We start from the raw sequence: 48,255 nt of genomic DNA, 5'->3' as shown, positions 1-48,255 counted from the left end.
GTAAATTCCGCTAAAATCATGATTTCTTGATATGCCGGAATTTAGTCTTGCAAGAACTTTTAGGAACAGGGGTTTACTTTTGCAAACTGGAAGTCAGTTTTCCAATTCAGCAAAGACTGCCGGTATAAACTTAAATATCCTACAGAACTGCATTTTGTATCTGCGTTCTGTAGGATATTTTTTACTTTATATCTAACAGTTCTATCATATCCTCTCTGGACATGTTACCAAACTGTACAGATTCTCCTCCAATGATCTGTTCTGCCAGATCTCTCTTGGTTTCCTGAAGTTTCTGTATTTTTTCTTCTATAGTGTTTCTGGCTATCAGTTTGTATACTGTAACTTTTTTCGTCTGACCAATACGATGTGCACGGTCTGTTGCCTGATTCTGTACTGCCAGATTCCACCATGGATCATAATGAATAACAACATCTGCACCTGTCAGATTCAATCCTACGCCACCTGCTTTCAATGAGATCAGAAATACAGGAACATCTCCTGCATTGAAATTTTTCACCAATTCCTGACGTTTTTCTTTTGACGTTTCTCCGGTAATCTCATAATAAGGAATCTTTTCTTCTTCCAGTCTGGTTTTCAGGATATCCAGCATAGAGGTAAACTGGGAAAACAGAAGCATTCTGTGTCCACCGTCAATCGCACTCTGGATCAGCTGTATACAAGATTCCACTTTTGCAGATTCACCTTTATAATCTTCAAAACAAAGTTCGGGTGAGCAGCAGATCTGTCTTAACCTTGTCAGTTCTGCCAGAATCCGGAATTTATTTTTTGCAAATTCTCCTTCATCCTGATGTGCAATGGTTTCTTTCATATGAACAACCTGTGCATCATAAAGCTTCTGCTGCCTGTCCTCAAATTTCACATATCGGATCTCTTCCAGCTTTTCCGGAAGGTCTTTCAGTACATCTTCTTTCAGTCGCCGGAGAATAAAAGGGCCTGTCATTTTTTGCAGACGTTCCATTGCTGTTTCATCTTTATTTTTAACAATTGGCGTCTCGATTTCTCTGCGGAATGTATCATATCCATATAAAAATCCCGGCATAAGATAATCAAAAATACTCCACAGTTCACTGAGCCGGTTCTCGATTGGAGTTCCGGTAAGAGCATATCTGGTCTGGCTTTTGATGACTTTGACAGCTTTTGCTGCAGCCGTATTATGATTCTTTATATACTGAGCCTCATCGAGCACTTCATACAGAAATTCTTTTTCTTCATACTGATCTATGTCTCTTTTCAAAAGATCATAGGATGTTACCAGAACATCCGCTTCCTGCCAGTTCTGAAGCTTCTGTTTTCGCTCTGTCTGGCTTCCTGTTATCAGTGAAACATTCAGTGCCGGAGCAAATTTTCCCAGTTCTTCCCCCCAGTTATACACCAGTGCTGCAGGTGCAACTACCAGTGAAGTTCCAGTCTTTCCTTCCAGCTTTGCAGACAGAAATACAGCTATCATCTGGAGTGTTTTTCCAAGTCCCATGTCATCTGCAAGTATGCCCCCGAACTTCCACATTTCCAGTGTACGAAGCCAGCGAAATCCATCTTTCTGGTAATTTCTCATAGTCTTTGAAAGGCTTTCCGGCTCTTCAAAATCTGCGTCTTTGATAGTTTTGAATCCTTTGACAATATCTCTAAAATGCCGGTCTCTGCTGCTGTAAATCTCTTCGTTGTCTTCGAGAAGCCGATCCAGATAAAGTGTTCTGTACGCCGGAATATGCACCTTGCCTTTTATAAATTCTTTTGGTGAAAGATGAAGCGTATCCATCATTTCTGCCATCATACCAAGTTCCTGGCCTTTGAGATTTACAAACTCTCCACTTTTCAGACGGTAATATTTTTTCTTTTGTTTATAACTTCTCAGGATATCCAGAAGTTCTTCTCCTGAAATATCTTCCGTGGAAATATCCAGTTCCAGAAGATTTCCTGCTACGGAAACTCCAACAGAAGTTTTCACCTTACGTATCACATGGCGGTTTCGGAAACGGTTCGTACATTGAACTTCTCCAAGTTCCAGAAGTTCATCTATTCCAGATTCCATCAGCTGATAGATTATTTCCTCGTCTGAATCACAGTGCAACACATCTGTCTCTTTGTCATATCCACAGAACAGTTCCATGGTTCTTCCCATAACTGCTTCTTCTCTGTGAACATCCCTGAATTTTTCACTTTCAACTCCCTGATTATTGCCCCATATCATATCTGTTACGGAATATTCCCTGCTTCCGTAACGTGCATGAATCTGACATGTCACATTGTCTTCCGGCGCATCCAGATAAAACACAAAATGAACCTGTGGAGCCAGATACTGCCGGAATTTTTCCGGATTAGTCTCTGTAATGTCCGCTATTTCCTGCAGTTTTGGAAGTACATTGTAGTAAAACCCGGCAAGAGCATTACGTCCCATCTGGAAATGAAAACTGCCGTTTCTGGATAACTGTTCCAGTGGTTTTATCTTCTCCGTAAAATCATCAGTTGTTCTGCAAAAAGTGTTTTCCTGTACAAAATATCCACATCTGAGTCCGTGAAAAAGTACCGGTAACTTTCCTCTCACAGAAACTCCGTGGAATTCTTTTTTCTCCCTGCTGCACTCTTCAATCCGCATGGTCACACGTGGATTCGCTTCTGTACAATGGAGCATGGTTTTTGTTTTTTTGGTTCCATCACGATCTTCATATTCTATCTGTGTTTCACCCAGAAGCTCATATAATCTGTCCAGTCTCCAGCCAAACAGATCCAGGTCACTGCCTATGTTCATCTTTCCGGGAATATACATTCCGGATTCTTCTGCACGTTCCAGAAGATGTTCTTCTTCACTTACAGCCCTGTCAATATACTGGATCCATTTCCTGCTTTCTTCTGTGAAATTCTCTGTTTTGTGGCTGATTTCTGTAGAAGCCCCATACTGAACAGCAGCTCCTTCCCTGACACTCTCAGAAAATTCTCTGAGATTCTTGACCACAAACATTTTCCCTGCACCAATTTTAAATGAAAGAAAAAGTTCACCTTTTTTCTTTATCAGTCGGGGAATCAGTTTTATACTCTGTTCCTGATCTCTGCTTCTGACCTGTCCTGCTCTGGCATAATTTATATTATATGCCATAAGAAGATTTTCTCCGTTTCTGTCTGTCGCATCGGCAAAATTATTCTTTTTCAGATAATCTCTAAGATACATTGCAACAGCTACTGTATAACGGCATTTAGAATCATATTCTCTCCAGCCCCACACATATCTTCTGCACTCAGGACAGTCACACTGTGTATACAGCATCTTATCTCTGCTGAAAATAATGCTTACAGGGTATTCTTCTCTCTGGCCTTTTACTACAGCTTCGATCTGACCACATTTCTCACTGCTGCCGCTGGTAAAGCCATCTCCTATCCGTTGAACTGTGACCTGATTTTTCTCAAACAGCTTCTTTCCGGCATCAAGAGATGTTTTCGGAAATTTCTGCGATTTCAGGATCGCATCGCCGTCAAAATATGTATATTCATTGAGTTTCCGGAGATTCTCTTCCTGCTGTTCAATATTATCCGGATTTTCTTCTTCCAGGACTTCACCAAGCGGAGAAAATTCTTCTTTTTGTGGTATTTTATGTCTGTTTTTATCAGTCTCTATTACCTTCATTATTTCACTTCTCCATATGTTTTATAAATGCGGTTATTTCTGCTTTCAATATATCAGACTTTACTCCTGTAAACAACAAAATAGCCCCCACAAAATCTGAAAATTTCGGGGGGCAGTTTCCATATCATTTTTCCTCTTCTGGAACAGATTCTATTTTCATGAAAAACTCTAAGCCAGGTAAAGCAAGGACAGCAATTGAGGGGAATCACAGCATTTTCTTCAATACCTGCAGTACTCCATCCTCCCAGTAAGGCGGGCAGACTTCTTTTGCTGCTGCCTGGACTTCTTCTCTTGCATTGCCGACTGCGTAACTCATACCTGCTTTTTCAAGCATGGCGATGTCATTGATATTATCTCCGAAAGCACAGGTTTCTTCCGGCAAAATCCCCAGATATACCTGAAGAAATTCTACTGCTGTACTCTTATCTGCTCCCAGTGGTGTACAGTCCATCCATTCTTTTCCCGCAGCTGCCATGACCACTTTATCTTTCCATGCAGGAGTAAAAAGCGGTTCACACATTTCCTCACATCGGTCTGTGTGATAGACAGAAAATTTCGTCACCTGTTTACCATCAAGCTTCGTCACATCCGGTATCTCACGGATATCGCATTTATAGGAATCCCGAAGCCAGCGGAACATGGGACTGTTTTCATTTTCTGCATAACAGCACTCCGGTGTACATACAAAATAATCACATTCCGGCATTTTTGTATGAACCATCTGACGCATATTTTTCCATATTTCATCTGCCAGCGGCCAGACTTTCAGAATCTCTTTGTCTTTTCGTGCAACTGTTCCACCGTCAGAAACAAAGTAGATCATATCCTTTACAGGAGCAAACAATTGACGTTCACTTGTAAACTGTCTTCCCGAACATGCCACAAAAACAATCCCTTTTTCTCTCAGCTTCTCTATCACAGTCATATATTCCTGATTAATAGAAAGAGTTCCGTCTTTCACCAGGGTTCCATCTATATCTGTCACAATCATTTTTATCATAATAAATTTCTCCTGCCATATCATATTTCTGCCTCAATATAGCATACTTCTTTCACCGCTACAATCATATTTCTGTAAAAATTCTGCACTTTTATATCATAAAAAACAGCTTACATTTTTTCGTATATTTTTATAATAACCGGCTCTCTGCATGGATCACCATATGGGCGGATCCAGTATTGTTTTTCCCTGAGATTTTCTTCCTGTTTCCTGTCCTTTGTACTAAGTTTTTCAGCTGAGAGAAATTTCACCGCCGGTTTATGTTCTCTAAGGTCTGTCAGCAGAATTCTGTTGTTATCCTTCTCTGAAATATGCATTGACGAAACAGAAATCTCTTTGTTTTCTCTGCTGATCTCACAGCTTCCACCGGAAGAAGTTGTAAATACAGTTTTCCCATCCTTCTCATCTGATTTAACTATATACAGTTCTTTTTTGTTCTCTGTAAGAATGATCAGAGTTCCTTTTTCTGTTTCAGTCAGGCGGATTCCCAGTTCATCAGCTTTCTTCTCTGTTTTCAGTGTAATCCTGAAATTCTTTTCATTATTCAGGTCTTTCAATGTGACAGATTTCAGCGTTTCCGTTTCACTTGAAAAAGAAACTCCGTTTTTCATTTCAGTCAGTTCCATGGAAAGTTCCAGATCTGTGATATTTCCGTTACTGTCCCTTGTGATTCTGGCAGTCCCCTCCGGAACTGTACGCCCTTCTATTTCTGTAACCATCTCCGGCTGTGATGCATCTGCCGGTATCTGTATAGTATCTGATGCTGTTTCCGGATCATATTCTGTAACAATATCTGTAGAAGTCGCCGATGCCCATGTCATGACTTCACCCTCTGATTCCGGGTCAACTTCCGGCAATTCTTCTGGCTGCTGTGAATTATCCTTACTTTCAGAATCAGGAATTTCTCCTTCTTTCGGATTCTCAGAGGATTCTTTTTCTCCGGTCTTGCTGTCTATAGATTCTGATGTTTTGTCCTCTGAATCTGGCATTGTTTTCCCTGGATCCGATGTATCATTGCCTGGCTCCGGTTTCGTTTCACCATGATTTGAAGCCGATGTATCATCTCCCTGTCCAGGTGTAACTGACGAATCATCTGATGGATTTTCTTCATCTTTTTTGATCTCAGTTTCAGTCTGATAATCGCAATTATCTCTCTGACATTCATATAAAATATAACCGGGTATTTCTCCCTCAGCTTCGGTTCTTGATACTTCTTTCAGATCATGGCCAAGAGGATCTTTTTCATCTTTTCGTTCTTCATATGTACAGCCTTCCACCTTACATCTGTACAGTGTATAACCTTTCTCTGTACAGGAAGGAGCAATTACTGTTCCCTCATCCATTTCATGTTTTTCATGCTCTCCCTGCTGTCTTTCTTCTGGTTTTTCCTGTGATGGATTTTCCTCTCCTGTTGAAACATTATTTGTTTTCGCTGTGTCTCCGTAAACAACCATAGCGTTACCTGCCAGTGACAGAATCATCAGACATACAAGCAGTTCTTTTCTCTTCATATATTTTCCTCTCTTTCTGAGACTTATAATATATGCAGGAGACTGCTCAGTGCCATACAGGGCTGCTTTTTTTCTCAAGATTTTTTCCATGTCTGACTGCAAGACGGATCGGATATCTTCCGGCCTTTTTTTGCGTCTGTTTTTGTCATTTTCAGATGGTGAGTGTCTCTTTCAAATAGCTGCCCTATCTCCTTCTCTTTCTTAAACAGCTGCTGATTAAGCCCTGCCTGGGAAATAAAGAGATTTTCTGCTTCCTTTGAAATACTTTCGCACCTGGCGATCTCCAGCATATACTTCAGTTGTCTCGTATTCATTTAGTTTTCTCACCCACTAATAAAAACACTTATGAAACCGGATAAATTCCGTTTTCATTTAATAAAATCATACAAAATCTGCCATAATTTGTAAAGCCTGAAAGAAATTTTTCTTCTAACAACTATGGGTTACTATAAGAAGTTCCACTTTTAGCAATCCTGTAACTGTATGTATGACCAGTCAGACTTTTATCTGTAATATAGTTGGGAACTTTCGATTCCAACATCAGACTCTCTCTCAGCAACAGCCGCCGGTTTCATTCATTCCCGGCGGCTGTTGTTCTTTGTATTCTGTTATTCTGTTTTATTTCACTCTCTGTACCATATAATCTTTTTTCGCAGTCGGTTCGTTGCTTACAGTCGGACTGTATTTCCGTCCTCCTACCTTGAAGTAAGTAATGATATAATATGCATACTTACTGGAATCATCGTATGCATTGACATAAGGATAGATCATTCCAAGTCCTGCTACGTAGATCTTGTATTTACCTTTTCTTTTCAGGATATGTGTCCTTATGTTTGTCTCTCCTGCTGCATTACAGAGTGCTCCTGCATAATAAGACTGATTTGTAAAAACTGTCTTCTCAAATTGTCCTGTCTGTTTATTATAAACCATAATCGGATGCGTCTTCATATTCCTGCCATCCTTACTGTTTCCAATAAACGAGACTTTTTTGCCTCCGTCATTCCACAATGCAATCGGGAAAATACTCGTACCTGCACTGATAAAAGAATTGCCCTGCACCCGAAACGGAATCCAGCCCCTCAGTGTATATACGGATTTTGCTGCACTGAAAGCACCTTTACTCTTTCCGTTGACTGCTCTTACCTTGTACCATAATTCCCCTTTTTTAGTGTCTTTCCAGGAACGTGTTTTTACTGTTTTAACCTTTTTAAAGGTCTTTCCGTTTGTTGAACGGTAGATCTCATACTTCTTCGCACCGCGTGCTTTTTTCCAGCTGATCTTTGTTTTTCCCTGCATGTAAACAGCACTGAATCCTGTTACTCTTCCCGGTGCGGCTGCCTGTACCTCCACTGGCATTGCCGGTATCGCAGTCACCAGCAGCAGAAGTATCAGCATCATACTCACCATTCTTTTCTTTAATTGTTTCATCGTTTCTCCTCCTTCTTTTTGCCTTTATTTTATATCTGTCCGATCAGCGTCTTCCTGCTCCGGTTCTTCATCTCTGATCGGAAGATAAACATTCTCCAGAGCATGCCTGAGCTTCGGATGATAGATCACAAAATGTATGGACGGTGCCTTGTTCTTTGATACCATACACCATTTCCCCACGTGGCAGTTGATCTGGATATTGCGAAATCCTCTAACCCTTGCACTGACAAATTCATATGCTTCCTGCTTTTTTGCATATTTTTCTGCTGCCTCTGCACATGCCCTGTATTCTTCATAATTAAGGAGAATATTCTCTTCCAGAAAGCAGCCGGCAACAGGCAGCGCAATCGGATGTTCCGCATATTCTTTTTCGGATATTTCCGACAGTTCATCTGTCACTCTGCTGTGTAAAAAAATCTTCTCCATGCGCTGCTTTTCTTTTTCCTGATACTCTTTTATTTCTCTTTTTGCTTTCACATTGCACCGATCAAGAATCCTGTTCAACAGTTCTTCCGGCAATAAAAACAGCGGAGGTGCCGCCAGAATTCTTCTCCTTCTTCCCGGAACCCTGCTGTCTTCCTCAAGGAATTTTTCCAGCTCCAGTTTCTGCTGATCCCTGTAAATTTCCATCAGCGGTTTTGCCTTTTTCAGGAGAAATTCTGCATTTTTGCGGTAAAATTCTGCCTCTTCTCTGTTGTTAGTGAGATAATAATGAGCCATATCATGATGTCCGCTGATGCACTCTCCTGTCATTGCAACTGTACCTGCCGAATAATGAAGATGGCCATAAATTTCATTCTGGACTCCCTTTATATAATAGGGGGAAATCTGTCCTGTCATATACAGGGGAACCCAGTTCTCGAGACCCAGCATCATGTCTTTCATGGGACGTTCCACGTTATGGATTATATTAATATGAAGTCCTTTTTTCAGTGCCATGGCAAGACCGAACATATACTTTTGGGAAAAATCCTGATCCTCTGCCATATCTTCCACTGGCATATCGCAGCAGAGATACAGAGGATCCATGGACCTTGAAAGAACTGCTGTTTTCAGGAAATCCAGTTCTCCTTCCCGCATTTCTTTCAGTCCGTGATAGTGTCTGGATACAGGCATCTGAAACGGAATTTTCGGCACTTTCAGTGAATCAAAATGTATGATGCGGATATAGTCATCCAGATTAAATTCGTCTACCTTTTTAAGAAAACCGGAGATATAATCCTCTTCTCTTTCTGCCGAGCATAGCCACTGACGAAGAATCATCTGCAGATTTTCCTTCTGTTGTATTTTATCTTCTTTACAGTTCAGAAGACTCGCCAGAATGCTGCTTTCCCTTTCGGATCTGCAGTTTTCCGCTACATATCTGCATACACAGTCCAGGAATTCCTGCTGATGTGCAGGCTTTCTTTTGCCTGTTCTTATCTTTGAAATATAGGAAGGATCATAATGAAGCGCATCCGCAAATACAGATATATTTATATTCAGTTCCCGTATCAGAATATCCAGTTTCTGACTGAAAAATCCATCTGACTTTTTCTCTGTAAGAAGACTCTGAAATTTCTCCAGAACAACTCCTGCCTCTATATCTCTGATGCCTTTTTCTGCTGCTGTCCGGGCAATTCCTTCAGCAAGATTTCGCAGATATTCTCCATCTGCGTCCGGGACACGTTCACCATTCCTGTAACGGCTGATGATAGCTTCTGAAATATTGCTGTTTTTGGCAAGTTCCTTTCCTGTACAGGAAATTTTCTCTATGTAATCATTTAAGCACTCACAGAACTTCATTTTTCATCCCTTCCTCTTATATTTTACTTAATTTCAGTATACCTGAACTCCCTGTACAATGCAAAAGGATTGCCAGACTTGTCTGTGACAGATCTGGCAATCCTTTCCAATATCTATTTCAGGATTTTATTCTTTTATTTTTCCATCTACAGTGAAAATCACAACCTGCCATGGGAGATGTTTTCCGCTGTTTTTCATTGCTGTTACTGTCGCATGTTCCAGACCACCACAGCACGGAACTTCCATTCTGAGAACAGTCACGCTTCTGATATTGTTCAGTCTGATGATCTCCGTAAGTTTCTCGCTGTAATCCACTGCATCCAGTTTCGGACAGCCGATCAGGGTTATCTTTCCCTGCATAAATTCCTGATGGACATTTGCATAGGCATAAGCAGTACAGTCTGCTGCGATCAGAAGGTCTGCTCCCTCATAATATGGGGCCTGCAGCGGTACAAGTTTAATCTGACATGGCCACTGCCCGAGTGAGGACTCCTGTCTGATAACAGTTTCTGCTGCCCCTGGTTTCTCTTCATGTTTCAGAGTCATTGCCCTGCTTCCCGGACATCCACCACCTGTTCTTGCACGATTTGCCATATGCACTTTCACTGCTGCTTCGTCATAGGCAGCTGCTTCTCTTTCAACAAAAGTAATCGCGTTTGTCGGACATGCCGGAAGGCAGTCTCCAAGTCCATCACAGTAATCCTCACGAAGGAGTCTGGCCTTTTCGTTTACCATTCCGATTGCCCCTTCATGGCAGGCTGCTGCACAGGCTCCACAGCCGTTACATTTTTCTTCATCTATCTGGATAATTTTTCTGATCATTTTCTGTTCTCCTTTTGCATCGGGTTTACTTTGCATTTGAATAATAGTACAATAAAAGAAATTTTTACGTGGTTATAACCACAAAAGGAGATTCCATGAAAAAAATATCCACACCACTGTTTCAATATATCACTGATGAAGAATGGGAAGAAATGTGCAGCTGTGGCTGTATGCGCACTACAAAATATAAAAAAGATTCTGTTATCTTTCATATGGGAGATACTGTAGATGAAATCGGTATTGTAATCTCCGGAAATATAAATATTGAAAATGTAGATTTTCAGGGAAACAAAACGATCCTCAGCAATATTCCTGCCGGCCATGTCTTCGCAGAGACATATGCATTCTGTCAGGAACCGATGATGGTGAACGCTGTGGCAGGGGAAGCTTCTGAGATTCTTTTTCTGGACATTACCCTTCTGAAAAGCAGCCACTACAGTTCTGCCTCCTGGTATGCAAAACTAATCCAGAACCTCCTTCTTCAGTCCATGCAGAAAAACCTTATTCTGTCCAGTCGTATCTTCTGTACTTCTCCAAAGACGATACGCGAGCGTCTTATGATCTATCTTTCCTCACAGGCAGGAAAATCTGGAAGTAATACCTTCCAGATTCCCTTTGACCGCCAGCAGCTGGCCGATTATTTGAATGTAGACCGAAGTGCTCTCTCGAAAGAACTCGGAAGAATGCGCTCCGATGGACTGATTGACTTTTATAAAAACAGTTTCCGGATTCTTGTACACCCATAGTTTTTAATCCGTTTTTACTTCTTTGACACTTTCTTTTTCTTCCAGACTGTAACCTGGACTTTGGCTTTTTTGCCGCTCTCTGTTGTCGCCGTGATCACAGCTTTTCCTTTTTTCTTCATTGTTACGACACCCTTTGAAGATACAGTGGCAACTTTCGGGTTTGAACTCTTCCAGGTAACTTTGTCTGTAGAATTGGAAGGCGTGAGTTTTCTCTTCAGGGTAAACTTATAACCTCTGTACGCTTTCAGTGTTTTTATATTAAGCTTTATTTTCTTTGAACGTACTTCCTTTACAGTTACCTTGCAGGAATATTTCTTTCCGTTGGCGGTTTTTACTGTTATTGTCGCTGTTCCTTTTTTCTTTGCGGTAACTTTTCCGTTTTTATTCACAGTTGCAACTTTTTTGTTGGAACTTGTCCACTTAAGTTTTCTGTTTTTCACATTGAACGGTTTTATTGTCGCTTTCAGGGTATATTTCTTTCCCTTCAGAAGTGACAGTTTTTTCTGATTCAGACGGACACTTGTTGCTTTAATCTCGGGTTTTGCTTTTACTGTAACCTGCATTGTAGCTGTAAGTCCTGCGCCTGTTGCCGTAATTGTTGTTGTGCCAATGGCTACTGTACTTACTTTACCGTTCTGATCTACCGTTGCAACTTTACTGTTACTGCTGCTCCATTTGAATGTACTGTTATCCGGCCAGGAACGTACACGGCTCCACCCCACATTCTGAATATAAAACTGCAGAATTCCGGACGAACCGATCTCTATAGCTCCAGTGCCTCCTTCTTTCCATTCCAGAAGTGCATGTTTCTGATAATCAGCTGCCTTCATACGAACTTTTACTGTCACACTTCTGTCTGACGGCTGTGCAAAAGAATCCGGTGCATTCGTACCAAAAAGCTGTACCCAGTACTTCACACCACCCTGTTCAAAACATCCGATACCCACGGATGTAAAACTGTCTCTCAGGACATTTTCCCTGTGTCCGGGGGAGTTCATCCAGTTTTCCATTACTGCTGATGCTGTACTGCTTCCTGCTGCAATATTTTCTCCGCTTGCTTTCGTGTTTACCGTAAAGCAGTTGATTCCGGAAGGTCTCATATGGTCAAAATCAAGACAGGTTTCTGCTGCTCTCTGCATGGCGCTTTCCATAAGATCTCTGTCCATGACAAGTGATGAAAGCCCACATTTTGCACGTTCCTGATTAACAATATTCAGAACTTCATATGCGTCTTTATAATGACAATTACCTGTATAACTCAGGGTTTCAACCTTAAGATATGAACCGTCTTCCATTCCCACAAGCCAGGACGGATATTTGAGATTCAGAGCTGTACAGCCTTCAAAAGCGCCTGCTCCGATCATTTCAAGCGAAGCCGGAATCGTTACAGAAGTAAGGGATGTACAGTTTTTGAATGCACCGTCTTTTATGAGTTCTCCGTCACTCATTCTGCCTTCGATCGTTTTTACGGAGCTGCCAAGAACAACACTTCCAAGACTGCTGCAGTAAGCAAAAACTGAATTTGTAACAACAGCAAGACCTTTTCCTATCACAGCTGACTTAAGCTTTGTGCAGGAACGGAATGCATATTCTTCAACAGAAGTTACGGAATCCGGTATAATCAGTTTTTCAATTGCAGATGACTCAAATGCACTTGTTTTTATGGTCTTCAATGTTCCCGGAAGAATGACTTCCTGAAGGTTTTTGTTATTGCTGAAAGCATTTTCTTCAATAATAGTAACTCCTGACGGAATCTTATAACTGGTTCCCTGTTTGTTCCACGGACACAGATAAAGAGTTTTCATGTCTTTGGAATAAAGTACACCTGCATCTGATGCATAAACAGTATTCCCCTCTGACATGTTCAGTTCTTCCAGTGACCCACAATTACCAAATACATCCGTTCCCAGTGTTTTTACAGAAGCCGGCATCGTTACCTTCACAAGTCCGGTATTCTTAAACGCATGATCCCCGATTGTCTGAAGTTTACTGTCCGTTCCAAATGTAAGAGTCTTGAGGTACGTGCACCCCTGAAATGCGCCTTCTCCAATTACAGTAAGTCTCTCTGGAAAAGTGATTTCTTCCAGCCTGTCATCATTACAGTCGCTGAAAGCTCCGACACCGATCTCCGTCAGACTCTCCGGAAGTGAAATATTCATTAGATTGAATCGCTCTGCAAAACTGTTCTTTCCGATTCTGGTAATTCCTTCTTCAATAACAATTCTGCTTATACCTGTATAGTTCGTAAACCAGGGGGCATCTGATGCCTCTTCAAAATCCGGCATTGCACCACTTCCACTGACAGTAAGTATATTTGCATCCAGTTTTGCAGTGATTCCATTTCCAAGATTAAAGGCTCTTCCTGCTTCATCACCTTCCTGACCTGCATCATCAGAAAAGACTTCCTCTTCCTGGATTTCTACAGCCTCTCCGTCTGTGTCTTCCTCAGATATACCGATCTCTGACTCTGAATCAGGGTTTTCTTCATCAGTAACTGTAACCGTCTCACCAGATTCTGCATCTGCGTTTTCTTCGGTCGCACTGTCACTTTCAGTAATCTGCACACTGTCACCAATCACGGTTTCTTCTGTAGTATCAGAAGAATTTTCCTGCTGTACTTCTTCTGATTCAGTTTCTGAAATATTTTCTGTTACTGTATCTCCTGCGCTGAAATCTTCTGCCATACACACAGATACAGGCTGTATCGCAAGAGTCAGACTCAGAAGTCCTGTCAAAATTTTTCTTTTCATCTTACGTAATTCTCCTTTCTCATTACCGTTAGTCTATATTTGAAGCCTGTATTTTCTGACCAGAATGTTCCGGCCGTTTTTTTCTATTATCTGTTCTTCTTCCAGGTTTTTCAATTCCCTTGTCATTGCACTCCGGTCCACACTGAGGTACTGTGCAAGAGATGTGTACGACATGGGAATTCGAACTGTATCACTCTGTTTTTCTGCGGAAAGCGCATTCAGATACGACAAAATCTTCTGACGTGTCGTTGATCTGGACAATACATAAATCCTCTCCATCTGCTGTCTCGACTGGAGCGCTGTCAGCTGCAGAAGGTTGCTTACCATCTGGCTGTGATGATGACAGGCATTCTCGCATCTCTTGATCACATGCTCATAATCAATGAACATCGCCCTTGTCTCCTCTGCTGCTACAACATAATAGTGCTGTGAATCCGAAGGCAGAAGAAACGGCTCCCCAAACACAGCCTCCTTATTCAGTTCGTCGATCATGTTCTCATCTCCGTCTGTATCACAGCAATAGAGAACTGCACGTCCATAAAGAATCACGCCTATTTTCTGCATGGTACCTGCATACTCCATAATTGTTTCTCCACTTCGGAAAGTTTCTTCCCTCGCATTAAAACAGATTCGCATTCTTTCCTGTTCTTCGGGAAGAATATCTGTAAAAAGTGTTATATGCTGTTTCATCTTTGCCTCTTGCTCCCGGATAAAAATCCTGTTGTATACTGACATTTCTTACCAGAATTATATCATAAACTTTCTCAACAATTAACTGTTTTGTGACATTTGCAACAGATTTTTTCTCTCAATTCTGTTATTCTTTTAACAAAGTTAAGCAACTCTTTTACACAATTAATAAAACTGTTTTTACTGCTATATATAATTCTCAGAACAAATGGAGGGAAATATTATGAAGATCACAGATACCATTAAATATGTAGGCGTAAATGATCACCGCATCGACCTTTTTGAAGGACAGTACAAAGTTCCCAACGGAATGTCCTATAACTCGTATGTTATCCTCGATGAAAAAATCGCAGTCATGGATACTGTAGACGCTGATTTTACGCATCAGTGGCTCGATAACATCCAGCAGGTCTTAAATGGACGCAAACCTGATTACCTGATCGTACAGCATATGGAACCTGACCACGCTGCAAACATTGCAAATTTCCTGAAAGTGTATCCGGACACTACTGTTGTTGCAACAGCAAAAGCTTTTAATATGATCCGCAACTTCTTTGAACTTGATCTGGAAGGACAGAAAGTAATAGCTGAGAACGGCAGCACTCTTTCCCTTGGTTATCACCAGCTCACCTTTGTATTTGCACCGATGGTACACTGGCCGGAAGTTATGGTCACTTACGACAGTACAGAAAAGGTTCTCTTCTCTGCTGATGGATTTGGTAAATTCGGTGCACTTGATGCAGATGAACCGTGGGATAATGAAGCCAGAAGATACTTCATCGGTATCGTAGGAAAATACGGTGCACAGGTACAGAATCTTCTGAAAGTTGCTGCAACCCTTGATATTCAGATCATCTGCCCACTTCACGGTCCGGTTCTCTCAGAAGATCTCGGTCATTATATCGGTCTTTATGATACCTGGTCTTCCTACACACCTGAATCTGACGGAATCGTTATTGCCTATACTTCTGTTTATGGTCATACCAGAAATGCGGTTGCTCTTCTTGCAGAAAAACTGAAAGCCAAAGGATGTCCACGTGTCCTGGTTTATGATCTTGCAAGGGATGATATGTCTCAGGCACTGAGTGATGCATTCCGCTATTCCAAGCTTATCCTTGCAACCACAACCTATAATGCAAGTATCTATCCTTTTATGAACGACTTTATTACAAGACTTGTTGAACATAACTATCAGAACCGTACAGTTGGTCTTATCGAAAACGGCACCTGGGCACCCCTGGCAGCAAAGATCATGAAAGAAATGATGTCCAAATGCAAAAAGATTGACTGGCTGAAAAATTCCGTTCACATCTGGTCCGCTGTAAAAGAAGAAAACCGAAAAGAAATCGAAGCAATGTCAGATGAACTCTGCCAGGAATATATTGCAAAAGATGATAATCTTGCAAACAAAAACGACATGTCCGCCCTTTTCCGCATCGGCTATGGTCTCTATGTAGTGACCTCCAATGACGGAAAACGCGACAACGGACTCATCGTAAATACAGTTACTCAGTTGACCGATAATCCGTATCGTGTAGCAGTAAATATCAACAAGACAAACTACTCCCATCATGTGATCCAGCAGACCGGAATCCTGAATGTAAACTGTCTCTCTGTTGACGCACCATTCTCTGTCTTCCAGCAGTTCGGCTTCCAGTCCGGAAGAACTGTAGATAAATTTGCAGGTCAGAAGATCAACCGCTCCGGCAACGGACTTGTATTCCTTGATAAATACATCAATGCATTCATGTCCCTGAAAGTAGAACAGTATGTAGATCTCGGAACTCACGGAATGTTCATCTGCAGTGTTACAGAAGCACGTGTCATGAGTGACCAGGATACCATGACCTACACTTATTATCAGCAGAATGTAAAACCGAAACCGGAAACAGAAGGCAAAAAAGGCTTTGTATGCAAAGTCTGCGGATATATCTATGAAGGAGATGAACTTCCGGAAGATATCATCTGCCCGCTGTGCAAACATGGTGCTGTAGATTTCGAGCCTATCCAGTAAGATGTTTTCTCCATACACCAGAGCAGGGCAGCCTGAGAAGTATTTCTCAGACTGCCCTGCTCATCTGCTCCAGTCAACAATGTTTTATACATTCCTCAATCATGCAGGAATGTTCTTTTGTTTCTTTGTCATAATTGATTCCAACAAGAAGCAGGTTTCCGGTATATTCTTTCAGACTCTCACAATATTCCCTATCTTTGATCTGCTTTATTGCCCCTTCTGCACTTTTATTCCATTTCAATTCCACAACAAGTACCGGTTTATCCTCAAATTTTTTCCGTGGAATAAACACAAGATCTGCAAATCCTTTTCCTCCTGCCAGTTCTCTGTGTACTGTATAAAAATTTCTGGCAGCATATAAGGCCAGTGAAATTGTATAACTTAATGCATTTTCATCATTATACTGAATATGTGACGTTTCAAAATGAGCCTGCTTTATTCCCTCCGCAACCTGTCTTGTTTTTTTCTGCCATATTGCATTTAACGTATCCGCTGAATTCTTTAACGATCTTGAAATCTCTCCCCAGTCGGATACAGCAACTGTACTTACATACTCTCCCCTTATTTCATTGTTCGGTATAAATACACACTTGTTATCATAGTCATATCCAAGATATCCAAGATGAACAAGCAGAGTCAGCACATCGTCTTCTGTCCGAAACGTAGTCATATCATTTGTAAAACTTGCTGTATTTATCGAAATCTTTTCTCCTGCCATCATGCTGAGGACATCATCTTTCAGACCATCAAAATTCATATCTATATATGTCTGTAATGCTTCGAACGTTTCTGTCTGATTCCAGTAATTTCCGATTTCTCCCAGACGCATACAAGTCACAACTGAACGCGGACTGTATACTGACGGTGCATTTCTAAATGAATAACCGTCATACCAGCTTTTTACTTCAGCCATCTGCATGTGATATTTACTGCACAGTTCTTTTACTTCTTCCCCAGTAAAGCCTACATATTCTGCCAAAGGTCCGGGATTTATCATGGAAAATTCATCAAACATATTCAAAGCTGAATGTGTACCATACTTCTTTATAGGCAAAATCCCTGTCATATATGCCAAATGAATATACTCTTTATCCTTCAGCAAATCCCTCAGAAAATCAAGATATGTTTTCTGAGCTCCACTGTCATTTTTATATTCTCGGAATATACAATCCCACTCATCAATAATAACAACAAAAGGATTTCGAGTTTTATTATAAATATCCTGCATTGTTCGTGTGAGGTTTGTTTTATCAAAATATCTGACATCCTGATATTCCTCCAGTAATTCCCACAAAACACTTCGCCGAAGCAGAGATAGTGTCTCCTGTATATTTGAACTCTGACTTAAAAATTCCTGTATATTAAGAAAAACAACATCATATCTGTTGAGATATTTCTCAAAACTTTCACTTTTTGCAATTTTATAAGGAGCAAAAAGTTTTCTGGAATCGCAACCTCTGCTGTAATATGCAGCCAGCATATTTGCAGTCATGGATTTTCCAAATCGACGAGGACGGCTGACGCAGATATTACATTCCATCGTATTCAGCACTTTATTTGTATACTCAATCAGCCCTGTTTTATCTACATATATTTCAGAATTTACCGCACGTTCAAAACTTCCATTGCTCACATTCAGGTAGCTTCCCATCTACATTCACTCCTTCCCGAGTTTTTTCTCTATTTCTATTATTTTATATCATATCCACATTTCTTACAATATAAAACCTTCCCTGTCAGGGTTTAGTTTCTGTAAACAGTATGCTATACTCAATAAAAAGGAGGCAACTTTCATATGAAAAAAGAATTTACTTTTATCAAACATTTTTTATCATTTTGTCTTATTATCTGTTTAATTTTTTCCTGGAATATTTCAAATTATTCCACTGTATCAGCCGCTTCTAAGGCTTCCTACAAAATAACTACTAAGCACAAAACGGCTCTTGGAGAAATTTAAAAACTTCTTCAAGAGCTGTCGATATCTATATAAAATATTTTTCATAAATATCTTTCGGAACATATGGCTGCATATCTTTTATTTGAAGTTCGCATTCTTTATCACTCACTACTGCATTTTCTTTTTTAAGAAATCCCTTTTTTTTGAGTAACTTCAAAAGTCCCAGATCATTTATTAATTCCACACCTGCTTCTTCTGCATACGTAACAGCTGCTGCGGAATAATCACTTGTAGTAATAAACAGCATTTTGTCTGCGCCTACAATCTGATTTGCCCCGACCAGTTTTTGAATATATGGACGTCCTATATTGTTATCCGGGGAGTAACATTTACACTCTACAATTACTTTTTCTCCATTTTTAATTAATAGAATATCATAACCGCCATCATTTGTTGGCGGTGTAAGCTTATATTTGTACCCCATACTTGCAAATAAATCTGCACAGAATTTTTCAAAGTCCGTTGGTTTTTCAGAATAATAGTCTACAATTTTCTTAATACTTCCATCATCAATAAAGACTTGTTTTTTCTTCAACAACTGAACTTTTTTCAATTTTTCTTCTCTACATAAGTCAATTACTATTCCCTGACTACGTAATTCTTTCACAATATATAACAACACATATGGAACTTCTGAAATCACTATATATTCATCGACATACAATACACTTTCTTCCCATATGATGTAATTATTTCCTATCCTCAAATCGGCTGTTCCATCAGTTTTTTCTACATTCCAGTGTGGATATCTTAATTTGAAATGATTTGCACCTGATTCTTTTCTTTTTTTAATCTGTACATTTCTGGGCAATACAATGTTCCCATAATGTTTTGAAAACTTATGCCTGCGTTTTATAATAATCAGCTTATTTATTATGCGAACTGCCGCAATTGCAAGCACTGCCCCTATAGCCCCCATAACTCCCAGTCTGATCACTGGTTCATTTTCACAAATATTTTTTATATATTCAAATATCCACTGTATTATATTTTTATACATATATATTTTTCATACCTTCCATTCAAGAACGCCTCTGTACCTTCTCATATAGAAACCTCCCCCTCAGATTTCACATCCAAGGGGGAGTATTCAGATCATATTACATTTTTTCCGGCACAATCTCCAGCCAGTATCCGTCCGGATCATTTATAAAATAAATTCCCATCGCCGGATTTTCAAAGCAGATACAACCCATTTCTTCATGTTTCTTATGTGCTGCTTCCATGTCATCTGTTGTAAAAGCAAGATGGATTTCATTATCTCCAAGATCATAATGATCCTTTTCCCAGTCTCTCAGCCAGGTGAGTTCCAGCTGAAATCCTGTCTTTCCATCCCCAAGATATGCCAGGATAAAACTTCCATCTTCGGCTTCTTTACGTCTTACTTCTTTAAGTCCAAGTGCCTCCTCATAAAACTTAATTGATCTGTCGAGATCCATAACATTATAATTATAATGTGCAAACTGAAAACTCATTTCTGTGCTCCTTTCCTTTATTATTCTTTATCTGGTTTCTGAACTTCTTTTATCATATCATACTCAGGTAACAAAAAAAATCCTTCCTTTTTGTTTTGAAACCCTGCCTCATTTTTTATATAATTATGTTTGGAGAACAAACGCCTCCAACTATAATATATGCTCATGATGAAAGGATATGCTGTTATGAAAGAATATGAAATCATTATTGAAAACATAAATCCCTGCGGTGGTACCAGACATGCCAGACAGGAAATCATCGTGGCTGAAATTGAAAGTCCGGAAGCTTACGTAAAAGAACATGCACAGTTTCCAATCAGAGAAATTTTTACAAATTCTGCCGGAGATACCATAATTTCAGCAGGTGAACCCGGCGGATATATGACCCGCTATACTTTTACAGAATAACTACCTGGGCGAAATTCAGATTCTGTGATCCAGCCATGCAATCACATCTGAGATCACTTCATCTCTGCAGTATTCATTAAGGATTTCATGGAAAAGGCCTCCGTAGATTTTCATCTGGCGGTCTTTTGAAGCTGCTGCTGCAAAGAAATCCATGGTATCTTTTACGCTAACCAGACCATCTTTTTCACCATGCATCATAAGAACCGGATATGCAAAATCCTTCATTTTAGCACTGAACCAGTCCAGTCCGTCACAGATACTGTAGCAGAGACCAGTTGTAAAAGTGCTGGTATTATAAGGGTCTTTGCCATACCAGTCTACTACTTCTTTCACTGAGCACACCCCTGCTCCCAGTTCATTCGGTAACTTGGTATGCGGATCCAGCGTCCTGTCCACAGATGTGATCAGTTTACCATTATCTCTGACCAATGCTCCACTTGTAATAATGCCACGGAGCTTTTTGTCCGGATATTTTGCTCCATAAAGAGAAACTGTATACCCTCCCATGCTATGTCCGAGAAGGAATACCGGAATGTCCGGATTTTCTTTGATGGCAAGGTCAACAAACACATTTGTATCATCCAGAATTTCATTGAAATCACTGTAATAAGTCCGTTCGCCTTCTGACCTTCCATGTCCTCTGTGGTCAAAGCGGTATGTACTGATTCCCGCCTGATGAAGCTTGTCTGCAAAATAATCATAACGGCCCTGATGCTCACAGAGACCATGAACAATTACAATTGCAGCCCTGGCATTCTCCACCAGTTCTCTGTTGAAAAACAGCTTTGTTCCATCAAATGACTCCACAAATACTTCCTGCATATAAAAGCCTCCTTCAAAAAATTATATTGTTTTGCTTATCCCATTCTCATTATCTCATAATAACTGCCAGTTTGTCGATAAGAATTAAGCAAGATCTTATTATATAAACATCTTTACAACACTGAAATGAATGGTATAATATCATTGTTTTGATTTTCAAATTATTTAATTATCGAAAGGACTTTTATATGAATAAATTAAGGAAAATATACTGTCGTACATTTCAGAAAGCTTTCAAATTCGCCCTTCCTTTTCTTCCATACCGTAATCCTGAAGTTGTCGGCAGCGTAAAAGCTCTGCCGGAAATCCTCCTGAAAAAAAAATGCGATAATGTACTTATCATCACTGATAAAGGTATCCGCAACCTTGGTCTCACAGAACGTCTGGAAAAAGCACTGAAAGAAAATCAGATTTCTTATTCCATCTATGACAAAACTGTTGCCAACCCTACTACCGTCAATGTGCAGGAAGCCGAAAATCTCTGGTATCAGTCCGGAAGCAAAGCCGTTATCGGTTTTGGCGGTGGATCCAGTATGGACTGTGCCAAAGCTGTAGCCGCCCGGATTGCCAAACCTCACCAGTCTCTTGCACAAATGAAAGGAATCCTCAAAGTTCACAAGAAACTTCCTCTTCTTATTGCAATTCCAACAACTGCAGGAACCGGAAGCGAAACAACACTGGCTGCCGTGATCACAGATGCAGAAACAAGACATAAATATGCAATCAATGATTTCCCTCTGATTCCCAGATATGCAGTTCTGGACCCCAAAGTCACTTTAAGCCTTCCCCCTTTCATCACAGCAACAACAGGAATGGACGCTCTCACCCATGCCGTGGAAGCTTACATTGGAAACTCCACTACACCGGGTACACGCAAAAATGCTCTGGATGCAGTTAAGCTGATCTTCGAAAACCTTGACCGTGCCTACAATGACGGTTCTGATAAAGAAGCACGTAAAAACATGCTCCGCGCCTCCTATTTTGCCGGGTGTGCCTTTACAAAATCTTACGTCGGATATGTTCATGCTGTTGCACATACCCTCGGCGGGCAGTATAATGTTCCACATGGACTTGCGAATGCCATACTTCTTCCTTTTGTGCTGGAAGAATACGGTGATGTTATAAATAAGAAACTTGCCAGACTTGCTCTGGCTGCCGGTGTTGCCACGAAGGAAACTCCCGAAAAAGAAGCTGCGCAGGCTTTTATTCAGGCAGTAAAAGATATGAAAAAACGATTCAACATCGGAGATACTGTAAATGAGATCAGAGAAGAGGATATTCCCAAACTTGCCCGTTATGCTGACAAAGAAGGAAATCCACTTTATCCTGTACCAGTGCTGATGGACGCTCATCAGCTGGAAAGATTTTATTATATTCTCATGAACAGAAAACAGGAGGAATCTTCCCATGACGCAGAATGAAATTCATACACTTGTCGAAAAACAACGTAGCTATTTTTACAGTAAACGAACCCTTGATGTCAATTCACGCATAAATGCCCTGAAAAAGCTGAAGACATGTATCCAGAATCATGAAAATGAAATCGCCCGTGCGCTGGCTGCGGATCTTGGCAAAAGCAATTTTGAAAGTTACATGTGTGAAACCGGACTTGTTCTAAGCGAAATTTCTTATATGCTAAAGCATATCCGCAGTTTTTCCCGTGAAAAAAGGGTGCATACACCTCTGGCTCAGTTTCATTCCCGAAGTTTTACCAAACCTGGCCCATACGGTGTTGTTCTGATCATGAGTCCCTGGAACTATCCATTCCTTCTTTCTCTTGATCCGTTGGTGGACGCTCTTGCAGCCGGAAACACAGTTATCCTGAAACCAAGTGCTTACTCACCCAACACCGGTGCTGTCATTTCCGAACTAATAAAAGAATGTTTTTCTTCTGAAGCTGTCGCTGTAGTTACAGGCGGACGTACAGAAAATACCAGTCTTCTCAATGAACATTTCGATTATATCTTTTTTACCGGCAGCCAGGCTGTTGGAAAGGAAGTTATGAAAAAGGCCTCTGAACATCTGACTCCGTTAACACTAGAATTAGGTGGCAAAAGCCCCTGCATCATAGACACTTCTGCGGATCTTAAGCTTGCAGCCAGACGTGTGGTTTTCGGGAAATATCTTAACTGCGGCCAGACCTGTGTGGCACCTGATTATATCTGCTGCCACTCTTCCGTAAAAGATGCTTTCATTGAAGAAGTAAAAAAACAGATTCCGCTTCAATTTGGCAGTCAGCCACTTGATAATCCTGATTATGGAAAAATCATCAACAGCAAACATTTTCAGAGGATTTCCGGACTGATTGACAGCTCCAAAACTGTCTTTGGTGGTCATACAGATGCTGATGCACTTCGCATCGAACCAACTGTTATGGACAATGTAACATATAATGACCCCATCATGCAGGAAGAGATTTTTGGTCCGGTCATGCCTGTTCTTACCTATGATTCGCTGGATGATCTCATCCACCAGATCAACACCCTGCCGCATCCGCTTGCCCTGTATTTCTTTTCCCGTAACAAAACTGCTGCACACAGGGTTATGTCCCAGTGTCAGTTCGGAGGCGGCTGTATCAATGACACGATCATTCATCTGGCTACCAGTGAAATGCCTTTTGGCGGTTTCGGTGAAAGCGGTATGGGAGGATATCATGGCAAAGAAGGCTTCCGCACATTTTCACATTACAAAAGTATCGTAGACAAAAAAACATGGCTGGATCTGCCAATGCGATACCAGCCATATAAATCCCTGAATAGTAAACTGATTCATTTTTTCCTGAAATGAATATAAAATGAGCCCTCTGAGAATCCTGAACTGTCTCAGAGGGCTTCCGTTATTATCTTTCCAGTTTCTTTTTTAATTCCTGGATTACTTCATAATAGTCTCTGTGCTTCATTCTCGGGAAAGCCTTAAGAAGTCTTCCCTGGCCAAATACTACATGGTTTGTAATGGAATTTGACAGTTCATCAAACTGAGTCTGAAGTTCTGCCTTTTTCATGCGAAGCATTTCAAGAGAATTGTCCTTTTTGGCTGCTGCTGCATCCAGCAGTTCCGCCTTCGCAAGGGCTGCCTGAACCTTTCCCTCTCCTACTTTCTGTGCTGTATCAATTGTAGTCGTAGCAACAGTTGTGCTGATCTTATCACTCACAATCCTCATATCTGAACGAATTTTATCCAGCTTCGTAAGTTTCTTGTTCAGTCCCTGTATAACTGCAACTGTTACAACAAAATCCACGAAATACAGAGCATAAAGAATTGCAAGAACAACCCAGCCTATTGTAGATGAATTCTGCATCACATTACTGTTTTCCACATATTTCTGAAAAACTTTTACAACAAGAACAATAGCCATTCCCCACAGCAATGAGAATTCCATGCATATATATCCGTGAAAATTCAGCGGCTTATCTGAATAATCCCACCATCTCGCATGAAAACATACATCCAGCAGCCAGCCGGCGATCAGTTCAACTGCTGTCGCCAGAATAACTCCAAAAACAAACAACATCACATCACTCATCTGGCGTCCACCGCTCTGAAGTGTGTTTATCAATGCGAAGACAGATAAAACCCCAAATCCATAAACCGGGCAGACCGGTCCATTCAGAAATCCCCGATTTATAACCTTTCCAAGTGCTACTGCATGAAAGATTACCTCAACGATCCAGCCACCAAACGAATATATCAGAAAATACCAGCATATCTGATAATAAGTCATCCCACAAATCATTATGTATTCCTCCTTCTTACATGTTGTTCTGAGTTATTTCATTTTCCATAAGCAAACTTATGACCTATTATAACAGATACCCTGTGATAAACCTATATATATTTTATTCTATTCTGAGCATCCTGTATCCAATGCCAATATGTGTCTGTATATATTGCGTTTCGGATTTATCAGGTTGCAACTTCTTGCGCAAAGTCGCCATAAATACCCTCAGTGAAGCAATATCGTTTTCTGAACAGCTCCCCCATATCTGCTGAGTAATATAAGTATGCGTCAGCACTTTTCCCACATTGCGTGACAGCAGGCACAATAACTTATATTCTATAGGTGTAAGATGCAGTTCTTTATTTTTCAGGTAAGTGCAGCCTGCCGTATAATCTATTTTTAATTCTCCATTAATAAAAACAGATGTTTCCTGTGTCTCACCAGCCTGAGTAATTGCAAGACGTCTCTGCGTAACACGTATACGTGCAAGCAGTTCTTCTACTGAAAACGGCTTCGTGATATAATCATCGGCTCCGGCGTCAAGAGCCTCTATTTTATCTGTGTCCTCGCTTCGCGCACTTATCACGATAATTGGCATATTGGACCAGGTACGCACTTTTCTGATCACCTCTACGCCTTCCATATCCGGAAGTCCAAGATCAAGCAGAATAATATCCGGATTATGGGAAGAAGCTTCCAGAATTGCTTCGGTTCCATTTTCCGCTGTAAGATATTTATAGTCATGGGTTTTTAGCGTAGTCCCGATCAGATTTCGTATTGGGCGGTCGTCTTCGACAACCAGAATTGTTGTTTTATTCATTTAATGTCACCTCGCTTAACGGCAGCGAAAAAGTAAAAATACAGCCATGAGGCTTATTATCCGTAAGTATAAGTTCCCCATCATGCGCTTCAATGATTGAATTACAGAGTGCAAGTCCAAGTCCAAGACTGCGGTGACTGTCAGCAATCGAATTTTTTCCGGTAAAAAACATCTCAAATATATGGGACTTCATTTCATCCGGAATTCCGGGGCCATTATCTTCTACGCTTATCCATGCTTTACCATCCTCTTTTTTTCCACGAATAAATATTGTTGATCCCGGTGGTGTATATTTTACTGCATTGTCGATCAGATTGATAAGAACCTGTATGATGAGTCTGACATCCATATGCGACAGAATAAGTTCATCACATTCTGTTTCAATCGCATAAGCATCGTGTTTCCTGCTGATATGTTTCAGCGATTCTGCAATTACCTCATCAAGAAGCTGATCCGTAAATTTTATTTTCAGCCGTCCATCATTCAGTCTTGTAATTGATAGCAGATTTTCTACCACTCCAATAAGCCACTCCGCATCATCATAAATATCTGTATATATCTGATGTTTTGTAATTTTGTCCAGACATTCTCCATTATTCAGAAGCATATCTGCATTTCCGGAAATAGAACAAAGTGGCGTACGGAGATCATGTGAAATCGCCCGTAACAAATCTGCCCGCAACTGCTCGTTTTTGGCCAGAACTGCATTTTTTTCTTTTTCGACAGTATTTTTTGAATTCTCCATAGCAAGTGCACACTCATTTATAACAGAGTACAGAATGCTGTACTCAAATGAATCCATATTTTCTTTCTTCACCGGTATTCCCAGCACACCATATATATTATCTCTGTTACATATAGGAAGATAGAGACACCTGGCATCTCCAAAATGATCTGTTGTTGCTCCTGCACGCTGATGATTTGCATATACCCAGTTCGCAACATTCTGTTCCTCTTCATTAAGATAAACACTGTCTATACATTCATTTCCTTCTGAAAAAATCTTTCCACCTGACAAAATATTTTCTTCTGCAACATATGCCACAATATTTCTTTTAAGCAGCCGCGTCAACTGTGTACATGTAACACTCAGTATCTCGGAACTATTTTGAGCTTTTTGCAGTAAACGGTTTGTATCAAACAATATCTGCGTACGAAATGCCAGCTGTTCTGAGAGTTTCGCATGTGCCTTAAGTTTTGCTGCAAGAGTTCCTGTAAGTACAGATGAAACAAGCATAATCGCAAATGTTACCGTATAACCTACTGCATAAGTCCGAAATGACATTCTGGGTTCTGTGAGAAAAAAACAGAAAAGAAATACACTCAGGAAAGAACCGGCAAGGCTGCACAGATAACCGTTCGTCACAATCGATGTAAGAAGTACACCCAGTATATATACTGTAACAATATTTGTATCAGTAAAGTGAAGTTTCTGAAACAGCAGCCCAATCAGCGTACACACTGCAAATATGAAAACCGTTAAAAAAAAATCTTTCATGGAAGGCTTCTCCGTATACAATTCAAGATGCCGTTTCCTGTAATCTCCTTTGTAACTACTCATTACTTCTGTCACCTTTTCATCTTTTCCCAAAATTATATCATTCAATCTTATTATGGTCAAAGCTGTTGTTATCTACTGTCACTTTTTTTGACGACTGCATACAGTCCTGTTCTTTCTCACGCTCTTTTTTGCTTTCTCCGAGAAAGCTTCCCTCTTTTTTTACAATAAAATAACCAAATGCAAATATGGCAACTACGCTCACTGCCAGGAATATTGATGACATATATTATATCCCCCTTAATGTCAAATATGGAAACATTTCCGAATTGCTCTGTAATCCCCCAGCACCAGAAGCGTACTGTCCGACCTCAGAACAGTGTCTGCTGATATGGCCACGCTGACTTCTCCTTCATTTTTTATTGCCAGAATATTAATATTGTATTTTCTCCTGATCTCAAGTCCTCCGACAGTTTTTCCAATCCATTCATCTGGTATTTCAACTTCAAAAATCGCATGAGCCGCATCCACTTCCATATAATCAAGAATATGGTCATCTGTGTAACGTATGGAGGCCCATTTTGCAACCTGTTTTTCAGGATATACCACTTTATCTGCACCGTTACGTAAGAGGAATTTTTCCTGAACATCACGTTCTGCACGTGAAATTACAAATTTTGCCCCAAGTTCCTTTAATAATGATGTCGTCTCAAGTGAATTCTGAAAGCTCTCACCAATTGTCACAAAACAGAGATCATAATTTCCTATCCCAAGGGACTTCAGAAATTCTGCATCTGTACTGTCCCCGATCTGCGCATTCGTAACAAATGGCAGAATTTTATCCACCCTTTCCTCATTGATATCTACTGCCATAATCTCATGTCCCATCTGGCTGAGCTGTTTTGCGATATGTTTGCCAAACCTGCCAAGTCCTATCAGTAAAACATTTTTCATAATTTTCTCTCTCCTTTATCCTACAGTTATTTTTTCCAATGGCAACTTTGCATTACTGGTATTTCTTCCTGAAAATACAGCATAAATCAAAGTCAGACCCCCGACTCTTCCCAAATACATAAGTACAATCAGTACCAGCTTTGATATAATGTGAAGGTCAGGTGTAATCCCGAGAGTCAGACCAACCGTTCCCACAGCCGATGCTGCTTCATACAGACAGGTCAGCAGAGGAAGGCCTTCACAGACACTGATCGTAATTCCTCCAAAGAAAAACAGCATAAAATATAACATAGCTATCGTCGCAGCATTTTTTATGATCCGTCCGTCAACTCTTCGTCCAAAAGCTCCGGCATCCTCCTGACTTCTGAAAGTTGCAAAAGCGTTCAGAATAAGCACTGCAAAAGTGGTCGTCTTCATGCCTCCTGCTGTAGAGCTTGGTGAGCCTCCGATCAGCATAAGAAAAATCATGACTGCCTTTCCCGCTTCGGTCATTATTGCCAGATCTTCTGTATTAAATCCTGCTGTTCTCGTTGTAACAGACTGAAAAACAGATGCCAGAATCCGTTTTCCGGCAGGCACATAATCAAAATCACACACCATGAAAAAAACTGCAGGTAAAAATATTAATACCATCGTGGTTATAAGAATTACCTTACTCTGCATTCGATATCGTTTAAAATTAAGTTTGTTCGTATAAACATCTTCCCATGTAAGGAAACCAATTCCGCCAATTATAATCAGCAGCATGATCACTATGTTAAGCCATACATTTCCTGCATAACCTGTGAGTGATACAAATCTATGTTCTGATGTTCCGAGAATATCAAATCCTGCATTACAGAAAGCCGATATAGAATGAAATACAGACATCCAGATTCCTTTTAACCCAAAATCCCGGCAAAACACAGGCATCAGCATCAATGCACCCAGAAACTCGATCAGAAATGTTCCTTTAAGAATAAACCTGGTCAGTCTGACAATTCCTCCTACTTTAGGAGCGGAAATAGCATTCTGCATAGTGCTTCTCTGCATGAGTGAAATTTTTCTTCCGGCCAGCATGACAACTGATGATGCAACCGTCACAACGCCAAGTCCTCCGGTCTGTATAAGAACCAGAATAACTGTCTGCCCGAATAATGACCAGTAACTGCCCGTATCCTGCACGACCAGCCCCGTCACGCATACTGCTGAAGTCGATGTAAAAAGTGCTTCGTTAAATGGAGTTATAACACCCTCCGCTGAAGAAACAGGCAGCATCAATACGAATGCTCCTGCCAGGATTACTCCTGCAAATCCCAGAATAATCAGCTGAAACGATGTCAGATGTTTTCTTCTATGTAAATTTTCCGGCATAAATAATTTTTGCTCCTTTGTTGGTGATTCTGATAGTATTACCTTAACTTCGTATTTTATTATATATATCTTAATTCAAAGATAGTGTAAGATTATCTGCTTCGATATTAAGATTGTATAAAGACTCGTTCCGATTTCCAACAAATATTTGTGACCCTTTTTAATCTGGTCTATAATACTTGTTATTTTCTCAGAAAACTTTTATTATATTTAAAAGAATCAAATTATAATTTTATGATAAAGGGGATCAAAATGGCACAGATTATATTAGCCTTCAGACTTGATAAAGAAAAGTTAAAAACAGTTCGCTCTACTGCTCAGAAAACCGGATTTCAGGTAAAAGAAATATCTCGAAAAGATTATAGTCAGAAACTTGGTACTCTCGCAGGAATTGAGGGATTTTCCAGGAAAAGCCAGCTGTATGACGGTCCGGAATTTCCCCTGGAAATGATGGTTTTCTCCGGAACCGATTCTGCACAGCTTGATACTTTCCTGAACAATTACAAACAGACCGGAGCTCAGCCTGTTCCATTAAAAGCAGTTATCACCCAGCACAATATATTCTGGACTGCCGAAAACCTGTATAAAGAATTGCTGAAAGAACATATGCATTTCAACCGTTAGTACTTTTGTTTTTCATACGTTTTTTTAATCATGTCAGCTGTCTGCTGCAGTTTCTGCGCCCGATATCCAAAGATCCTCACGGCCAGATCTCCAGTTGTCAGCTGAGTAACTCCACCATCTAATTCAGAATCTTTGTCAATTATCTGCCAGATTTCTTCCTGTATACATTGCTCCTTATCCCTGCTATCCATTTTAGATAGAAAGAGATTTGCCATATGTGTATATCCCTCATACATTCCAATGCCAGCCATTGGCATCTTGTCTGGCTCATAACGTGTATTATCACGATAAATTAGTTTTTCTCCCCTGTAAATTAACACTTTTGAAGAAAATCTTCGGTACTGAAACCGCTCATCATGAGCATTTCTCCCAATGGATTTTTCGAAGCATAATAAGCATTAGCTCATTATAAATAGTAATGAAAGTATCATTATCTCCCCAGAAAAGAGGTGCGTGTCTGTTGCCGATTTCATAGCAGACTTTGGCAGACATTTTTTCGTGACCGGAAGTCAGTGCAACACGTATTACTTCACATGGCGGGATATTTACCACAACAAGTTCCGTTATTGATCAGCACGATCCCCACAAACAAAAGACAAACTCCTACCATAATAAATTCTCCTCTTCTGTCAACTGTTTAAAACAGGCTGTAAAGCTGTGTAAGTGGAAGCTTTTCAGCAGGTTTGGAAGTAATTTCTTCTCCATCAACAGTAACTTTATATGTTTCCGGATTTACAGTCGGTTCCGGGGTTCTGTCATTAAATACCATGTCCTTTTTGCTGATATCACGGCACCTTTTTACAGGTACTACAGTCTTTTCAAGTCCATATTTTTCTTTTACATTTTCATCCATTTCAGCCTGTGATACAAAGGTCAGGCAGGCTTCATTTTTTGCTTTTCCATGAGCTGCAAACATTGGCTGATACAGTACTGGCTGTATAGTTGGAATAGATGCATTTGCATCTCCCATTTTTGATGCGGTGATCATTCCACCAATGGCTGCAAGAGTATCCTCTACACCTCCACCCTCATTTAAGGTATCTGTATGGATTGCAACCTGTACATCATATTCATCAGCCACAGTCTTCAAACATCCTTACATATTCGCTTTGATTTTTTAATCCCTCCGGGTTATAATCCAGCTGATAAACCATACTCTCTGACTTACATTTTTCAAATGTATAAATGCCCGGAAAGGTAACATTTTTGAATTTCCAGCCTTCCAGATGTCTTTTGCTCAGGTATTTTCCCTCTTTTTCATAATCCATAATAGAAAACCAGTGCATTTCTTTCTTGATTTCACTCATTGTGTTACCTCCTGTGCATTGCGATACAGCCTGCGGATTCTCTTCAGTTCAAGTTCCAAAACTTCCATGCCAAGTTCTGTAATCTCGTAAATCTTTCTCTTGTCTTCCTCCCGAATAAAATGAATCAGACCATCCTTTTCCATCTTCGACAGGCTTCCATACATGGTCCCCGGACCAAGCACTACTTCATTATCCGTCAGTGCTTTTACCTTTTGTACAATCCCGTACCCATGATTCGGGGTACGAAGACATAATAATATATAAAAGCTTGTCTCCGTCATGGGAACGTAAACCTTTTTTATATGTGTATCCATAAGCGTTTTCCTTTCAGTGCGATATATCATACTTCGATACTATTTTTATATCGCACTATGATATATTTGTCAATGTACTTAAATGCAAAAAGCCAGAAAATCAGTTAAAATTTTACTGATTCTCCGGCTTTATATATTTTCTCTGATAGTCATTTTATTCCGTTTAATTATATCCTTCTATATTTATTAAAGGCAGTTTCTTATTTTTCTATGAAATGTATTCTTTCAGGCACAAATCGATCCTGCTGAGGTCTTGTCTCTGCCGGATATCCCAGCGCGAACATGGAAAATACCTTCACATCTTCCGGAAGTTCCAGAAGCTTATGTACTTCTTCCATTCGGTCTTCCACTGGTGCAATGCCAAACCATACACCTCCAAGTCCCTGAGCATCTGTTTCAAGCCAGATATTCTGCTGTGCAATCGCCATATCAATCTGTACAAAAGATGGTGCAGCAAGTCCCTCTGTATGGTATACAGGAACGATAACTACCGGTGCCTCAGCTGCACAGCCAGTATATGGTGTTACTTTAGATAATTCCCGGATTTTTTCTTTATCCGTCACCAAATAAAATTCCCATGGCTGCTGATTACATGCACTTGGCGCCTGCATTCCCGCTCTCAGGATTTCCATGATTTTTTCCTTTTCTACTGGTCTGTCTTCATATTTTCTTACACTGATTCTATGAAAAATACTGTTCATATTTCATGCTCCTTTACGAATTATTTAGATAAATTTATTATAGCATCTTTCCTCCGTTTTGGCCTTCTGCTTGTCCCTTAATTTTCCAAAATTTCCAGCACTTCACCCCCGCCCCTGAACCCGCATAGAGGTTTCCAGCCTTTCGCCGAAGCGTGCGTTAGAGGTTGCTGCGTGCCGGTGGCACGCGTTTAGCAACGACCGGAGCAGAGCAGAGATCGAACCCGTTCGAGTCCGACTGGACTCGAATAAAAAATGGGACAAGACTTTATGTCCTGTCCCATTTTTTATATGACGTGCGTTAGAGGATTCGAACCCCCGACCTTTTGGTCCGTAGCCAAACGCTCTATCCAGCTGAGCTAAACGCACATTTTATTGCTTTGTGAGTACTTGTCGCTCACAACAAAATGTATTTTACTGCAAAGCATTTGATTTGTCAACACCTAAATTAAATTTTTTTGTTTATTTTTCAAATTCCTTCACGAGGCGTATAAATTCTTCCATTTCCCGTGTACAGAATTTATTCCGATGATAAAAAATCTGCCTGTACATAGATATGTTAATATCTGTGACATCAAGCACAGCCAACTGGTTCTGTGCAATAAACTTCTCCACCGCAAAATAAGGCAGAAATGACAGCCCGTCATTTCTTTCTACCATTTTTATAATAAATTCTGTATCACTGATCTCAAGCACTGGCTTCAGGGCACGTGCTTCCAGTGCCAGATGTTGATCCAGCGCCTGCCTGTAATTCGCATTTTTTTCCGTGAGAAAAAAAGGTTCTCCCAGGATATCCTGCAGTTTCAGATCTTTTCCAGCTACAAACTCCGAATTCACCGATGATACAAAAACAATTGGCTCGGCAGCCTCAAGAACTTTGATCCAGTCCTTGTTCCAACGTGGAGTATCCAGAATATATATCAGATCAAGTTCATTATGTTCCATCATCCGGATGAGCTTTTCCGGCGAATCCAGCGTAATTCTCATATTAACCCTGGGATATTTTCCATGAAACCGATTAAGAAGCCCAGGAAACTTCGCACTGCACAATGACTCTATAGTGCCTATGTGCAGAGGATTCCTCAACTCCTGATCTGCACTCATATCATTTACCGTCCGGTTAACTTCATACAAAATCTGATTTGCATGTTCCAGAAAACGTTCACCCTGTACAGTAAGACTTACTGTTCGCCCCATACGGTCAAAAAGCCGACAGCAAAGTTCCTCCTCCAGAAGTCGTATCTGAACCGTTACTGCTGACTGTGAATAACCCAGCATTTCTGCTGCCTTTGAAAAACTCTCAAATCGTGCAGCCTGTATAAATGTCTGTAGCTGTCGTATCTCCATACCATCACCATACCATTAAAAAAATTCAACAATATCATAAAAACTATGAATTTGATTCATTTATAACCCGATGATACAATACAGCTAAAAGAACGTCAACAATAAATTACTGATACTATAAATCAAGTCAGACAGATAGTTACAACGAATACTTTTAAACCTAACATGTAAACCTATATCAGAACACATAACCATTCACAGCAAACAAAATACAGGAGAAAAACTATGTCATTTATCAGTGCATTCGATGTTATGGGCCCAAACATGATCGGTCCTTCCAGTTCCCACACAGCAGGTGCTGCCCGTATTGGTTTTCTCGCTCAGAAAATGATCAACGGACCTCTGTGCAGAGTTGATTTTACCCTTTATGGATCTTTTGCCAGAACCTACAAAGGCCATGGTACCGACCGTGCACTTCTCGGCGGTATCATGGGATTCGGTACAGATGATATGCGTATCCGCAATTCCTTTGCTATTGCACGTGAAAAAGGTCTCGAATTCAATTTTATCCCGAATGAAACCGAAACGGAACTTCACCCCAATACTGTAGACATACACATGGTCAATACCGACAGTCAGGAAATGACGGTGCGTGGAGAATCCCTTGGCGGTGGCAAAGTCCGCATCTCCCAGATCAATCATGTTCCTGTAGATTTCTCCGGTGAATACAGTGCAGTTATCGTAATCCATCAGGATACTCCGGGAGTCGTTGCCTATATTACAAAATGCCTCAGCGATCGTAATGTAAACATTGCATTCATGAGACTTTTCCGTGAATCCAAAGGTGAGATTGCATACACGATTGTAGAATCTGACGGACAGCTTCCTGAAGAAATCAGTTCTGCCATCAGTCAGAATCCACATATCCACAATGTCATGATTGTTCAGATGTAACGGAAAGGAGATTTTATCATGGATTTTAAAAATGCAAAAGAACTTCTGGATCTCTGTAATACACACAATCTTTCCATATCTGAAGTTATGATAGAACGTGAGATCCAGCTAGGAGAAACCACCGCCGAGATTATTGACAGAAAAATGTCCCGTGTTCTTGAAATTATGAAAGATGCCGCCTTTTTGCCAATTCAGAATCCTGTAAAATCTATGGGTGGCCTGATTGGCGGTGAAGCCGAAAAACTCTCTCTGCATCACGCTTCCTGCAAAAGTCTCTGCGGAGATCTTCTTGAAAAAGCTGTCACATATGCAATGGCTACACTTGAGACAAACGCTTCCATGGGCCTGATCGTAGCTTCCCCTACTGCCGGATCTGCCGGAATTGTTCCAGGTTTACTTCTCGCCCTTCAGAAAATCTATGATTTTTCTGATACACAGGTCAAGAAAGCGCTTTTTAATGCCAGCGCGATCGGCTATCTTGCCATGCGAAATGCCACCGTCGCAGGTGCTGTTGGCGGATGTCAGGCAGAAACAGGAATTGCCTCTGCCATGGCTGCCTCTGCTGCTGTAGAACTCATGGGTGGTACAGCTCTTCAATGTACTTATGCTGCTTCTACTGTTCTTATGAATATGCTTGGTCTTGTATGCGACCCTGTAGGCGGACTTGTTGAATATCCGTGTCAGAACCGCAATGCTTCCGGCGTTGCCACTGCACTTGTTGCCGCTGAACTGGCTCTTTCCGGTGTTACTCAGCTGATACCACTTGATGAAATGATTGCCACAATGTACGCTGTAGGCAAAAAAATCCCGGTAGAACTCAGAGAGACAGCACTTGGAGGCTGTGCTACTACCCCTTCTGCCTGCGAAGCATGTCATATGTGCAGTTAGTCATGGTGTATTATATAAACCAAATCTTTCTTTCATATAAAAATACCGAAGATATATTCCAGTCTCACCAGTCTGAAATACTCTCCGGTATTTTTTATAGCATTAATATTGTTATTCTCTGTTTTTATTTGCTTTCTTCTGCTGAATCAGTTGTTGCTGTACTGTCTACTGAAGTATCTGTGGTCATATTATCTTCTGTTGTATCTTCTGCTGCCTCTGTAGCAGTTTTTGTATCTGTTGCTGCATAGGCTACATTCATTGAAGTAAGTGCAAGTGTCAGTCCAAGTACCATTGCTGCGTATTTACGTTTCATTATTAATCAAGTCCTTTCATCTCAAAAGATTTCTTTTTTCTATCTCTGTTGCTTACAGGAAATACTATAAAAAAAAAACTGTGATACCTTTGTGACAGAAAAAAGGTAAAAAAGTTACTCCTACTTCAGAATTATACAGCCGCTATTCCAAAATTTCCCTGAAAAAAGGTGATGTACTTTATATTTCCACATACTGGTCCAACGGCAAACATCAGTACAAATTAAAAATCAAATAAAAAACGGCTCTTCGATATCCTTTATACAGATATTGAAGAGCCCTTTTCATTTTATAAGACAGTATGGATCAGTTTCTTCTCAAAGCCTCGATAGGGCTTAGTTTCGCTGCTTTTTTTGCCGGATAAATTCCGAAGAAAATACCGACTGCGCATGAAAATAATGTGGCCGCAATAATTACTGTCAGACTGATTCCCGGTGCAATATCCATTCCCATACTTCCACTCATAATATTGCAGATTCCATAGGCAGCAACAATTCCCAGAACGATACCGAGCATCCCGCCCATAACAGTCAATATGGCTGCCTCTGCGAGAAACTGAAACATAATGGAGGATGTTTTCGCCCCAAGTGATTTGCGGATACCAATTTCTCTCGTTCTTTCTGTAACAGAAACCAACATGATATTCATAACACCAATTCCGCCTACAAGAAGCGAGATTCCGGCTACAAACGAAATAAACGCAGTTACCATATTCAGCATTTCATTCATGGACTGTAACACATCCTGAAAATTCTGTACCTGAAAATAATCATCTCCAGCACTCTGATGGCGTTTTTCCAGAAGATGTACAACCTGATCTGCAACAGTCTGTGAATTCAGCAACTTATCTCCCTGAACGGTAAGTGAATAGAATTCATCCGTAGCTCCGACCAGGTCATCCATTGAAGAATATGGAACATTTACAGTGACAGGCATCCCGTCATAAGTATAACTCACAAAAGTTCCGTTCTCTTTCTGGGTGGTAACTCCGATAATGCGAAATGTCTTTGATGAATCATAACAGGTGATATCCAGACTCATGCCAACTACATCATCTGTTCCAAAAAGCCGCTTTGCATCTGCATCAGAGATTACACAGACATTCCTGCCTTCCTCAATCTCAGTTTCACCAAAATAACTTCCATATTTCATTTCGGAATTATTAATCATTTTCGCATCCGGACCTTCCCCTGTAAGCATAATGGAAAAATTTCCCTTTCCGGTTACAGTTTCCCCATCATAGCTTTGCGAAGTGCTGACGCCTTCCACAGTATCCAGGTCACGTATAGCCTGTACGTCATCTGCCGTAATATATTCAGATTCCGTCATCGCATCATTGCTGACGCTGATATAGATCTGTCCACCACCAATACCGTCAATCTCACTGTTCATCTGACTCTTGGTACCCTCGCCAATTGAAACAATTGCTATAACCGATGCTATACCTATGATGATTCCAAGCATTGTCAGAAAAGAACGGCCTTTATTCGCCCGGATATTCTGAACTGCCATTTTTATATATTCATATAAACCGCTCATCAGGCACCCTCTTCTGCTGATTCTGAATCTGTACTTTCTGGCGCTCCGGCTTCCACGTCATCCTGTTCCGTCGAAGCTTCTGCGGTCATTCCCTCCTCCAGATTTCCCAAATCACGTATAACTTCATCGCCTTCCGCAAGCCCGTCTGTGATTTCTACATAATCATCAGAACTGATTCCTGTTGTAATATCCCTTCTGGTGATCACACCATTTTCAAGCACATAACAGAAAGAGCCCTCTTTTCCGATATTTACAACTTCCGCAGGAAGTACAATTACATTATCTGCTTTCTCTGCCTGAATCGTTACTTTTGCATCTACACCAATAAAAACATCCTCATCCGGATTCAGGATTTTTACATCTGCTGAAATCAGCGAAGCACCTTTTTCATTCTGTGTGGCTATATGACTTACACTTTTAACTTCACCTTCGTATGTTTTTCCTGCCAGTGTGATTTCTGCTTTCTGCCCCTCTTTTACTTTATCATAATCATATTTGGAAATATTCACATTTACATCTATATTATCCATATTCTGTAAAGTAAAAAGTTCAGTTCCCAGTGCAGTTGTGGAACCTTCCACAACGGATACCTTGGATATCACACCGTTAAAATCAGCCGAAATACCTTTTTTAGCAGCCTGCACCAGCTCCTTGGCTGACATCTGATCCAGTTCGGACAGATTGTTGGTTATCTCCATTTTCTCTTTTTCTTCTTTTGTCAATGCTCCCGGATCTGCTTCTGCCGCAGCTTCTTCTGAGGACAGTTTCGACTGCAGTTCTGCCAGATCGTTACTCGCCTGCTCCAGCTGATTTTCAAGAGCTGTTGTATCTGCTGTGACTGTTGTGGAAACATCTGTTGTTGTCTGCTCTGATGCAGTTATTCTGGTTCCGTCCGAAACAAAATCATCCGTTGTCCCAGTATAATCAGATCGTACCGGCGGTTCAGGTTTCTGTGTTTTATAATCTTCATAGGCAGTTTTTGCAGTCTGGTACGCAATCTGAGCATCACTCCTTGACTGTTCTGCACTGGTAAGTTCATCTGCATTTTCTTCTGATGCATCTGCTGACCAGGTCTGAAAAGCCATCTGATATGTATTTTCTGCCTCATTATATTCCTGCTGTGCTTCATTTGCTTCTGCATTCAGCTGGTTCAGCCTGTTCTGATAATCTGGCAGTGTTGTATTCTGATATGCTGCTACAGCTGCATTATACTCCTGCTCACTTGCCTTGGCCTGTGCCTCCTGTGCTGCCTTGGCTTCTGTTTCCTTTTTGGCAGCATCTGACGCTGCTTTTGCCTGTGCACTGGCATTCGCCTGTGCAATCTGTGACTTCAGTCCTGCTATGTAACTCTGCTGAGCAGCTACCTGCTGTTTCAGTGTTGCTGCATTTCCCTGTGCATTTTTCTGTTTCTGAACTGCCTGATCCGATTTATTGATTGAATTCTGCATGTCCAGTTTTCCGGACTCTACATTCAGATCCGCTTTTTTCTCTTCCCGCTCAAGATCTTTCTGGTCAAATTTCACCAGTTTTGTTCCTGCTTTGACAGTATCGCCTTCTTTGAAAGAAACAGAATCAACTTTTGCATTCACAGGAGAAAAATAAGTCTTCTCTTCTTCACTGACTACAGTACCACTGGTTTCCACCGTCTGCTGTACGTTTCCTCTTGTGGCCTCTGCTACTTCCACCTGTGGCATACTCTGCTCGCTCTGTCCCATGCCGCTGTATATTTTTATACCACATACAGCAACCGCCAGAATCCCTATTCCGATAACAAGTTTCTTTTTGGATTTTTTCTTTTTCATGCTGTCTCCTCAGAGTCAAAATCCTCATTGATAGTGTCAGATTCAATCTTTCCATCCATAATACGCACAACTCTTCTCGCCTGAGCTGCAATTCCATTATCATGCGTGATCAAAATTACAGTTCTGCCTGTTTTGTGCATTTTTTTCAGAATTTCAAGAATTTCTCTGCTTGATGCTGAATCCAGATTCCCTGTTGGCTCATCAGCAAGAATTACCGGAGGCTGGGCGGCAATTGCTCTTGCGATTGCCACCCTCTGCTGCTGTCCGCCTGACATTTCACTTGGTTTGTGATCCATGCGCTTCTCAAGCCCCACCAGCTTAAGCGAGTCAATCGCCAGCTGATGTCTCGTCCTACGGTCTATTCCACGGTAGATCAGAGGAAGTTCCACATTCTCGATTGCATTGAGATTTGCAATCAGGTTAAATCCCTGAAAAATAAAACCAATTTCCCTGTTACGTACTTCCGATAATTCATTGTCCGACATTTCAGACACGTCTGTTCCATTCAGAAAATATTGTCCGGAAGTCGGCACATCCAGACACCCCAGCATGTTCATAAATGTAGATTTCCCGGAACCGGACTGTCCTATGATTGCCACCAGTTCACCCTTTTTGATTTCCAGGCTGACGTGATCCAACGCACGCACTTCATTTTCTCCGGGATTATATATTTTGCAGAGATCTTCCACTCTGATCAATGTTTCTGCGTCTTCCATAAACACCTCTTATGCATTCAGAAGGAATGCCTTATATGCCTTCTTTGCCTCATAAATATCAGCCTTGCTTGTTACTTCCCACGGTGCATGCATACTGAGCACTGCAACCCCGCTGTCAATTACATTCATACCATAAAGTGCTGCAATATATGCGATTGTTCCGCCGCCACCCACATCTACTTTGCCGAGCTCAGCCGTCTGAAATGCAACCTGGCTGTCGTCAAATACTCTGCGTACTTTTGCCACATATTCCGCATTTGCATCATTGGATCCGGATTTTCCTCTCGCACCTGTAAATTTATTAAGAACAATACCTCTTCCAAGATATGCTGCATTCTTTTTCTCAAAACATTCCGCGTAAGCTGGATCATATCCTGCACTTACATCAGAAGAAAGCATAAAGGAATTTTTCAGTGTCCTGCGTAATGCCAGATCTGAATAATCTCCCATTCCCCCAAGAAGCTCTGCTACTGTATTTTCAAAAAATCTGGACTGCATTCCTGTTGCGCCAACGCTTCCGATCTCTTCTTTATCTGTAAGAAGACAGCAGCTGGTACGTTTCGGAGCTTCCATCTCCATCATAGCTGCAAAAGAGGTGTATGCGCAGACTCTGTCATCCTGTCCATAGGCTGCCACCATGCTTCTGTCCAGTCCACAGTCTCTGGCTTTACCGGCAGGTACGATTTCAAGTTCTGCTGAAAGGAAATCCTCCTCTTCTACATCATATTTGTCTTTCAGAATGCTAAGTATATTGGATTTTACAGCTTCCTTTTTCTTTTCGTCACTCTCTTCTTTCAGCGGTCTGCTTCCAATAAGAATGTCGAGATTTTCACCTTCAATTACTTCTGCTGCTTTTTTCTGCATCTGTTTTCCTGCCAGATGAATCAGAAGGTCTGTGATATATACTACAGGGTCATCTGCCTCTTCTCCTACAGATACCTTTACGACTGTACCGTCTTTTTTGACAATTACACCATGAATTGCAAGTGGAAGTGCAACCCACTGATATTTTTTCACACCGCCATAATAATGAGTATCCAGATATGCCAGATCGGTATCTTCATATAAAGGATTCTGTTTTACATCAAGACGTGGAGAATCAATATGCGCCCCAAGGATATTCATTCCTTTTTCCATTGGTTCCTTTCCAATATGAAACAGTGTCATGATTTTTTTCATTCCTACTGCATAAATCTTATCTCCAGCCTGAATTTTCTCTCCTGCTTCCAGTTTTTTCTCCAGGGAAACATATCCATTAGCCTCAGCCTCTTTTACCAGTTCTTCCACACATTCACGCTCTGTTTTGGCTTCATCCAGAAAAGTTCTGTATTCCTTTGCCAGGCTTTCCAGTTTTTCTTCATCTGCTTCCGTGTAAGAAAGCCACGCATTCTTTCTTTCCATATATATCACCTCGTTTAAATTATTCCTGTTTTTCTCAGTGTTACCATTATAAGACAATATTTTTAAAATATCTACATTCCCCGCTATTCTTAAGAAAAAATAAGAATTTCTTCACAATTTCCGTGAATATAAGCAGAATTTCTTGCCTTTTTTCTTTTTTTCTATCTATAATAAGTATCGTAAAATGAAAATGATTTTTTACCCGATATTATTTATAGTTTATATTTCAGGAGGTTTTTTTATGCAGTCATCTGCTGATTTACAGAATATGTTACATTCCATTCATCGAAAAAGTTATCCCGCCTATAAATCACTGAAAGGCATTTACAATTTTGGCAGATATCTTTTTTCTATTGATCATGTACAGGGAGATCCTTTTGCTTCGCCTTCTCATGTAAGCGTTCACGTTTCACATAAAACCGCCGGTTTTCCAGAGTACTGTTTAAAGGACAGTATCTCACGTATCACTCTCAGCGACCAGCTTATCCGCAACTTTGAAAAACAGCTCTGCCGTGTTACTTTTCAGGCAAAAGGATCCGGCAAAAGCGGCCTGATTTCAATCAGCCACTGCGGTCAGGAAGTTCTGGAACGCTCTGCCTGTGAAATCACTGATAAAGAGATTATCATGCGTTTCTTTGTCGGCTTTCCTGCCAATGGACGAACTATCAATGCACCGGAACTTGAGAAAATTTTGTTTAATTTTCTCCCTTCGTGTGTATCCCGGACACTTTTTTACCAAAATATAAATTATAAAGAACTGGAACAGGCAATTTTTCTGTCCGAAGATCAGGACAGTATCCGCAGACAGCTTCCTGAACTCGGTCTTGTTGCCTTTGCTGCTGACGGTTCCATTCTCCCAAGAGAAAGTGGTGTTTCTTCTCTTCCCATGAAAAATTCCATACCTTTCGTCTCTCCGGAATCACTTCGAGTGTCTCTTACTCTTCCACATAAAGGTACTGTCACCGGAATGGGCATTCCACGGGGCATCACTCTTATCGTCGGTGGGGGCTACCATGGCAAATCCACACTTCTGTCAGCTCTTGAACTTGGTGTATATAATCATATTGCAGGCGATGGACGAGAATATGTGATCACAGATGAAAGTGCTCTGAAACTCCGTTCAGAAGACGGACGCTATATTAAAAATGTAGATATTTCTCTCTTTATTAACGATCTTCCGAACCAAAAAGATACTCATTGTTTTTCTACAGATGATGCCAGTGGAAGTACATCTCAGGCTGCGGGAATTATTGAAGGTATGGAAGCCGGAAGCAAAGTTTTTCTTCTGGATGAGGATACTTCTGCTACTAACTTTATGGTACGCGATTCATTTATGCAGGAAATAATTTCAAGGGAAAAAGAGCCGATCACACCATTCCTGGAAAGAGCAGAAGACCTTTTCAAAAAGGTCGGAATTTCAACAATTCTTGTTGCCGGAAGCTCAGGTGCATTTTTTCACATTGCAGATACAGTCATTCAGATGGACAGCTACCGCCCTGTAGACATTACCGAAAAAGTAAAATCCATCTGCAGCAGATATCCGCTTAATCCTGTTCTGCCACCTGAGTTTCACCTGCCCGAAAGTAAACGCATCATAAAAAAATATGCCCCAGCCATTCGTACCCACGGACACGGCAATGGAAAACCAGAGCAGTTAAAAATCAAAGTACATGGAAAAGACGGCTTTCTGATTGGCAGACAGGAAGTAGATCTCCGCTATATTGAACAGCTGACGGATACAGAACAGACTGCTGCACTTGCACTTCTTCTGAAATACACTCTCGAAAATCTTGCTGACGGACATCGTACTGTCTCAGAGACAGTATCCATACTGGCTCAGAAACTGAAAGATGAAAATTTCACTTTTCTGGAACATGGAACGGTATCCTGTGGATATGCAATACCAAGAATGCAGGAAATATATTCCTGTCTCAACCGTTACAGACAATAGCTGTAAAAGCAGCTCGATTAAAATTTTCAAATAATAAAAAATAACAGAAAACTGCCGCCCTGTCTGGCGATCTTACCAGGTGGACGGCAGCTCAGTGTTCTGTTTTTATTTTTAGGGAAAGGAAAGAGTTCCGGTAACTCTCCCGGCATTAAAGTGCTACCGGCTATCTTAAAGGGGTTCTCCCTTAAGACAATTACATCATACAATATAAATGTGAGGAGAATTTGTCTTTTTTCTAATATATTTATAAAATTTATTAAAAAACAGCAAAGAATATTGAATTAACGGCATCTTTCTGACTCTGTTTTCTGCTTTACCCCACTTTTTACCCCAATAAACTATTTTAATCAAAAAAATGAGGCAGCAGTTATAAAACTGCTACCCCCGTAAATGCATTTTCGATTTGCTTCATTTCCTGTTGTTTTGTATCTGGAAGAACATGAGAATAAAGATCGGCAGTCATTGCAAGGCTGTTATGTCCTAGTATATTCTTTAATGTCTGCATATTGCCCCCTTCCTCAATATACCTTGTTGCGAATGTGTCTCTAAATGCATGATGCGTGAAACGCTCAATTATAATCCCCTGCTGCCGAAGCCGTTTCAATACATTGTCTATAGAATATCCCACTGTAGCAGATGCAATCGCCCTGGTCCCGTTTGCGCCAATAAAAACATTGCTATCCAGCTTTCTGGCGAATATTTCCCCATGCACCATAGCAATCTTTTCTTTTTGCTTCTGCAATACCTGTTTAATCGTCTCATTCATTGGAATGTCCCGTTTGCTGGTCTTTGATTTCGGGGTTGTTTCCATGACTCCCCCTCCGGCTTTCCATGAGATTGTTTTGGTTACATGAATCACGTTGTTCACGTAATCTATATCTGACCACCTCAATGCGGTGATCTCGTTAATTCTCATGCCAGTACATAAAGAAAAATAAAAGAACTCATACAACCATTCAGATTGTGCCTCCTGCATAAATGCTTTCTGTTCTTCCCTTGTTAATGCTCTATGTATTGTTTCGCTTGCTTTCGGTCTATCATCTGTTCTCAATGGTTTTACTGATATTGCAGGATTCTTTCCAATTATTTCATCATCAACGGCAGCGGTTAATACGGACTTTAAAACAATGATAATAGCATTTACCGTTGTCGCACTCAGTCCTTTTGATAAATCCTGTTGGAGCTTCACGATTTCGCGTTTTTCAATCTTCTGGATCTTCTTTCTTCCAAGTACTGGTTTGATGTGATTTTCATATTTTGATCGGACCATCTTATTAGTACTGTCCTTTACAATACCCTGTCTGGATTTCTCCCACTCATTAAAATATGTGTCCAAAGTTACATTCTTATTATTGTTATACAATCCGGCTTTTATCATTTCACGAATTGAAGTTTCGCTCTCTGTGCATTCCTTTATAGTATGCCCGTAAGCACTGTACCTCTTTCCCTCTACAGTAAAACGCTTTTCAAATAAGCCATTTTCCTTTTTGCGCATTCCTGACGGGATTCTTGCCATGGTATCACCTTTCCTTCTATGGTAATAGGGCAACAGTTGCCGCCCCTGATTGTCTTATTTAATTCCCAGAAAGCTACAAACAAATCTGAAAATTGTATATGTTTGGTCATGATCTGCTTTCTCTAACAGCTCTATGATTTTCTTTTTATAGTCCATATTAATATCCTCTATTTTTTATTACTCTGGCAATGAATCTATAGAAGAATTCAAGCAAACTATCGTCATTTATTTTCTGCAGTATCTCAACAGTTTCTTTTTTATAATCCATGTTATGCCTCCGCCACTTTCACATTATCTTTAATCCGCTTTACCATCAGATAATTAGCAAGGTTATGCACTCTCTTAAGGTCTTCCAGATCATTCATCATTAAAGCATCTATAATCAGCCAGAAACGCTCCTGATCTTCCTCTGATAATTCCATAAATGCTTCATTGCCGGAACAAGCTATCCGAAAGAGTTCTGCCAGCTCATAGGTATGCTGTAATGATCTTCTATCTTTGTTAGCCTGGACAACGTCCATTATTGCTTTTCTACAAGGAACCTGAGTTAATGTGCATTTCTTCATCACTCTTCCCCCTCGCTTAATTTTTTCATGTACGCATAAGCACACCTCAGTAATCTTTCATTTTTTAATTTCAACGCACACTCAATAATTCCCTGGCGATACATGTATCTATCTGCCAGTCCTGCACATATATCAAGATTTTCCTGCAAATCGTCACGTTCTTTCTTAAGATCTGCGATAATCTCTGTTGCAAGAGCTGTGCTTACTTCTTCTGTCTCCTGTACCGGAACACCTGCGGCCTGCATCACTTCTACTTTTTCCTGTGTCTTCAATGCCTTCTCTTTTTTGCTCATTTCTCATTCTCCTCTCTCTAACTCACGAATACTGTCACATACCTTTGCGGATATAAACCCACCAAAGAAAATCATAAGAACGTCCATTACTGATATCATTCTGTCCATTCCTTTCTTTTGTTGTCTGAGGGGAATGAGTATGTTATAATACGCACAGCCCCTCAATTTTGATCGTTTGTCGGGTTGCTTTGCCTTTATCAGAGTTGCCGCTCTGGTAAGGGCTTTTTTATTAAATTGCTTCTACCTGAGACTTTCCAAAGAAACTGGCTTTGTATGTTGCCCCGTCTCCTCTGCTTCCCCAGATAAGAGAACATCCGAATAATGCTGATGCTCCATGCTTTACCTTATAACCAAGCTCTTTCCACTTAGCAAAGGTATTGGTTTCCTCTGTGATTCCTGCTGCATGTTTCGCATCTTCGATTCTCTTTGCATTGATTTCTTCTGCTTTTGCAGATAACCATGCTCTGTGAAGTGCTTCTGCAAAGCTGATATTCTTTGTCTTGCGGTAAACTTTCCATGCTTTCAACATGATCTTGCTGAGATTGTACTTCATATTACTGTCCTCCTTTGCTTTTCAAGGTCTCTCAGCCCTTCAAGCATCTTCCTGGCTATTGATATGCCCTATTGCGATTCTCACAGGTATATGGCTTGAAGTATTGGGGGCTTTCGGCTCTCCCAGCTATTGTCTATTCCCTTGAACTGATTATAGTATAAACATTTCTGTTTATAATGTCAATAGTTTTGTTTAAATAGTTTTATTTCTTTTTTCCACTTTAATGTTGTCTTTTTAAATATTATCGTTTATAATTTATTTATATATCAAACATCAAATATTAGAGGTGAATTATTATGGCAGTTTCAGAACAAGTCAAAATATTATGTGTCAAACTCGGTATAAGCGTATCTGAACTTGCTCGCTTATATGGTTCAAGTCCTCAAGCATTTAACCAAAAATTAAAGCGAGAGGGATTTACTCCAGCAGAACTCAAAAAAGTAGCAGAAGCAGCAGGATGTATCTATCAAAGTTCGTTTATTCTTCCTAACGGGGATAAAGTAACCGATTAATAACATGAAATACTCTCATACTCAAATTATAAAAACTAATTTCCCATTATGGGGCATTCCGCATACTGATCCTATTTATATTCTGGTCCCGTCTTCTATAGTAAATTCCGGAAAATCAGTCGATTACTATATCAATCCTGTTAATTATTCAGAGATAGATAAAGACATCAGACGCGGATTATACCAAATAGTAACACCGGTTCCTGATACAAAGACCAAACAAATTTTCGAATCGTATATATTAGGATTAAAGAGTCTTCTTGAAAATTGTAATTATCAAGTTTTTAACGTTTGGGACTATGGATTGTTATATATTATTGAAAATACATTAATCCTTTATATTTCCATAAATATCGAATTTACTAATTCACTTGTTGTTGAAGAAATATTCGATGCTGGACATTATGATTTCGGAATAAAAAAATACACTCGCACAATCCCCTTGTGCTCTTACTGGGGATTTAATGGTATTTTGGGCTATTCAAATCCATATCACATAAGTAAGTATGAACTAATTAATACTGCGTTTCCTAATCTACAAATAAATGATTTATACGACAAATGGGAGGGAATTCCGTATTCTTATGCACTATTCGATCTTAAAGAAGAGCCTTATCATGGGATTGCAATTTGTCATACCAATGCGAAACAAACTTTAAAAAAAATTTATGACATTGGTTCAGATCTCTTGTTTGCCTGCGTTACATGTTCTAACCCAAAACGCTTCAATACCTGGGCAGGATTAAAATATTTATTTACTTTTAATTCCGATATGCATACTGTTTTAACCGGTCGTTTGAATGGTACTTTTGATATTTCATGGAGAAAGAAAAATTTAGGAAATGGAAAACTCGGTATCGAAGAAAAAGGAATGTCATTTTGCTGGCTCACTGCATATATGAAATCTTATAATGATGTAGAATTATTAAAATCCATTGAAAAGGGAATGTATGCAGATATTGATTTATATGAATATTCAATTCCAGAAAACAAATGGAAATCAGAGCAACTTATGTTTCAATTAATAACCCAAATGTTTCCTAAAAAGCCTGTTTACTATCAATATCGTGCCGATTTCTTAAAACAAGGAAACAGTCAATTGAGTTATGACGTTTTTATACCAAGTCTTCATCTAGCTTTTGAATATCAGGGGAAGCAACATTTTGAACCTATTGATTTTTTCGGTGGAAAAGATGGCTTTGAAAAACAACAATGGCGCGACAGGCAGAAACTTAAACTCAGCATTGAAAATCATATAACTCTTGTATACATCAATTATTGGGATGACTTAAGCATTCAATTAATACAGCAACGAATCAAGGAAGCCCAGCGTAGAAATCAAATATAGTATATTTATCCAGGCAGCCAGTAGAGCGGCTGTGGTTCCCTGATCCTGAGCCTTGACAGGAGGGAATGCTTATGAGCGATTATGAGATTTTTATGATAATCCTGACGACAGCCAGCTTAATTGTATCTATCCTTACATACACACATAAGAAATAGCCGCCCTGCTCTCTGGTAAAGATGATATGTACCCAGAATTCTGGACACATATTTATAAGTTAGGCGGACATTATGGATGCTTCTCTGTATTTTACAGGAGGCATCCATTTTGTTTTTGCCTGGATTCGTTTG

General features: G+C 40.4%; 47 protein-coding genes and 1 tRNA gene. 12 read left to right on the top strand and 36 right to left on the bottom strand.

Going from position 1 to position 48,255, the window contains the following annotated elements:
• Positions 1–181: 181 nt before the first annotated feature.
• The 7 genes from ACTNB8_RS11970 to ACTNB8_RS11940 all read right to left on the bottom strand — a co-directional run bounded on the left by ACTNB8_RS11970 (position 182) and on the right by ACTNB8_RS11940 (position 10,183).
• Positions 182–3,637 (bottom strand): SNF2 helicase associated domain-containing protein, encoded by a 3,456-nt coding sequence (locus tag ACTNB8_RS11970; protein ID WP_441054968.1) that lies wholly within the window; start codon positions 3,635–3,637, stop codon positions 182–184.
• Positions 3,638–3,842: 205 nt separating this feature from the next.
• On the bottom strand, positions 3,843–4,637 hold the full coding sequence (locus tag ACTNB8_RS11965; protein WP_441054966.1) for a Cof-type HAD-IIB family hydrolase: 795 nt from the start codon (positions 4,635–4,637) through the stop codon (positions 3,843–3,845).
• Between the two features lie 110 nt (positions 4,638–4,747).
• Positions 4,748–6,148 (bottom strand): hypothetical protein, encoded by a 1,401-nt coding sequence (locus ACTNB8_RS11960; protein WP_441054964.1) that lies wholly within the window; start codon positions 6,146–6,148, stop codon positions 4,748–4,750.
• A 74-nt stretch (positions 6,149–6,222) separates the two neighbouring features.
• A complete protein-coding gene (locus ACTNB8_RS11955; RefSeq protein ID WP_441054962.1) occupies positions 6,223–6,462 on the bottom strand; it encodes a helix-turn-helix domain-containing protein in 240 nt (79 codons plus the stop codon).
• A 304-nt stretch (positions 6,463–6,766) separates the two neighbouring features.
• Positions 6,767–7,576, bottom strand: coding sequence for a hypothetical protein (locus ACTNB8_RS11950; protein ID WP_441054960.1), 810 nt, complete (start codon positions 7,574–7,576; stop codon positions 6,767–6,769).
• Between the two features lie 24 nt (positions 7,577–7,600).
• Positions 7,601–9,361: a hypothetical protein gene (locus tag ACTNB8_RS11945; RefSeq protein ID WP_441054958.1), complete on the bottom strand. Its 1,761-nt coding sequence runs from the start codon at positions 9,359–9,361 to the stop codon at positions 7,601–7,603.
• A gap of 126 nt (positions 9,362–9,487) precedes the next feature.
• The gene (locus ACTNB8_RS11940) at positions 9,488–10,183 is read right to left on the bottom strand and encodes an ATP-binding protein (RefSeq protein WP_441054956.1); all 696 of its coding nucleotides are present in this window, start codon (positions 10,181–10,183) and stop codon (positions 9,488–9,490) included.
• A 95-nt stretch (positions 10,184–10,278) separates the two neighbouring features.
• On the opposite strand from ACTNB8_RS11940, the gene ACTNB8_RS11935 reads away from it, so the two are divergent.
• Positions 10,279–10,929, top strand: coding sequence for a Crp/Fnr family transcriptional regulator (locus ACTNB8_RS11935; protein WP_441054954.1), 651 nt, complete (start codon positions 10,279–10,281; stop codon positions 10,927–10,929).
• A gap of 14 nt (positions 10,930–10,943) precedes the next feature.
• Here the strand turns inward: ACTNB8_RS11935 and ACTNB8_RS11930 are convergent, their stop codons facing one another.
• Together ACTNB8_RS11930 and ACTNB8_RS11925 are read right to left on the bottom strand one after the other, a co-directional pair.
• Entirely contained in the window at positions 10,944–13,679 is a 2,736-nt protein-coding gene (locus ACTNB8_RS11930) for a leucine-rich repeat protein (RefSeq protein WP_441054952.1), read from the bottom strand.
• 33 nt (positions 13,680–13,712) lie between these two features.
• Positions 13,713–14,369: a Crp/Fnr family transcriptional regulator gene (locus ACTNB8_RS11925; protein WP_441054950.1), complete on the bottom strand. Its 657-nt coding sequence runs from the start codon at positions 14,367–14,369 to the stop codon at positions 13,713–13,715.
• A 223-nt stretch (positions 14,370–14,592) separates the two neighbouring features.
• Here ACTNB8_RS11925 and ACTNB8_RS11920 point away from each other — a divergent pair, with 223 nt between their 5' ends.
• Positions 14,593–16,383 carry a flavin reductase gene (locus ACTNB8_RS11920; RefSeq protein ID WP_441054948.1) on the top strand — a complete coding sequence of 597 codons (1,791 nt, stop codon included), beginning with the start codon at positions 14,593–14,595 and terminating at the stop codon, positions 16,381–16,383.
• 73 nt (positions 16,384–16,456) lie between these two features.
• On the opposite strand, the gene ACTNB8_RS11915 is transcribed toward ACTNB8_RS11920, so the two are convergent.
• A complete protein-coding gene (locus tag ACTNB8_RS11915; protein WP_441054946.1) occupies positions 16,457–18,034 on the bottom strand; it encodes an AAA family ATPase in 1,578 nt (525 codons plus the stop codon).
• Between the two features lie 144 nt (positions 18,035–18,178).
• On the opposite strand from ACTNB8_RS11915, the gene ACTNB8_RS11910 reads away from it, so the two are divergent.
• Positions 18,179–18,340 (top strand): hypothetical protein, encoded by a 162-nt coding sequence (locus ACTNB8_RS11910; protein WP_441054944.1) that lies wholly within the window; start codon positions 18,179–18,181, stop codon positions 18,338–18,340.
• A 25-nt stretch (positions 18,341–18,365) separates the two neighbouring features.
• Here ACTNB8_RS11910 and ACTNB8_RS11905 read toward each other — a convergent pair whose 3' ends face one another.
• On the bottom strand, positions 18,366–19,340 hold the full coding sequence (locus ACTNB8_RS11905) for a restriction endonuclease (protein WP_441054942.1): 975 nt from the start codon (positions 19,338–19,340) through the stop codon (positions 18,366–18,368).
• A gap of 100 nt (positions 19,341–19,440) precedes the next feature.
• Positions 19,441–19,815: a VOC family protein gene (locus ACTNB8_RS11900; protein WP_296157234.1), complete on the bottom strand. Its 375-nt coding sequence runs from the start codon at positions 19,813–19,815 to the stop codon at positions 19,441–19,443.
• 186 nt (positions 19,816–20,001) lie between these two features.
• Between ACTNB8_RS11900 and ACTNB8_RS11895 the strand changes: the two genes are divergently transcribed.
• The gene (locus ACTNB8_RS11895; protein ID WP_296157232.1) at positions 20,002–20,223 is read left to right on the top strand and encodes a hypothetical protein; all 222 of its coding nucleotides are present in this window, start codon (positions 20,002–20,004) and stop codon (positions 20,221–20,223) included.
• A gap of 15 nt (positions 20,224–20,238) precedes the next feature.
• Here ACTNB8_RS11895 and ACTNB8_RS11890 read toward each other — a convergent pair whose 3' ends face one another.
• Positions 20,239–21,045 carry a lysophospholipase gene (locus ACTNB8_RS11890; protein ID WP_441054939.1) on the bottom strand — a complete coding sequence of 269 codons (807 nt, stop codon included), beginning with the start codon at positions 21,043–21,045 and terminating at the stop codon, positions 20,239–20,241.
• A 188-nt stretch (positions 21,046–21,233) separates the two neighbouring features.
• Between ACTNB8_RS11890 and ACTNB8_RS11885 the strand changes: the two genes are divergently transcribed.
• Both ACTNB8_RS11885 and ACTNB8_RS11880 read left to right on the top strand, forming a co-directional pair.
• On the top strand, positions 21,234–22,466 hold the full coding sequence (locus ACTNB8_RS11885; RefSeq protein ID WP_441054937.1) for an iron-containing alcohol dehydrogenase: 1,233 nt from the start codon (positions 21,234–21,236) through the stop codon (positions 22,464–22,466).
• Positions 22,453–23,832 (top strand): aldehyde dehydrogenase, encoded by a 1,380-nt coding sequence (locus tag ACTNB8_RS11880; protein WP_441054935.1) that lies wholly within the window; start codon positions 22,453–22,455, stop codon positions 23,830–23,832. Before ACTNB8_RS11885 ends, ACTNB8_RS11880 begins: the two co-directional genes overlap by 14 nt.
• 52 nt (positions 23,833–23,884) lie before the next feature.
• On the opposite strand, the gene ACTNB8_RS11875 is transcribed toward ACTNB8_RS11880, so the two are convergent.
• The 6 genes from ACTNB8_RS11875 to ACTNB8_RS11850 form a co-directional block, all read right to left on the bottom strand.
• Entirely contained in the window at positions 23,885–24,778 is an 894-nt protein-coding gene (locus ACTNB8_RS11875) for a putative ABC transporter permease (protein ID WP_441054932.1), read from the bottom strand.
• Between the two features lie 103 nt (positions 24,779–24,881).
• Positions 24,882–25,583: a response regulator gene (locus ACTNB8_RS11870; protein ID WP_441054929.1), complete on the bottom strand. Its 702-nt coding sequence runs from the start codon at positions 25,581–25,583 to the stop codon at positions 24,882–24,884.
• Positions 25,576–27,144: a sensor histidine kinase gene (locus ACTNB8_RS11865; RefSeq protein WP_441054926.1), complete on the bottom strand. Its 1,569-nt coding sequence runs from the start codon at positions 27,142–27,144 to the stop codon at positions 25,576–25,578. The genes ACTNB8_RS11870 and ACTNB8_RS11865 overlap by 8 nt, the downstream gene beginning before the upstream one ends.
• Before the next feature lie 37 nt (positions 27,145–27,181).
• The gene (locus tag ACTNB8_RS11860) at positions 27,182–27,367 is read right to left on the bottom strand and encodes a hypothetical protein (RefSeq protein WP_441054923.1); all 186 of its coding nucleotides are present in this window, start codon (positions 27,365–27,367) and stop codon (positions 27,182–27,184) included.
• 20 nt (positions 27,368–27,387) lie between these two features.
• Positions 27,388–28,035, bottom strand: coding sequence for a potassium channel family protein (locus tag ACTNB8_RS11855; RefSeq protein WP_441054920.1), 648 nt, complete (start codon positions 28,033–28,035; stop codon positions 27,388–27,390).
• 15 nt (positions 28,036–28,050) lie between these two features.
• A complete protein-coding gene (locus ACTNB8_RS11850; protein ID WP_441054917.1) occupies positions 28,051–29,388 on the bottom strand; it encodes a TrkH family potassium uptake protein in 1,338 nt (445 codons plus the stop codon).
• A gap of 252 nt (positions 29,389–29,640) precedes the next feature.
• Here ACTNB8_RS11850 and ACTNB8_RS11845 point away from each other — a divergent pair, with 252 nt between their 5' ends.
• Positions 29,641–30,012 carry a DUF3783 domain-containing protein gene (locus ACTNB8_RS11845; RefSeq protein WP_441054915.1) on the top strand — a complete coding sequence of 124 codons (372 nt, stop codon included), beginning with the start codon at positions 29,641–29,643 and terminating at the stop codon, positions 30,010–30,012.
• Here the strand turns inward: ACTNB8_RS11845 and ACTNB8_RS11840 are convergent.
• The 8 genes from ACTNB8_RS11840 to ACTNB8_RS11805 all read right to left on the bottom strand — a co-directional run bounded on the left by ACTNB8_RS11840 (position 30,009) and on the right by ACTNB8_RS11805 (position 33,678).
• Positions 30,009–30,332: an urease accessory protein UreD gene (locus ACTNB8_RS11840; RefSeq protein WP_441054913.1), complete on the bottom strand. Its 324-nt coding sequence runs from the start codon at positions 30,330–30,332 to the stop codon at positions 30,009–30,011. The genes ACTNB8_RS11845 and ACTNB8_RS11840 overlap by 4 nt on opposite strands.
• 34 nt (positions 30,333–30,366) lie before the next feature.
• Positions 30,367–30,564, bottom strand: a complete 198-nt coding sequence (locus ACTNB8_RS11835) for a hypothetical protein (RefSeq protein ID WP_441054911.1) — start codon at positions 30,562–30,564, stop codon at positions 30,367–30,369.
• 85 nt (positions 30,565–30,649) lie between these two features.
• A complete protein-coding gene (locus ACTNB8_RS11830; protein ID WP_441054909.1) occupies positions 30,650–31,093 on the bottom strand; it encodes a hypothetical protein in 444 nt (147 codons plus the stop codon).
• Positions 31,086–31,319 carry a DUF2812 domain-containing protein gene (locus ACTNB8_RS11825; RefSeq protein WP_441054907.1) on the bottom strand — a complete coding sequence of 78 codons (234 nt, stop codon included), beginning with the start codon at positions 31,317–31,319 and terminating at the stop codon, positions 31,086–31,088. The genes ACTNB8_RS11830 and ACTNB8_RS11825 overlap by 8 nt, the downstream gene beginning before the upstream one ends.
• Positions 31,316–31,633, bottom strand: a complete 318-nt coding sequence (locus ACTNB8_RS11820) for a PadR family transcriptional regulator (protein ID WP_441054905.1) — start codon at positions 31,631–31,633, stop codon at positions 31,316–31,318. Before ACTNB8_RS11820 ends, ACTNB8_RS11825 begins: the two co-directional genes overlap by 4 nt.
• A 200-nt stretch (positions 31,634–31,833) precedes the next feature.
• Positions 31,834–32,334 carry a nitroreductase family protein gene (locus ACTNB8_RS11815; RefSeq protein ID WP_441054903.1) on the bottom strand — a complete coding sequence of 167 codons (501 nt, stop codon included), beginning with the start codon at positions 32,332–32,334 and terminating at the stop codon, positions 31,834–31,836.
• A gap of 292 nt (positions 32,335–32,626) precedes the next feature.
• Positions 32,627–32,700 (bottom strand) — tRNA-Arg (locus tag ACTNB8_RS11810).
• A 93-nt stretch (positions 32,701–32,793) separates the two neighbouring features.
• A complete protein-coding gene (locus ACTNB8_RS11805; protein ID WP_441054900.1) occupies positions 32,794–33,678 on the bottom strand; it encodes a LysR family transcriptional regulator in 885 nt (294 codons plus the stop codon).
• A gap of 225 nt (positions 33,679–33,903) precedes the next feature.
• Between ACTNB8_RS11805 and sdaAB the strand changes: the two genes are divergently transcribed.
• Together sdaAB and sdaAA are read left to right on the top strand one after the other, a co-directional pair.
• Complete coding sequence (gene sdaAB, locus ACTNB8_RS11800; RefSeq protein WP_441054898.1) at positions 33,904–34,572, top strand: L-serine ammonia-lyase, iron-sulfur-dependent subunit beta; 669 nt, start codon at positions 33,904–33,906, stop codon at positions 34,570–34,572.
• 18 nt (positions 34,573–34,590) lie between these two features.
• Entirely contained in the window at positions 34,591–35,460 is an 870-nt protein-coding gene (sdaAA, locus tag ACTNB8_RS11795; RefSeq protein ID WP_441054896.1) for an L-serine ammonia-lyase, iron-sulfur-dependent, subunit alpha, read from the top strand.
• Positions 35,461–35,584: 124 nt separating this feature from the next.
• Here the strand turns inward: sdaAA and ACTNB8_RS11790 are convergent, their stop codons facing one another.
• The 5 genes from ACTNB8_RS11790 to ACTNB8_RS11770 all read right to left on the bottom strand — a co-directional run bounded on the left by ACTNB8_RS11790 (position 35,585) and on the right by ACTNB8_RS11770 (position 41,229).
• Positions 35,585–35,773, bottom strand: coding sequence for a hypothetical protein (locus tag ACTNB8_RS11790; protein ID WP_441054894.1), 189 nt, complete (start codon positions 35,771–35,773; stop codon positions 35,585–35,587).
• A gap of 304 nt (positions 35,774–36,077) precedes the next feature.
• Positions 36,078–37,310: an ABC transporter permease gene (locus ACTNB8_RS11785; RefSeq protein WP_441054892.1), complete on the bottom strand. Its 1,233-nt coding sequence runs from the start codon at positions 37,308–37,310 to the stop codon at positions 36,078–36,080.
• Positions 37,310–39,112, bottom strand: coding sequence for an efflux RND transporter periplasmic adaptor subunit (locus tag ACTNB8_RS11780; protein WP_441054890.1), 1,803 nt, complete (start codon positions 39,110–39,112; stop codon positions 37,310–37,312). The genes ACTNB8_RS11785 and ACTNB8_RS11780 overlap by 1 nt, the downstream gene beginning before the upstream one ends.
• Positions 39,109–39,828: an ABC transporter ATP-binding protein gene (locus tag ACTNB8_RS11775; RefSeq protein WP_441054887.1), complete on the bottom strand. Its 720-nt coding sequence runs from the start codon at positions 39,826–39,828 to the stop codon at positions 39,109–39,111. Before ACTNB8_RS11775 ends, ACTNB8_RS11780 begins: the two co-directional genes overlap by 4 nt.
• 9 nt (positions 39,829–39,837) lie before the next feature.
• Complete coding sequence (locus ACTNB8_RS11770; protein ID WP_441054885.1) at positions 39,838–41,229, bottom strand: aminopeptidase; 1,392 nt, start codon at positions 41,227–41,229, stop codon at positions 39,838–39,840.
• A gap of 241 nt (positions 41,230–41,470) precedes the next feature.
• Here ACTNB8_RS11770 and ACTNB8_RS11765 point away from each other — a divergent pair, with 241 nt between their 5' ends.
• Positions 41,471–43,180 carry an ABC-ATPase domain-containing protein gene (locus ACTNB8_RS11765; RefSeq protein WP_441054883.1) on the top strand — a complete coding sequence of 570 codons (1,710 nt, stop codon included), beginning with the start codon at positions 41,471–41,473 and terminating at the stop codon, positions 43,178–43,180.
• Between the two features lie 367 nt (positions 43,181–43,547).
• Here ACTNB8_RS11765 and ACTNB8_RS11760 read toward each other — a convergent pair whose 3' ends face one another.
• From ACTNB8_RS11760 to ACTNB8_RS11745, 4 genes are all read right to left on the bottom strand, one after another.
• Complete coding sequence (locus tag ACTNB8_RS11760) at positions 43,548–44,696, bottom strand: tyrosine-type recombinase/integrase (protein WP_441054881.1); 1,149 nt, start codon at positions 44,694–44,696, stop codon at positions 43,548–43,550.
• Positions 44,697–44,965: 269 nt separating this feature from the next.
• Positions 44,966–45,262 carry a hypothetical protein gene (locus ACTNB8_RS11755; protein WP_441054879.1) on the bottom strand — a complete coding sequence of 99 codons (297 nt, stop codon included), beginning with the start codon at positions 45,260–45,262 and terminating at the stop codon, positions 44,966–44,968.
• Complete coding sequence (locus ACTNB8_RS11750; protein WP_441054877.1) at positions 45,262–45,555, bottom strand: hypothetical protein; 294 nt, start codon at positions 45,553–45,555, stop codon at positions 45,262–45,264. Before ACTNB8_RS11750 ends, ACTNB8_RS11755 begins: the two co-directional genes overlap by 1 nt.
• Before the next feature lie 229 nt (positions 45,556–45,784).
• A complete protein-coding gene (locus ACTNB8_RS11745; protein ID WP_118048735.1) occupies positions 45,785–46,108 on the bottom strand; it encodes a hypothetical protein in 324 nt (107 codons plus the stop codon).
• A 296-nt stretch (positions 46,109–46,404) separates the two neighbouring features.
• On the opposite strand from ACTNB8_RS11745, the gene ACTNB8_RS11740 reads away from it, so the two are divergent.
• Positions 46,405–46,620 carry a helix-turn-helix domain-containing protein gene (locus ACTNB8_RS11740; RefSeq protein WP_055066188.1) on the top strand — a complete coding sequence of 72 codons (216 nt, stop codon included), beginning with the start codon at positions 46,405–46,407 and terminating at the stop codon, positions 46,618–46,620.
• Positions 46,621–46,624: 4 nt separating this feature from the next.
• On the top strand, positions 46,625–47,968 hold the full coding sequence (locus ACTNB8_RS11735) for a hypothetical protein (RefSeq protein ID WP_441054874.1): 1,344 nt from the start codon (positions 46,625–46,627) through the stop codon (positions 47,966–47,968).
• Positions 47,969–48,255 lie beyond the last annotated feature (287 nt).

The organism is Blautia sp. HCP28S3_G10, assembly GCF_052065235.1.
GTDB lineage: Bacteria > Bacillota > Clostridia > Lachnospirales > Lachnospiraceae > Blautia_A.
Note: the sequence above shows the minus strand (reverse complement) of the source record. Positions and strands in the feature narration are given on the sequence as shown.

Excerpts from the sequence above, each read along its gene's own strand:
- ACTNB8_RS11970 (WP_441054968.1), bottom strand. The coding sequence starts at position 3,637 with ATGAAGGTAATAGAGACTGATAAAAACAGACATAAAATACCACAAAAA.
- ACTNB8_RS11965 (WP_441054966.1), bottom strand. The coding sequence starts at position 4,637 with ATGATAAAAATGATTGTGACAGATATAGATGGAACCCTGGTGAAAGAC.
- ACTNB8_RS11960 (WP_441054964.1), bottom strand. The coding sequence starts at position 6,148 with ATGAAGAGAAAAGAACTGCTTGTATGTCTGATGATTCTGTCACTGGCA.
- ACTNB8_RS11955 (WP_441054962.1), bottom strand. The coding sequence starts at position 6,462 with ATGAATACGAGACAACTGAAGTATATGCTGGAGATCGCCAGGTGCGAA.
- ACTNB8_RS11950 (WP_441054960.1), bottom strand. The coding sequence starts at position 7,576 with ATGAAACAATTAAAGAAAAGAATGGTGAGTATGATGCTGATACTTCTG.
- ACTNB8_RS11945 (WP_441054958.1), bottom strand. The coding sequence starts at position 9,361 with ATGAAGTTCTGTGAGTGCTTAAATGATTACATAGAGAAAATTTCCTGT.
- ACTNB8_RS11940 (WP_441054956.1), bottom strand. The coding sequence starts at position 10,183 with ATGATCAGAAAAATTATCCAGATAGATGAAGAAAAATGTAACGGCTGT.
- ACTNB8_RS11935 (WP_441054954.1), top strand. The coding sequence starts at position 10,279 with ATGAAAAAAATATCCACACCACTGTTTCAATATATCACTGATGAAGAA.
- ACTNB8_RS11930 (WP_441054952.1), bottom strand. The coding sequence starts at position 13,679 with ATGAAAAGAAAAATTTTGACAGGACTTCTGAGTCTGACTCTTGCGATA.
- ACTNB8_RS11925 (WP_441054950.1), bottom strand. The coding sequence starts at position 14,369 with ATGAAACAGCATATAACACTTTTTACAGATATTCTTCCCGAAGAACAG.
- ACTNB8_RS11920 (WP_441054948.1), top strand. The coding sequence starts at position 14,593 with ATGAAGATCACAGATACCATTAAATATGTAGGCGTAAATGATCACCGC.
- ACTNB8_RS11915 (WP_441054946.1), bottom strand. The coding sequence starts at position 18,034 with ATGGGAAGCTACCTGAATGTGAGCAATGGAAGTTTTGAACGTGCGGTA.
- ACTNB8_RS11910 (WP_441054944.1), top strand. The coding sequence starts at position 18,179 with ATGAAAAAAGAATTTACTTTTATCAAACATTTTTTATCATTTTGTCTT.
- ACTNB8_RS11905 (WP_441054942.1), bottom strand. The coding sequence starts at position 19,340 with ATGTATAAAAATATAATACAGTGGATATTTGAATATATAAAAAATATT.
- ACTNB8_RS11900 (WP_296157234.1), bottom strand. The coding sequence starts at position 19,815 with ATGAGTTTTCAGTTTGCACATTATAATTATAATGTTATGGATCTCGAC.
- ACTNB8_RS11895 (WP_296157232.1), top strand. The coding sequence starts at position 20,002 with ATGAAAGAATATGAAATCATTATTGAAAACATAAATCCCTGCGGTGGT.
- ACTNB8_RS11890 (WP_441054939.1), bottom strand. The coding sequence starts at position 21,045 with ATGCAGGAAGTATTTGTGGAGTCATTTGATGGAACAAAGCTGTTTTTC.
- ACTNB8_RS11885 (WP_441054937.1), top strand. The coding sequence starts at position 21,234 with ATGAATAAATTAAGGAAAATATACTGTCGTACATTTCAGAAAGCTTTC.
- ACTNB8_RS11880 (WP_441054935.1), top strand. The coding sequence starts at position 22,453 with ATGACGCAGAATGAAATTCATACACTTGTCGAAAAACAACGTAGCTAT.
- ACTNB8_RS11875 (WP_441054932.1), bottom strand. The coding sequence starts at position 24,778 with ATGATTTGTGGGATGACTTATTATCAGATATGCTGGTATTTTCTGATA.
- ACTNB8_RS11870 (WP_441054929.1), bottom strand. The coding sequence starts at position 25,583 with ATGAATAAAACAACAATTCTGGTTGTCGAAGACGACCGCCCAATACGA.
- ACTNB8_RS11865 (WP_441054926.1), bottom strand. The coding sequence starts at position 27,144 with ATGAGTAGTTACAAAGGAGATTACAGGAAACGGCATCTTGAATTGTAT.
- ACTNB8_RS11860 (WP_441054923.1), bottom strand. The coding sequence starts at position 27,367 with ATGTCATCAATATTCCTGGCAGTGAGCGTAGTTGCCATATTTGCATTT.
- ACTNB8_RS11855 (WP_441054920.1), bottom strand. The coding sequence starts at position 28,035 with ATGAAAAATGTTTTACTGATAGGACTTGGCAGGTTTGGCAAACATATC.
- ACTNB8_RS11850 (WP_441054917.1), bottom strand. The coding sequence starts at position 29,388 with ATGCCGGAAAATTTACATAGAAGAAAACATCTGACATCGTTTCAGCTG.
- ACTNB8_RS11845 (WP_441054915.1), top strand. The coding sequence starts at position 29,641 with ATGGCACAGATTATATTAGCCTTCAGACTTGATAAAGAAAAGTTAAAA.
- ACTNB8_RS11825 (WP_441054907.1), bottom strand. The coding sequence starts at position 31,319 with ATGAGTGAAATCAAGAAAGAAATGCACTGGTTTTCTATTATGGATTAT.
- ACTNB8_RS11820 (WP_441054905.1), bottom strand. The coding sequence starts at position 31,633 with ATGGATACACATATAAAAAAGGTTTACGTTCCCATGACGGAGACAAGC.
- ACTNB8_RS11815 (WP_441054903.1), bottom strand. The coding sequence starts at position 32,334 with ATGAACAGTATTTTTCATAGAATCAGTGTAAGAAAATATGAAGACAGA.
- ACTNB8_RS11805 (WP_441054900.1), bottom strand. The coding sequence starts at position 33,678 with ATGGAGATACGACAGCTACAGACATTTATACAGGCTGCACGATTTGAG.
- sdaAB (WP_441054898.1), top strand. The coding sequence starts at position 33,904 with ATGTCATTTATCAGTGCATTCGATGTTATGGGCCCAAACATGATCGGT.
- sdaAA (WP_441054896.1), top strand. The coding sequence starts at position 34,591 with ATGGATTTTAAAAATGCAAAAGAACTTCTGGATCTCTGTAATACACAC.
- ACTNB8_RS11790 (WP_441054894.1), bottom strand. The coding sequence starts at position 35,773 with ATGAAACGTAAATACGCAGCAATGGTACTTGGACTGACACTTGCACTT.
- ACTNB8_RS11785 (WP_441054892.1), bottom strand. The coding sequence starts at position 37,310 with ATGAGCGGTTTATATGAATATATAAAAATGGCAGTTCAGAATATCCGG.
- ACTNB8_RS11780 (WP_441054890.1), bottom strand. The coding sequence starts at position 39,112 with ATGAAAAAGAAAAAATCCAAAAAGAAACTTGTTATCGGAATAGGGATT.
- ACTNB8_RS11775 (WP_441054887.1), bottom strand. The coding sequence starts at position 39,828 with ATGGAAGACGCAGAAACATTGATCAGAGTGGAAGATCTCTGCAAAATA.
- ACTNB8_RS11770 (WP_441054885.1), bottom strand. The coding sequence starts at position 41,229 with ATGGAAAGAAAGAATGCGTGGCTTTCTTACACGGAAGCAGATGAAGAA.
- ACTNB8_RS11765 (WP_441054883.1), top strand. The coding sequence starts at position 41,471 with ATGCAGTCATCTGCTGATTTACAGAATATGTTACATTCCATTCATCGA.
- ACTNB8_RS11760 (WP_441054881.1), bottom strand. The coding sequence starts at position 44,696 with ATGGCAAGAATCCCGTCAGGAATGCGCAAAAAGGAAAATGGCTTATTT.
- ACTNB8_RS11755 (WP_441054879.1), bottom strand. The coding sequence starts at position 45,262 with ATGAAGAAATGCACATTAACTCAGGTTCCTTGTAGAAAAGCAATAATG.
- ACTNB8_RS11750 (WP_441054877.1), bottom strand. The coding sequence starts at position 45,555 with ATGAGCAAAAAAGAGAAGGCATTGAAGACACAGGAAAAAGTAGAAGTG.
- ACTNB8_RS11745 (WP_118048735.1), bottom strand. The coding sequence starts at position 46,108 with ATGAAGTACAATCTCAGCAAGATCATGTTGAAAGCATGGAAAGTTTAC.
- ACTNB8_RS11740 (WP_055066188.1), top strand. The coding sequence starts at position 46,405 with ATGGCAGTTTCAGAACAAGTCAAAATATTATGTGTCAAACTCGGTATA.
- ACTNB8_RS11735 (WP_441054874.1), top strand. The coding sequence starts at position 46,625 with ATGAAATACTCTCATACTCAAATTATAAAAACTAATTTCCCATTATGG.